We start from the raw sequence: 50,016 nt of genomic DNA, 5'->3' as shown, positions 1-50,016 counted from the left end.
GCGGCGGGCGTGGCGCTGATGGGGCAGGCGCGCGGCGTCTATACTTTCACCACGCATCTGAAATGGACCTGGGCGATCGCGCTGGGCTATTTCGCCTCGATCGGGGCGCATCTGCTGCTGAACGCCCATCTCTTCGACGTGGTGGCCCGCGCCCACTGAGGCAACGCCTTTCCGAAACGGCCCGGAGCGCAGGCTCCGGGCCGTTTCTTTTGGCCGATCGCTTGCCGGAACGGGCGATCGCGGGGCGTTGACGGCGCGCGGTCCGGCGTGGTCATTGGGGGCAGCGGGAGGTGCGCATGGAAGAGATCATCGCAGGCGTGTCGGCGGCGCGGATCGCCGGTTTTGCCGCGCGCGAGGCGGAGGCCTATGCGCGCGCCCGGCCCCGCACGCGGGCCGCGCTCGAGGCCGGTGCCGCGGCCTTTCTCGACGGCGTGCCGATGCACTGGATGCGCGACTGGCCGCAGCCCTTCCCGATGCTCGTCGCCCGTGCGAAGGGCGCGGTGATCGAGGATCTCGACGGCCATCGGATCGACGATTTCTGTCTGGGCGACACCGGCTCGATGTTCGGCCATTCGCCCGCCCCGGTCGCCCGCGCGATCCGCGCGCAGGCGGGGCAGGGGCTGACCTACATGCTGCCGACCGAAGCCGCGCTCGAGGCCGGGCGGCTGCTTTGCGAGGTCTTCGGCCCGATGCGCTGGCAGATCGCGACCACCGCGACCGACGCCAACCGCTTTGCCCTGCGCGTCGCGCGTGCGGTGACCGGGCGGCGCAAGGTGCTCGTCTTCAACGGCTGCTATCACGGCACGGTCGACGACACGATGGTGCGCCTGAAGGACGGCCGGACCGAGGCGCGCCCCGGTCTCGTCGGGCAGGTCGAAGACCTGACGCAGGTCGCGGTGGCGGCCGAGTTCAACGATCTCGCCTCGGTCGAGGCGGCGCTGGCGGCGGGTGACGTGGCGGCGATCCTGACCGAGCCGGTGATGACCAATTCCTGCATGGTGCTGCCCGCGCCCGGCTTCCACGCCGGTCTGCGCGATCTGGCGACGCGCCACGGTGCGCTTCTGATCATCGACGAGACGCATACGATTTCCTCGGGGTATGGCGGCTATACGCGCGTGCATGGGCTGCAGCCCGACATCTTCGTCACCGGAAAATGCGTGGCGGGGGGCGTGCCGACGGCGGTCTGGGGGCTGAGCGAGGATATCGCCGCCCGCTTTGCCGCCTATGATGCGACGCGCCCCGCCGGTCACTCCGGCATGGGCACGACGCTTTCCGCCAATCCGATGCAATTCGCGGCGCTCGTCGCCAACCTCTCGCAGGTGATGACGCCCGAGACCTACGCCCGGATGGAGGCGGGCGCCGCGCGGCTTGCCGCGGGCCTCAGCAAGGCGATCGCGCGGCTGGGCGCGCCCTGGCACGTCGCGCGCGTCGGCGCCCGGGTCGAATTCATCTGCGCCCCCGGGCCGCTGATGACCGGCACCCAGGCCGAGGCCGCCCATGCCCCCGCGCTCGAGGCGGCGATCCATCAGGGGCTCTTGAACCGCGGCTGCCTGATCGCCCCTTTCCACAACATGATGCTGATTTCCCCCGTCACCACGAAGGCGCAGATCGACCGGCTCATCGCCGCCTTCGCCGAGGTCACGGGGCATTTGTTCGAGACCTGAAATGACCGATTCCCCCTCCGGCTCCACCCTCCGCGAAGCCGAGCTTTTCCTCGAAGCCCATCCCGAGATCGAGGCCTTCGACATCGTGCTTTCCGATGCGAACGGCATCGGGCGCGGCAAGATCATCCGCCGCCACGAGCTGATGGGCCTCTATAAAAACGGCCGACACCTGCCGATCTCGATCCTCGGCCTCGACATCGTCGGCGAGGATGTGCATGAGACCGGGCTGATCTGGGATCAGGGCGACGGCGACATGCGCGCCTGGCCGATCCCCGGCACGCTGAAGCCGCTGCACGGCACCACGCCCCCGCGCGGCGAACTCCTGATGTCGATGTATCACCTCGACGGGGCGGAGATGACCTCCGACCCGCGCCATGCGCTGCGCCGTCAGGTCGACGCCATGGCGGCGGAGGGGCTGTTCCCCGCCGGCGCCTTCGAGCTTGAATTCTTCCTGCTCGATCCCGATACCGCGCAGGGCATTCGCCCGGCGGCGGCGGTGCTCGATGGCCGGCGCTCCGACTGGACCGAGGTCTATTCGGTCGACCATCTGCACGGGATGCAGCCGCTCTTTTCCGACATCTACCGCGCCGCCGAGGCGATGGGGATCCGCGCGGAGACGGTGATTTCCGAATATGCGCCGGGGCAATACGAGCTGACGCTCGATTACCGCACCGATGTGATGCAGGCGGCCGACGACCTCGTGCGGCTCAAGCGCATCGTGCGGATGCAGGCGCGCCGGCACGGCGTGGTCGCCTGTTTCATGGCGAAGCCGGTGGAGAAATACGCGGGCTCCGGCATGCATTTTCACGTCTCGCTGCAGGACAAGGCCGGGCGCAACGTCTTCGCCGAGGCGGTCGAAGGCGAATGGACTGATACGATCCGCCACGCGATCGGCGGGCTGCGCCAGACGATGGGCGAGTCGATGCTGGTCTTCGCGCCGCATGCGAATTCCTGGCGCCGTTTCGTCGGGCAAAGCTATGCGCCGGTGTCGCCCTCCTGGGGCGTCAACAACCGTTCCGTCGCGCTGCGCATCCCCGCGGGCGAGGTCAAGGCACGCCGGATCGAGCATCGCCCCTCGGGCGTCGACGCGAGCCCCTATCTCGTCGCGGCGACGGTGCTCGCCGGCATCCGGCTCGGGCTGAAAAACCGCATCGACCCGGGTCCGGAGACCACCGGCAACGGCTATGAGGGCAGCGACGACCTGCCGATGCCGCGCGACTGGCGCGAGGCGATCGAACGGGCGACCGCGTCGGAATTCCTGAAACAGGCGCTGGGCGCAGACATGCACCGCACCTTCACCGCGATCAAGGCGGCGGAGCATGGCCGCGTCGCGCGCTGGATCGCCGATGTGGATTACGCGCTTTACCTGCACAACGTTTGAAAAGGCCGGGGGATCCTCCCCCGGGCCCCCTGAGGTATTTGGAGCAAGATGAAAGATATGGATTTCATCTTGCCAAAAATACCTCGGGGGGAGGCTTCGTGAAACGAAGGCGGGGGGCAGCGCCCCCCGACCCGGTAACCGATTTTGGCGGACCTCAGATCAGCCCGGCGTGCGTCATCGCCGCGTCGATTGCCGCCTTGGTGGCGTCGGTGAGCTCGGTCAGCGGCAGCCGCACCTCTGCCGAGCACAGGCCCAGCTTCGACATCGCGTATTTCGCGCCGGCGACGCCCGGCTCGAGGAAGATCGCGATATGCAGCGGCATCAGCAGATCCTGATACTCGAGCGCCTTGGCATAGTCGCCGGCCAGCGTCGCCGCCTGCATCTCGGCGCAAAGCTTCGGCGCCACGTTCGCGGTGACCGAGATGCAGCCCACGCCGCCCATCGCGTTGAAGCCGACCGCGGTCGCATCCTCGCCCGAAAGCTGGATGAACTCGGCGCCGCAGGTCATGCGCTGCTTCGCGACGCGGCTCAGATCGCCGGTCGCGTCCTTCACGCCGATGATGCGCGGCAGCTTCGCCAGTTGCCCCATCGTGTCGGGCGACATGTCCACGACCGAACGGCCAGGGATGTTGTAGATGATGATCGGCAGATCACAGGCGTCATGCAGCGCGGTGAAATGCGCGACCATGCCGCGCTGCGTCGGCTTGTTGTAATAGGGCGTGACGACCAGCGCCGCATCGGCGCCGTTCGCCTGCGCGTGGCGGATCAGCTCGACCCCCTCGGCGGTCGCATTCGAGCCGGCACCGGCGATCACCGGCACGCGCCCGGCGGCGGTTTCCACCACCACCTTCACAACCTCGTTGTGCTCCTCGTGGCTCAGCGTCGGGCTTTCGCCGGTGGTGCCCACCGGAACGATGCCGTTCGAGCCCTCGGCGATATGCCATTCCACGAGTTTCTTGAGCGTGTCCCAGTCGACTTCGCCGTTCTTGAACGGCGTGACCAGTGCGGGGAAGGACCCTTTGAACATGACACGCTCCTGAGATTGGGCGGATTCGCCCGGTTGAAATCGCGCGGACCATAGGCGAGGGCCGCGCGCTTGCCAACTTGTGAATTGCACCCTCACAAGCTTGCGTGCACCCTGCCCGAAACAACGAGCAGCACGATGATCCGATCCTTCCTGAAAGCGGCCTTCGCGGTCGCCGCCCTGAGCCTTTCTGCCCCGGTCGATGCCGAGGACGCAGCGGCGCTCGCTGCCGCGCTCGACGCTGCCGCCGCGCAGGACTGGGACACCGCCGAGGCCGAGGGGCGGCAGGCCGGGCCGATCGCCTTCGACGTGATCGAATGGCAGCGGCTGCGCGCGGGCAAGGGGGCGTTCGCCGATTACGCCGATTTCGCGACGCGCCGCGCCGACTGGCCGGGGATGGATCTCTTGCGCCGCAAGGGCGAGGCGACGCTTGACGGTCTCGCGCCGGAACAGGTGCTGGCCTATTTCGCCGATCAGCCGCCGCAGACGCCCGCGGGGGCGCAGGCGCTGATCGCGGCGGAGCTTGCGATGGGGCGCAAGCCGGTGGCGGAGCGGGTGGCCGAGACCGCCTGGCGTCACCTCGATTTCACCGCCGACGAGCAGGCGGATTTCCTGGCGGCCTATGGCGATCTCGTCGCGCCGGCGCATGGCGGGCGGATGCAGGCGCTGCTCGACGCGGGCAAGCTTGACCAGGCGCGGGCGATGCTGCCGCTCGTCACCTCGGGCACGCGCGCGGTGGCCGCGGCGCGGATCGCGCTGCAGTCGCGGGCGCAGGGGGTGGACGATCTGCTCAAGGCGGTGCCGGAGCGGATGCAGGGCTCCTCCGGCCTCGCGCGTGACCGCGCGATCTGGCGCTGGCGCAACGATCTCGAGGATGGCGCGGTCGAGATCGTGCTCGAACGCTCGAAGGACGCCGAAAGCCTCGGCGATCCCGCGCTCTGGTCGACGCTGCGCGGGCAGCTCGCGCGGTTCTACCTGCGCAAGGGCGATGCGCGCACCGCCTACAAGCTGGCCGCGCGGCACCGGCTCGAAGTGGGGGGCGGCGACTGGGCCGATCTCGAATGGCTTGCGGGCTATGCCGCGCTGAAGCTTGGCGATGCGCCCACCGCGCTGAAGCATTTCGACGCGCTGCGGGCCGCGGTGCAAAGCCCGATCTCCGCCTCGCGCGCCGATTACTGGCGTGGCCGCGCGCTGGAGGTGACCGGCAAGACCGGCGCGGCGAAGGCCGCCTTCAGCGATGGCGCGCGCTATCAGACCGCCTATTACGGGCTCTTGTGCGCCGAGCGCGCGGGGCTGCCGCTCGACCCGGTCTTCATCGCGCCCGAGGTGCTGCCCGACTGGCGCGGGCAGGGCTTTACCACCAACTCCGTCTTTCTCGCCGCGCAGGAATTGCAGGCGGCGGGGGCCACGGATCTGGCGGAACGGTTCGTGCTGCACCTCGAGGAAAGCCTGCCCAATTCGGCGATCGCGCCGCTCGCGAAGCTTGCCGAGGAATGGGACAACCCGCATCTCGCGCTGACGCTGGCGAAGCGCGCGGCGACGGCTGGCGAGGTGCTGGTGAGCGCCTATTACCCCTTCCCGAACCTGACGACGCATGACCTTGGCGTGCCGGAGGAGCTTGCCCTCGCCATCGCCCGGCGCGAGAGCGAATTCGACCACAAGGTCATCAGCCCGGTCGGCGCGCGCGGGCTGATGCAGCTGATGCCGGGCACCGCCAAGCTGATGGCGCCGAAGATCGGCGAGGAGTATCAGCTTGCCCGCCTCACCACAGATCCGACCTACAACATTCGCCTCGGCAGCGCCTATCTCGCGCAGCTGCGCGACGAATTCGGCGCCTCGCCGGTGCTGATCGCCTCGGGCTACAACGCCGGGCCGGGGCGGCCGCGGCGCTGGATGGCGGAGGTGGGCGATCCGCGGGTGCCGACTGTCGACATCGTCGACTGGGTCGAGATGATCCCCTTCACCGAGACGCGCAACTACGTCATGCGCGTCGCCGAAAGCCTGCCGGTCTATCGCGCGCGGCTTGGCCGCCCCGATGCCGGGCCGGTGAATTTCACCACCGAGCTGCGCGGGCGGCGCTAGGCCTTTCGCCGGGCGCGTTCGGCGAGCATCTGCCGGCGCGCGCGCCAGATCGTGAAGAGCCCGGCGCCCACGGTGATCGCCGCGCCCAGTGCCACGTTCGGGCGCAGCACGTCGCCGAAGATGGTGATGCCGAAGATCGCGCCGAAGACGAGCTGCAGATAGGCGATCGGTTGCAGCGCCGAGGCCTCGGCGATCTCATAGGCCTTGATCATCAGCCAGTGCCCGGCGATCGCGGTGAGGCACAAAAGCCCCATCCAGCCCCAGTCGCCCGCGCTCATCGATTGCCAGAACCAGATCCCCCCCAGCGTGGCGGTGATCGCCCCGGCGATGCCGGTCCAGAAGAAGGACACCTCGCTCGTGTCGTCGCGCGCGACCCAGCGCGTCGCAAGCGCGTAGATCGCGAACATCACCGCGCCGGCGAGCGGGTAAAGCGCCTCGGGCCGGAACACGCCGGAACCCGGCTGCAGGATGATCAGCACGCCGACGAAGCCGATGCCGATCGCCGTCCAGCGCCGCCAGCCGACCTTTTCGCCAAGCACCGGGCCGGAGAGCGCCGCGACGATGAGCGGGTAGGAGATGAAGACCGAATGGCTCTCGACGAGGCCGAGCTTCACGAAGGCGATGATCGCGACATAGATCTCGAGCACGAGGAGAATGCCGCGCCCCGCCTGCAGCCAGGGGTGGCGCGAACGGATCGCGCGGCGAAGGCCGCCGGGGCTGCGCGCCGCCATGCCGAGCACGAAAAGCGCAAAGGCCCAGTAGCGCACCATCACCACGAAATAGACGTTGTAAGCCCCGGCGAGATGGCGCGAGATGCCATCCTGCGCGGCGAAGATGAAGGTCACCGCGACCATCATCGCGATGCCGAGGCGGGGGTTCTGATCGGTCATGCGCGCACTCCGCGGCTCATGTGGCGCTTGCCGGCGTATCCCGGCGCGCGGCTGACGGCAAAGCCCGCCTCGGCGAGGCCCCGGCGCACGAAGCCCGCGGCGGTATAGGTGGCGAAGGAGCCGCCCGGCGCGGTGTGACGCCCGACCTCGGCCATCAGATCCGCGCCCCACATCTCGGGGTTCTTCGCGGGCGAGAACCCGTCGAGATACCAGGCGTCGGCCTGGCTGCTCCACGCCGGCAACGTCTCGCGCACATCGCCGAGGATCACCTCGACCGAAATGCTGCGCAGCATGAACCGCGTTTCACCCTGCGCCCAGGCCGCGAGGAAGGGGCCGGCCGCGGCCTCCGCCTCGGGGAAGGCGGTGAGCGCGCGGGCGATCTCAGTGGCCGACATCGGGAAGGCCTCGAAGGAGATGAAGCGGATCGGCAGATCGGTCGCAAGCGCCGTCGCGATCAGGTTCAGCCCGGTGCCGAAGCCGAGCTCGGCGATCTGGAAGCCGGGGCGGAACCGCGCGGGCAGGTCGTTGCCCGCCAGGAAGACGTGACGCGTTTCCGCAAGCCCCCCCGCGAGGCTGAAATAGGGATCGTCGAAGCGCGTCGACACCGGGGTCGATCCGTCGCGCCAGCTCAGTTCGGCGCGGCTCTGGTCAGGGGAGGTCATCGGAGGTAGGTCCATGGGACAGCGGCGCGGAGAGTGGCGAAAGGGGCGGGCAATGGCAAGGGGCGAGCGGGTGACGGTGCGCGGCGGCGGTGTCTTTGGCCTCGCCTGCGCCTTCGAACTCGCCCGGCGCGGCGCGCGCGTGCGGCTGATCGAGGCGCGGCGGATCGGCGCCGGATCCTCGGGCGGCACCGTCGGCGCGCTCGCCCCGCATGTGCCGGAGAACTGGAACCCGAAGAAGCAGTTCCAGTTCGAAAGCCTCATGATGGCGGAAGCGTTCTGGGCCGCGGTGCGCGAGACTGGTGGGCGCGATGCGGGCTATGCGCGGCTTGGCCGGATCCAGCCGCTTGCCGATGCCGTCGCGGTGGCGCGGGCCGAGGAGCGCGCGGCGGAGGCGGTGCAACACTGGGGCGATGCCGCGGTCTGGCGCGTGGCGCCGGTGGCAGCGTTCGGCGCCTTCGCGCCGGCCTCGCCAACAGGCCTCGTGATCCACGACACGCTCACCGCGCGGGCGGCGCCGCGGGCGGCAGGGGCGGCGCTTGCGGCGGCGATCGAGGCGCTTGGCGGTGAGATCGTGATCGGTGAGGGCGAGGAGATCGGCCTGGTCTTGCACGCGACCGGGTCGGCGGGGCTCGCCACGCTTTCGGCAGTGCTTGGCAAGACCATCGGCGGGCCGGTGAAGGGGCAATCCGCGCTTTTGCGTCACGACGCGGGGGCGGTGCCGCAGATCTATGCCGAGAGCCTGCATATCGTGCCCCATGCCGACGGCACGGTCGCGATCGGCTCGACCTCGGAGCGCGATTTCGCGGCGCCCGAGACGACCGACGCCCAGCTCGAGGCGCTGATCACGAAGGCGCGGACGATTGTGCCGGCGCTGGCGGGGGCCGAGGTGATCGACCGCTGGGCCGGGCTGCGCCCGCGCGCGAAAAGCCGTGCGCCGATGCTGGGCGCCTGGCCCGACCGGCCCGGGCATTTCATCGCGAATGGCGGCTTCAAGATCGGCTTCGGCATGGCGCCGAAAGTGGCGGCGGTGATGGCGGATCTGATCCTCGAGGGGCGCGATGCGATCCCCGAGGGGTTCCGCGTCGAAGACAATCTCTGACTCGGCAAGACTTCCCCGAAGCGGTTTCATCTTGCCGAAAATACCTCGGGGTGAATTGGCCGGCACGGCCAAGAGGGGCAGCGCCCCTACCAGCGCTTCAGCGCGTCCTCGTCGGCGTCCTTCGCCGCGACCCAGGCCTCGCCCTGCGCTCCGATTTCCTTCTTCCAGAAGGGCGCGCGGGATTTCAGGTAGTCCATCAGGAATTCCGCCGCCGCGAAGGCCGCGGCCCGATGCCGCGACGCGGTCGCGACCATCATGATGCGATCGCCGACGGCAAGCCGCCCGTAGCGGTGGATCACGAGACAATCGGCGAGATCCCAGCGCGCCACGGCCTCGGCCGCGATCTTCGCGATCGCGCCTTCGGTCATCGCCGGGTAATGCTCGAGTTCGAGCGCCTGCAGCGTGCCGGTGTCGTCGCGCACGATGCCGGTGAAGGTGACAACCGCGCCTACCGTCGCCCCCGCGCCGAAATCCGCGATTTCGGCGCCCGGGTCGAAGTCGCCCTCCTGCACCGAGATCCGCATCTCAGCCCCCCGTCATCGGCGGGAAGAAGGCGACCTCGCGCACGCCGGCGAGCGGCGCGTCGAAATCGGCAAGCTCCTGATCGAGCGCGACGCGCAGCGCCGAGATATCGGCGAAGGCCGCGGCATAGCGCGGCTCGCGCGCAGCAAGCTCCGCCACCAGCTCCGCCACCGTCGCGGCCGAGGTCTCGACCCGCTCGCGCGGCACACCGATGCGCTCGCGCACCCAGGCGAAATAGACGACCTCAGGCATCGTGGTGATCGCGCAGATAGGGCAGCGACTTGCGGAAATAATCCCAGCCGGTGATCGCGGTGAGGATCGCGGCGATCCAGATCAGCGCGAGGCCCACATGGTTCGCCATGTCGGCGGGGGTGAGGCCGGTGGGCAGATCGCCCTCGCCCGCGCGCGGCGCGCGCCCCTTTTCGAGGAAATCGAGACCGGTGCCGAGGAACAGCGTCGCGATCGCCACCATCTGCGCCGTGGTCTTCCATTTCGCGAGCCTGGTGACCTTCAGCTTGCCCTTGTCCGCGCCCATGAACTCGCGCAGGCCAGAGACGAAGACCTCGCGGAAGAGGATCACGGTCGCGGGCAGGATGAGCCAGGGGTTCATGCCGGAATAGCCGGTGAGTACGACGAGCGCGATCACCACCATCGCCTTGTCGGCGATCGGGTCGAGCATCGCGCCGAACTTGCTTTCCTGTTTCCAGGCGCGGGCGAGGTAGCCGTCGAAGTAATCGGTGATCGCCGCCGAGATGAAGAGCGTCAGCGCGAACCAGTCCGCCCAGGGGCGCCGGAAATAGAGGAACATCACCGCCACGCCGGGGGCGGCGAGCAGGCGAAGCACCGTGAGCGTATTGGGCAGGGTCCATTTCATGGCGCGACCCTAGCGGGGGCGCGACGCGAGGGAAAGGGGGGAGTCACCGCGACGGATCGACATAGTCGTGAACGCGGCCCTGCCAGTCGGTCACGCGCCACGTCCCCGGTGCCGCGCCGGGGGCGAAGTGATCGGCGCTGACCGGCACCTTGCCGAAGCCGCCGGGGATGTCGAGGACATAGGTCGGGATCGCCGCACCGCTCAGATGCCCGCGCAGCCCGGCCATCAGCGCGCGGCCCTCGGCGATCGTGGTGCGGAACTGCGAGGTGCCGCGGGCGAGGTCGCAATGGTGCAGGTAATAGGGTTTGACGCGATTGTCCTGCAGCGCGCGGAACAGCGCGATCAGCGCGGCATGGCTGTCGTTCACCCCACGCAGCAGAACCGATTGCGACAAGAGCGGCACGCCGCCGTCGGCAAGGCGGGCGAGCGCGGTGCGGGCCGGCTCGGTCAGCTCCTGCGCGTGGTTCGTGTGGACGACGACCCAGACAGCGGGGCGCTGGGCGCGCAGAAGCGCGACGAGCTCGGGGGTGATGCGCTCCGGCGCGACGACGGGCACGCGCGAGTGGAACCGCAGCGTGGTGACATGGGGGATCGCGCTCAGCCGCGCCAGAACCTCTTCGAGCCGGCGCTGCGAGAGGGTGAGCGGGTCGCCCCCGGTCAGGATCACCTCGCGGATCGCGGGCGTCGCGGCGATGTAACCCAGCGCTTGCGCGAGGTCGGGTTCGGGCAGCGGGCCGGTCTCGCCCACCGTTTCGCGGCGGAAGCAGAAACGGCAATAGACATCGCAGGTCTTGGTGATGTGCAGGATCACCCGGTCGGGGTAGCGATGCGTCACGCCGGGCACGGGGGAATGGGCGGCGTCGCCGATCGGGTCGAAGAGTTCCTCGGGCAGCGTCACCAGCTCCGCCGCCGTGGGCACGAATTGCGCGGCCACCGCATCGCCCGGGCGCGCGATCGCGGCGCGCATCGCGGGCGTCAGGCGGATGCGGAAATCCTCGGCCACCCGCGCGAGAGCCGCCATCTCGGCAGGCTGCACCAGACCTTCGGCGAGAAGGTCTTCGGGCTGCGTCAGCGCGCGAGGGCGGCGGGGCGAGGCGTCGTTCATGGCGGGGCGGCTACGCCGGGGGGCGCAGTCCGTCAACCCCGCTCGTTGAAGAAGTTCCAGATCGTCTCGGCCATCGCGGCGGAAATGCCGGGCACTTCCATCAGATCGGTCTGGCCCGCACGGCTCACCGCCTTGGCCGAACCGAAATGGGTCAGCAGCGCGCGCTTGCGGGTGGCGCCGATGCCCGGGATCTCGTCGAGCGGGTTCGCCATCGCGGCCTTCGCGCGTTTCGCCCGATGCGCGCCGATCGCCCAGCGGTGGGCCTCGTCGCGCAGCCGCTGGATGTAGTAAAGCACGGGATCCTGCCGCGGCAGGGCCATCGGGCGCGCGCCGATGCGGTGGAATTCCTCCTTGCCGAGGTCGCGGTCGATGCCCTTGGCGACGCCGACCATCGGGATGTCGGTGACCCCCATCTCCGCCATGATTTCATGCACCGCCGAGACCTGCCCGGCGCCGCCGTCGATCAGCAGAAGGTCGGGCCAGGCGTCGGTCTTGCGCTCGGGGTCTTCCTTCAAAAGGCGGGTGAAGCGGCGGGTCATCACCTCCTTCATCATGCCGAAATCGTCGCCGGGGGTGAGGTCGTCGCCCTTGATGTTCCACTTGCGATACTGGCTTTTCATGAAGCCCTCGGGCCCCGCGCAGATCATGCCGCCCACGGCATTGGTGCCCTGGATATGCGAGTTGTCGTAGACCTCGATCCGCTCGGGGGGCTTCGGCAGGCCGAAAGCCTCGGCCAGCCCCTTGAGCAGCCGCGCCTGCGCGGCACTTTCCGACATCCGCCGGCCCAGGCTCTCGCGCGCGTTGCGCAGCGCGTTCTCGACAAGCTCCGCCTTCTCGCCGCGCTTCGGCACCGCGATTTCCACCCGGTGGCCGGCCTTGCCCGCCAGCGCCTCCTCCATCAGGTCGGGATCCTCGATCGCATGCGAGAGCAGGATCAGCCGCGGCGCCTCCTTCGTGTCGTAGAACTGGCCGAGGAAGGCCTCGAGGATCTCCGCCTCCTCCGCGCCGGAACCGGTCTTGGGGTAGAAATCGTGATTGCCCCAGCTCTGATGCGCGCGGATGAAGAAGACCTGCACGCAGGCCTGCCCGCCCTCCATATGCACCGCGATCACGTCGGCCTCGCCCACGCCGCGCGGGTTGATGCCCTGGCTCTGCTGCACCGTGGTCAGCGCCGCGATCCGGTCGCGCAGCGCCGCCGCGCGCTCGAATTCGAGCGCGTCGGAGGCCGCCTGCATCTCGCCCGCCAGATCCTGCTGGATCGCCGTCGTCTTGCCCTCGAGGAAACGCTCGGCATCGGCGACGGTGCGGCCATAGTCCTCCATCGCGATCTTGGCCACGCAGGGGCCGGAGCAGCGCTTGATCTGGAATTGCAGGCAGGGCCGCGTGCGCGAGGCGAACATCGCGTCGGAGCAGTTGCGCAGCTGGAACACCCGTTCGAGGTGGTTGAGCGTGCGGTTCACCGCCGCGGCGGAGGCGAAGGGGCCGAAATAGGCGCCTTTCACCGTGCGCGCGCCGCGGTGCTTGCGGATCATCGGGAAGTCGGTCGACTTGTCGATGACGATATAGGGGAAGCTCTTGTCGTCGCGCAAAAGCACGTTGTAGCGCGGCTTGAGCTGCTTGATCAGGTTCTGTTCGAGCAGCAGCGCCTCGGTCTCGGTGCGCGTCGTCAGAAACATCATGTAGCGCGTTTCCGAGATCATCCGCGCGATCCGCGCCGAATGGCCCGAGGGGCGCGCGTAATTCGAGACGCGGGCCTTCAGGTTGCGCGCCTTTCCGACGTAAAGCACCTCCTGCCGGTCGTTCAGCATCCGGTAGACGCCGGGCGAACCGTCGAGGCGGCTGACGTAATCCGCGATCAGCTCATGCCCGATCAGCCGCGGTTTTTGCGGCGCTGCGGCGTTATCGGGAACGGTTTCTGGCTCGGTCATCGGACTGTCGTGATTCTGTCTCTGGCTGCAATGTCGCGGGCTTGGGGGCAAGAGGAAAGCTGTCCACGGTTTCTGGGGATAACTCTGTTGGAAAGTTTTGCTCTGGGCGGAATTTCCCTTGTTTCTGGCCTCTTTCATAGGGGTGCCTGAAAATTAGGCAGTTTTTTAGTGCATTGAAATAAAAGGGAAAAATTTCAGACGTGAGGCAAGTGACTGAAAATATTAGGAGATTCGTAACGCTTTTATTACGCGGCCCCGGGAAGTGGACAAGTTGCCGCAAGGTCCACTCCGCAGGCCTATTCCGGACCCAGAACGTCGGGGGTTTTCCAGCCCAGATGCTGCCCGCCGTCGACGCAGATCAGCTGCCCGGTGACGGCCTTGGCGTCGAGCAGATATCCCAGCGCGGCGCAGATGTCATCGGGGTCGGCGCCGCGCTGCAAGATCGTCGCCGCGCGCTGCCGGGTGAAGTGGCTTTCCGACTGCCGCGCGCCCTGCAGCGTCGGCCCCGGGCCGATCGCGTTCACCCGGATATCGGGGGCCAGCGCCTGCGCCGCGGTGCGGGTGAAGGACCAGAGCGCCGCCTTCGCCAGCGAATAGGTCATGAATTCGGGCGTCGGTTTCAGCACCCGCTGATCGACCATGTTGACGATCATCGCCTGCGCCCGCGGCTCGCGGCCCGAACGGTCGGCCTTGGGCGCCTGCGCGGCGAAGGCCTGGGTCAGCAGGAAGGGCGCGCGCAGGTTCGATCCGAAATGCCGGTCCCAGCTGTGCCGCGTGGCGCTGGCGATCGTGTCATATTCGAAGATCGAGGCATTGTTGATCAGCACATCGAGCGGCCCGCCGAGCGCCTCGGCCGCGCGCGGCACCAGCGCCTCGGTCGCCGCCTCGTCAAGCAGGTCGGCCGCGAGCGCCTCGGCCCGCACGCCCAGCGCGCGCAGATCGGCCAGCGTCGCCTCCGCCTCGGTCTGCGAGCCGTGGTAATGGATCGCGACGTCATGCCCGCGCGCGGCCAGATGCAGCGCCATCGCGCGCCCGAGCCGCTTTGCCCCGCCGGTGATCAGTGCGCGCGCCATCTCAGCCCCCCGCCGCCATCAGCGCCACGACATAGATCGCGTAAAGCGCGGTGAAACCGATGCCCGTGACTTTGGTGAAAGGCCGGCGGCGGAACAGGAAGGGCGCGATCAGCAGGCTCGCGCCGAGCATCACCCAGAGGTCGAGATGTTTCATCCCCTCGGGCACCGGCAGCGGGCCGAAAAGCCCGGCGACGCCGAGGATCGCGAGCAGGTTGAAGATGTTCGAGCCGATGACATTGCCGAGCGCGACATCGGCCTGCCCCTTGCGCGCCGCGGTGATCGAGGTGGCGAGCTCGGGCAGCGAGGTGCCGATCGCGACGAGGGTGAGGCCGATCACCGCTTCGGGGATGCCTGCGGCGCGGGCGATGCCGCTCGCCCCGTCGACGAGGAAATCGGCGCCGAGCGGCAGGCCGATCAGGCCCAGCACGAGGAAAAGCGCGATCTTCGCGCCGCCCATGCCCGCATCGGCGCCCTCGAGCTCTTCCTCTTCCTCGGCGCGGCCCCGGCGATGCGCCATCGCCTGGCCGATCTGCCGGCCGAGAATGAGCGCCAGCGCGGCAAGCAGGATCAGTGCTTGCGGCCAGCGGATCGGGCCGAGGAAGGCGAGCAGGATGAAGAGCAGGCTCGCCCCGATCATCATCATCCAGCTTTCGCGCAGGTCATGCTCGTCGGTGCGGATCGCCGAGATCAGCGCGGGCAGACCGAGGACAAGCAGGATGTTGGCGGTGTTCGAGCCGATCACATTGCCCAGCGCGATCGCCGGCTTGTGGTCGAGCACGGCGGCGACGGAGACCATCATTTCGGGCGCCGAAGTGCCGAAGGCGACGACGGTCAACCCCACGACCAGCGCCGGAATGCCAAGCCTGAGCGCGAGGTTCACCGCGCCCTTCACCAGCCAGTCGCCGGCCACCACCAGAAGGCCGAGACCGGCCAGAACCTTCACGATATCGACGAGCACCTATGCCCCCTTCTTGCCGCAGGGGCAGGGCCCCGGGCCGATCTTCGGTCTGCCACAGGCGGGGCAGGTGGCCCCGGCGCGGGGCGTCTTGCGGGCATGCGGCAGGCGCAGCTTGCCGAAGATTGCCAGCACCGCCATCGCCACCAGAAAGAGCGTCATCCCCTTGATCAGCATGTCAGAGCCCGTAACGCGCCCAAAGCGCGCGCTCCTCGACCGCTTGCGCAAGCGCCCCCGCGGTTTCCGCGCCAAGCGCCGCGCCCGCCTCGGCGCCGAAGCGGCGCAGGAGCGAACGGCGCTGGCCATAGGGGATCAGGCGCACCTTCTCGCCGTAAAGCTCCTTCAGCTTCGGCACCGGATGGGCGATGCCGTCGATCAGCCCGCTGCGCAGCGCGAGCGCGCCGGTCCAGATCTCGCCGGTGAAAAGATCGGCGTCGGTGGCAAGCCGCCCGCCACGCCGCTCGGTCACCCAGGCCTTGAACACGCGGTGCATCTCCTCGAGCAGGCCGGTCAGCCGCGCGATGTCCTCGGGCTTTTCCGGGCGGAACGGGTCGAGAAAGCTTTTCGAGCCGCCCGCGGTATGCACCCGCCGCTCGACCCCGTGTTTCGCGATCAGCTCGCTCAGCCCGAAGCCCGCGGAAATCACCCCGATCGAGCCCACGACCGAGGTCGCATCGGCCCAGATGTCATCCGCCGCACAGGCGAGCCAATAGCCGCCCGAGGCCGCGACATCCTCGACGAAGGCATGCACCGGCACTTGCGTTTCGTCCGCCAGCCGCCGGATCCGCGCCGCGATCAGCGAGCTTTGCACCGGTGAGCCGCCGGGCGAATTGACGATCAGCGCCACGGCCACGGGCCGGCTCTTGCGAAAGGCGCGCTCGATCACCGGTTCGAGCGCGGCATCCGAAAGCCCCTGCGCGCCCGGCCGCACCGCGCCGATCGCGCCCTGAAGCCGGATCACGGCGACGCGCGGGGCGCGGCGGCGACGAAGGCGGGCGGGGAGGAGGCGCGAGAAATCCATGCCCTCCGATTTAGGCGCTGCGCCCTGCGGCGACAAGCTGCGGGGGCGGCTTTTCCGCCCGTGACGCCACGGTTTTCGGCTCTGGCGTGGCGGGGCGGGGGCGGCTAGCCTGCGCCCGATCGGAGGGGCGATGATCGACAAGCTCGAGATGTTCATGGTGCTCGCGCGCGAGGGGCACTTCGGCCGTGCCGCGGCGGCCTATGGCGTGACGCAGCCGACGCTTTCCTCGGCGATCCGCTCGCTCGAGGAAAGCCTCGGCGTGCAGCTGGTGCTGCGCGGCGCGCGCTATCAGGGGCTCACGCCCGAGGGGCAGCGCGTGCTCGACCATGCCCGGCGCATCGTCGGCGAGGCGCGCGCGATGCAGGACGAGATGCGCCAGGCGCGCCACGGCGTCGCCGGCCATCTGCGCCTTGGCGTGATCCCGACCGCGCTGCCGCGCGTCGCGCGGCTCACCGCGCCGTTTCTTGCGCGCAACCGGGCGGCGCGGATCACCATTCTGTCGCGCTCCTCCTCCGAGATCCGCGACGGCATCGCGGCGCAGGATCTCGACGCCGGGATCTCCTATCTCGAAGGGGCGGAGGCGGCGCGGCTCGAGGCGCATCTGCTCTGGACCGAGCGCTATCGGCTGGTGGAGCGGGGCACGGAGGCGGCGCCGCTTGGCTGGGGGGAGGCGGCGGCGCGCCCGCTTTGCCTGCTCACGCCCGAGATGCAGAACCGCCGGCTGATCGACCTGCATCTGGCCGATGCCGGGGTGGCCGTCGCGCCGCGGGTCGAGTCGAATTCGACGCTTGCGCTGCTCAGCCATGTCGCGACGGGCGACTGGGCCGCGATCCTCGCCGAGGCGCTTTGCGAGGGGTTCGCGCTGCCGCCCGGCTGCGTCGCGCGCCCGCTGGTGGAGCCTGAGGCGGAGCATGCCGTGGGGCTGCTGCTTGGTCATCGCACCACGCATACGCCGAGCCTGCGCGCGCTGATCGAGGAGGCGCGGCGGATCGCGGAGTGATAGATGCATCCTATCGCTCAACGGTGCGTTTGCGTTGATTTGTCTATCGCCTTCCGCTAGGTCGGTCCCAGCCAGGGAGCCAGAGGGAGCCGAGCCATGACCGGGACGGAACGTCTCGCCGAGATCTTGCACGCCCATGCGGGGCAGGCGGGGGCGCTGCTTCCGATCCTGCACGACGTGCAGCACGAATTCGGCTTCATCCCCGAGGAGGCGAAGGCGCCGATCGCCGAGGCGCTGAAGCTGACGCGGGCCGAGGTCGCCGGCGTGATCTCCTTCTACCACGATTTCCGCAAGGCCCCGGCCGGGCGGCATGTGATCAAGCTCTGCCGCGCCGAGGCCTGCCAGTCGATGGGCGGGGTCGCGCTGCAAGGGCGGCTCGAGGCGGCGCTCGGCCAGAAGATGGGTGAGACGAAGAACGGCGTGACGCTTGAGGCGGTCTATTGCCTTGGGCTTTGCGCCTGTGCGCCGGCGGCGATGGTCGATGACCGGCTCGTCGGGCGGCTCGATGCCGAGGCCGTCGCGGCGATCGCCGCGGAGGTGCGCGCATGAAGGTCTTCGTTCCCGCCGATGCCGCCGCCCGCGCCTGTGGCGCCGATGCCGTCGCCGCCGCGGTGGTTTCCGCCGCCGCGCTGCGCGGCATCGCGGTCGAGCTTGTCCGTAACGGCACCCGCGGCATGGTCTGGCTCGAACCGCTGGTCGAGATCGAGACGCCCGAAGGCCGCATCGGCTTTGGCCCGATGACGCCCGCCGATGTGCCCGCGCTTTTCGACGCGCCCGACAGCCACCCGAAGGCGCTCGGCCTCACCGAGGAGATCCCCTTCTTCAAACGCCAGACGCGGCTGACCTTTGCCCGCTGCGGCCGGATCGACCCGCTGAGCCTGAGTGAATACGCGGCAGAGGGCGGCTGGGCCGGGCTGCGCGCGGCGATCGCCAAACCGCCCGCCGAGGTCGTCGAGGAGATCCTCGCCTCCGGCCTGCGCGGCCGCGGTGGCGCCGGCTTCCCGACCGGGCTGAAATGGCGCACGGTGCTGGGCGCGAAGGCGGCGCAGAAATACATCGTCTGCAACGCGGATGAGGGCGACAGCGGCTCCTTCGCCGATCGCATGCTGATCGAGGGCGACCCCTTCACCCTGATCGAGGGCATGGCGATCGCCGCCCATGCCGTCGGCGCGACGCGCGGCTATGTCTACATGCGCTCGGAATATCCCGATGCGACGCGGATCCTTGCCGCGGCGATCGCAAGCGCGACCGAGGCGGGGATCATCGGCGAGCGCCTGCTCGGCACCGGCGCGCCCTTCCAGCTCGAGCTGCGGGTGGGCGCGGGCGCCTATGTCTGCGGCGAGGAAACCTCGATGCTGAACTCGCTCGAGGGCAAGCGCGGCGTGGTGCGGGCGAAGCCGCCGCTGCCGGCGCTGCAGGGGCTTTTCGGTCAGCCGACGGTGGTGAACAACGTGCTCTCGCTTGCCGCGGTGCCCTGGATCATGGCGCATGGCGGCGCGGCCTATGAGGCGATTGGCGTCGGCCGGTCGCGCGGCACGATCCCGCTGCAGATCGCGGGCAATGTGAAATATGGCGGGCTCTTCGAGACCGGCTTTGGCATCACGCTCGGCGAGATCGTCAACGAGGTCGCCGGCGGCACCGCTTCGGGCCGCCCGGTGAAGGCGGTGCAGGTGGGCGGGCCCCTGGGCGCCTATCACCCAACCTCCGATTTCGGGCTCGAATTCTGCTACGAGTGTTTTTCCGATCAGGGTGGCCTTGTCGGTCACGCCGGCATGGTGGTGCATGACGAGGGCGCCGACATGGCGGCGCTCGCGCGCTTCGCCATGGAGTTCTGCGCGATCGAGAGCTGCGGCACCTGCACGCCCTGCCGCATCGGCGCGCAACGCGGGATGGAAACGCTCGACCGGCTGATCGCGGGCGATGCCTCGGCGCTGCCGCTGATCGAAGATCTCTGCGAGACGATGAAACTCGGCTCGCTCTGCGCGCTTGGCGGCTTCACCCCCTATCCGGTGCTCTCCGCGATCCGCCATTTCCCCGAAGAATTCATCCCCGTCCGGGAGGCCGCCGAATGAAGGATCTCATCATCCCGCCGCAAGACTGGCATCGCGACATGGGCACGCCCGCGCGCCATGGTGCGCCGGTCAGCCTGACGATCGACGGTATCGCGGTCACCGTGCCCGCCGGCACCTCGGTGATGCGCGCCGCGGCCGAGGCTGGGATCGCCGTGCCGAAGCTTTGCGCGACCGACAGCCTCGAGGCGCTCGGCTCCTGCCGGCTCTGCCTCGTCGAGATCGAGGGGATGCGTGGCACGCCGGCGTCCTGCACCACGCTCGTCGCCGAGGGGATGAAGGTGAAAACTCAGACCCCGCTCGTGCAGCGGCTGCGCAAGGGGGTGATGGAGCTTTACATCTCCGACCACCCGCTCGACTGCCTCACCTGCGCGGCGAATGGCGATTGCGAGCTGCAGGACATGGCGGGCGCCGTCGGTCTGCGCGACGTGCGCTACGAGACGGGCGAAAACCATTTCGAGGTGCGCCAGAATGGCGAGGCGAACCCGCGCTACATCGTCAAGGACGTCTCGAACCCCTATTTCAGCTATGATCCGGCGAAATGTATCGTCTGCATGCGCTGCGTGCGGGCCTGCGAGGAGGTGCAGGGCACCTTCGCGCTCACCGTCGACGGCCGCGGCTTCGAGGCCCGGATCTCGCCGGCCGCCGAGAATTTCCTCGCCTCCGACTGCGTGAGCTGCGGCGCCTGCGTGCAGGCCTGCCCGACCGCGACGCTGGTGGAAAAGACCGTCGAGGAAAAGGGCACGCCCGAGCGCAAGGTCGTCACCACCTGCGCCTATTGCGGCGTGGGCTGTTCCTTCGAGGCGCATCTGCGCGGCGACGAGCTGGTGCGCATGGTGCCCTGGAAAGGGGGCGCCGCGAACCACGGCCACAGCTGCGTCAAGGGCCGCTTCGCCTGGGGCTATGCCCAGCATCAGGACCGGATCCTGAAACCGATGATCCGCGAGAAGATCACCGATCCCTGGCGCGAAGTGAGCTGGGAGGAGGCGCTGGGCTTCACCGCCACCCGCCTGCGCGCGATCCAGGCGGCGCACGGCAAGGATTCGATCGGCGTCATCACCTCCTCGCGCTGCACCAACGAGGAAACCTATCTGGTGCAGAAACTCGCCCGCGCGGTCTTTGGCACCAACAACACCGACACCTGCGCCCGCGTCTGCCATTCGCCCACCGGCTATGGCCTGAAGCAGACCTTCGGCACCTCGGCCGGCACGCAGGATTTCGACTCGGTCGATGACACCGATCTCGCGCTCGTCATCGGGGCGAACCCGACCGACGGCCATCCGGTCTTTGCCAGCCGGCTGCGCAAGCGGCTGCGGCAGGGGGCGGGGCTGATCGTGCTCGACCCGCGGCGGATCGACCTGCTCGAGACCCCGCATATCGGGCCGAACTGGCATCTCGCGCTGCGCCCCGGCACCAATGTCGCCGTGCTCACCGCGATGGCGCATGTGATCGTGACCGAGAAGCTTTACGACACCACCTTCATCGCCGAGCGCTGCGACGGCGACGAATGGGCGGATTACGCCGAATTCGTCTCGGCCCCCGACTATGCGCCCGAGGCGGTCGAGGCGCTTACCGGCGTGCCGGCACAAACCATTCGCGCCGCCGCCCGCGCCTATGCCGCCGCGCCCAATGCCGCGATCTATTACGGGCTGGGCGTGACGGAACATTCGCAGGGTTCGACCACGGTGATCGCGATCGCCAACCTCGCGATGATGACCGGCAATATCGGGCGCCGCGGTGTCGGCGTGAACCCGCTGCGCGGCCAGAACAACGTGCAGGGGTCGTGCGACATGGGCAGTTTCCCGCATGAGCTGCCGGGCTATCGCCATGTCTCCGACCCCGCCGCGCGCGCGATCTTCGAGCGCGTCTGGGGCGTCACCCTCGACCCGGAACCGGGGCTGCGGATCCCCAACATGCTCGATGCCGCGGTCGCGGGCGCGTTCAAGGGTCTCTATGTTCAGGGCGAGGATATCCTGCAATCCGACCCGGACACCCGCCATGTCTCGGCAGGCCTCGCCGCGATGGACTGCGTGATCGTCCACGATCTCTTTTTGAACGAGACCGCGAATTACGCCCATGTCTTCCTGCCCGGCTCCACCTTCCTCGAAAAGGACGGCACCTTCACCAATGCCGAGCGCCGCATCAACATGGTGCGCCGGGTGATGGCGCCGAAGGCCGGCTATGCCGACTGGGAGGTGACGCAGCTTCTGGCGAATGCGATGGGGGCGGAGTGGCGTTACACCCATCCGCGTGAGATCATGGCCGAGATCGCGGCGACGACGCCGGGCTTCGCCAATGTCACCTACGAGATGCTCGACGCCCGCGGCTCGGTGCAGTGGCCCTGCAACGACGCGGCGCCCGAGGGCTCGCCGATCATGCATGTCGAGGGCTTCGTGCGCGGCAAGGGGCGGTTCATCCGCACGGCTTACGTGCCGACGGAAGAGCGCACCGGCCCGCGCTTCCCGCTCCTGCTCACCACCGGGCGGATCCTGAGCCAGTACAACGTCGGCGCGCAGACGCGGCGCACGGCGAACGTCGTCTGGCATGGCGAGGACCGGCTCGAGATCCATCCGGTCGATGCCGAGAACCGCGGCATCAAGGAGGGCGACTGGGTGCGCCTCGCCTCGCGCGCGGGGGAAACCACGCTGCGCGCGACGGTGACCGAGCGGGTCAGCCCCGGCGTCGTCTACACCACCTTCCACCACCCCGACACACAGGCGAACGTGGTCACCACCGACAATTCGGACTGGGCGACGAACTGCCCCGAATACAAGGTGACCGCGGTGCAGGTCGCGCCCTCGAACGGGCCGTCGGACTGGCAGGAGGATTACTCGGCCCAGGCCGCCGCCGCGCGCCGGATCGAGGCCGCCGAATGAAACGGGTGCTGCCACCCGGCGCCGTGGCGCAGCCTTTGCCGGGTGGCGGCATGGTGGCCTTGGCCGAGGAGGTGCCCGTCGCCCTCGTCTATGACGGGGTGACTCAGGCGGTGATGATGGCTTCGCCGCTTGACCTCGAAGACTTTCTGATCGGCTTCGCGCTGACCGAGGGAATGATCGACACTCCCGCCGAATTGCTGCGCAGCGAAATCGTCCGTCAGCCCCGCGGGATCGAGGCGCGCGGCTGGCTTGCCGCGGCGCCCGGCGCGCGCTTTGCCGCGCGGCGGCGTGCGATGGCGGGGCCGGTCGGCTGCGGGCTGTGCGGCATCGACAGCCTCGAACAGGCGCTGCGCCCGCTGCCCGCGCGGCGTGCGGGGCGGCTTGCGCTCGGGCCGGATGCGCCGGCGATGGCGCTCGATGCGCTGCGCGCGGCGCAGGTGCTGCAGGATGCGGTGCGCTCGGCCCATGCCGCGGCCTTCTGGCATCCGGCGCAGGGGCTTGTCGCGCTGCGCGAGGATGTCGGGCGGCACAATGCGCTCGACAAGCTTGCCGGCGCGCTCGCGCGGCAGGGGATCGACGCGGGGGCGGGGGCGGTGGTGATGACCTCGCGTCTTTCCGTCGATCTCGTGCAGAAATCGGCGATGATCGGTGTGGGCGCGCTGATCGCCGCCTCGGCGCCGACCGCGCTGGCCGTGGCCGAGGCTGAGGTCGCCGGGTTGCGCCTGATCGCGCGCGGCCCGGGCGGCTTCGTCGACTATACCGGAGAGACCCTCAGGGAGGATGCCGCATGAGCGGTGACAAGCTCGCCCAGATGGCGAATCAGATCGCGACCTTCTTCTCGGTGCAGCCAGGCGACCGGGCGCTCGCCGTGGCCGCGCATATCAACGACAACTGGTCGCCGCCGATGCGCGCGGGGCTGCTCGCGCAGATCGCCGCGGGGGGCGCGGGGCTCGATCCGCTGGTGGTCGAGGCCGGCCCCGAGATCCGCCCGGCCCCGGCCGGCTAGGGGGCGCTGCCCCCGTCTTCGTTCCGAAGACTCCCCCGGAGTATTTTGCCAAGAAGAAACCATTCTCCTTGGCAAAATACTCTCCGGGGTGAATTTTCCGCAGGAAAAGAGGGGGCAGAAAGCCCCCTTTCTCATTCGGAGGGTTTCTGCATCCGCTCGATGTAGCTGCGCAGCTCTTCCGCCTCGTGGCGCGCATCGCGCAGCCCGTCCATCGCGGCGCGCAGCTCGGCCTCGGTCTGGTTGAGCTGGTTTTGCAGCTCCGCCTCGCGCGCCTCGATATAGGCGATCGCCTGGTCGCGGGTTTCCTCCGCCTCGTGCAGCGCCTGCGCCATCTGCTCGAGCTCGCCCATGTCGGCCTGACTCACCCGCGTCAGCCGGTGGATCAGCCAGGAGGCGAACCAGCCGAGGCAGAAGGCGAGGAAGAGGATGATCGCCGTGGCGATGACGAATTCGGTTCTGTTCATGCTGTCCCTGCCGTCCTCAGTTCTGGCCAAGCCCCTCGGGGCGCGGTTTCGGGCGGGCCGGGCTTTCGGCGCCGGTGCCCACGGGGATCTCGATCGAGCCATCGGGCGCCGCCACCGCCTCCGGCGCGGCTTCGTCACTGGCTGGCGCCGCCGCATCGGCCGGGGCGGCCTCCGGAGCCGGCTCCGCCGCCTCGCCACCTGCGGGCGCCTCGTTGCCGATGCCGGCGAGCGGCTCGCCCGTCGCGTCTTCCATCGGCCCGGCATCGCCGGTGAACTCGGGGGTGTCGCCGCCGCTTTCCGCCGCCGCGATTGCCGCCGCCATGTCGGGCTCCGCCTCGTCGTCTTTCGCCGTCGCGTCGGCGCTCGCCTGCGGCAGCGGCGCGTTCGAGCTGACCGGCTTTTCGTCGAGCAGCACGAATTCGATGCGCCGGTTCGCCTCGCGCCCCTCCTCGGTGCCGTTGTCGGCGATCGGCTGGCTCTCGCCATAGCCCTTCGCGACGAGGTTCTCGGTCAGGATCCGGCGCTCGCGCAGCGCGCTCAGCACCGCCTCCGCACGGGACTGGCTCAGCACCTGATTGCCGTCCTCGCTGCCCTGGCTGTCGGTGTGGCCGGCGACCTCCATGCGGAAATCCTGGCACTGCTTCATCGCCTTGGCGAGCGCGTCGAGCTGCGCGCCGTCCTCCGCGGCGATCTTCGCCGAGCCGGGCTCGAAGGTGATCTTGTTCGCGCTGAGCACGCCGTTCAGCCGGCTCGCGCATTCCGTCCCGTCGGGCAGGCCGAGCACCGGATCGAGGCGCTTGTCGTATTTCACGTCGAGGCTGATCCGCGCGCTCTCGCCGAGGCGCTGGGCAAAGAGCCGGGCGACCTTGTCGGAGCCCTGCGCATCGCCGGTGACGCCGCTCAGCGTGACCTGGTCTGGGGTGACGACGACCTTGCCCTGCGCGAGGCCGTGCAGGGCCTCGAGCGCGGTGAGCACGCGCACCGGCCAGCCCTGCGGGAGGTCCGCATCGACGCGGGTCGCGCCATAGACCTGGCCGGCGCCGAACTGCGCGCGCGCAAAGCTTTCCATCGCCTCGCGGCCCCGTTCCGAGGTGACGCGGCCGCGCAGCTCTACCTTGCCGTTCTCGCCGAGGGACGCGGAAAATTCCGGCGCGGTCTTCGCATCCTCGACCTTCTTCGCGAGTTCCGCCTTGAGCGAGAATACCTCGGGCAGGTTCGATTCGAGCTCGCCCACCACCTTGTCGAAGCTCGCCTGGCTCACCGTGTCGGCGGCGTCGAGCGCGATATCGGCGTTCGAGAAGGTGATCGTGCCGGCACCAAGCTCCTTCAGCGCCTTGAGCCCCATCACCACCGCATCGGACCATTGCGGCGAGGGGGTGCCCATGCCGATGGTGCAGCCCTGCGTGCCCTTCGCGCCGGCGTCGCGCGCCGCGGCGAGGATGCGGTTGCGCGCGCGTTCGGTATCGGCCGAACAGGCGTCGAAACGCGCGCCGTTCGCGTCGATCAGGAAGCGCAGCGTGAAGGGGGTGATCACCGGGCGCGGCGCCGAGATCTCCGCCTTGAGCGCCAGTTCCACCGGGCGGCGGCGCGCCAGCGAGGTCTCGATCCGCGCCTTTTCCTCGGGGCTGTCGGTGATCGCCTCGACCTCGACGCGGCCCGGGTCGATCGAGATCTTCGCGCGCGGCAGCGTCTTGATCGTGGCGATGCCGAAGTCGAAGGCGAGCTGCCAGCCGGGCGGCACCGGGTAATCGGCGCTTTCCAGCATGTCGGTGACGGTGCCGTCGCCGGCGAGCGCGCGCAGATCCTCGATCAGCGCCTTGCGGTCGGTCGCGGCCGGCACCAGCCCGATCAGCGAGATCCCCTCGTCGTTGCGCAGCATTTCGAGCGAGAAGGAGGGCGGCGCGATCGCCTTCGCGGTCTCCGCATCGGTGTTGTCGACGATGCGCGAATTGTCGACGATGCTGCCGGCGAGGGTGAGGGCGCGGAAGCGTTCGGCCTCCGACGGCGCGGTGCCGAGCAGGATCACCTGAAGCCCGTCCGCCTGCACCTGCACCCAGCTGTGCCCTGCCGTCTCCATTGCGATGCGCACCGCCGTGCGCGAGCGTTTCTCGATGATCGTGGCGGAGCCGCCGGCGATGAAGGCGGAGAGCACGAGGGCGAGGGCGAAGGCCAGCGTGGTCAGGATCGTGGTGCGCATGCGCATGCGGTCGTTGCCTCCTCCCGGCTCTCGGTTGGGCTTTGTCTTAAGGGGCACAAGCCCCCGGATCAATTACACGATTGCGGCAATGGCAAGAAACAGCGCAGCGATCAGCCCGGTATCGCGGCTGGCACGGAAGAGCCGCAGACAGGTGTCGGTGTCGTCGATCGCCAGTTGGCGCAGGATCCAGAGCATGTGCCAGCCCATCGCCCAGGGCGCGCAGAGCCCGAGGATGAGCACAAGCGGATTGCCCTGCGGCAAAAGCGCGATCAGCACCGCGACGGTCATCAGCGCGACCACCGCGACGAGAAAGCCGCTGAGCCATTTCGAGGTGTTCTCGGCAAAGAGGCGCGCGGTCGATTTCACCCCGATCAGCGCGTCGTCCTCCTTGTCCTGATGGGCGTAGATCGTGTCGTAGAAAAGCGTCCAGATCATCCCGGCGAGGTAAAGGAACACCGGCGCGGCGGAGAGCGACCCGGTATGCGCGGTCCAGCCCAGGAGCGCGCCCCAGTTGAAGGCGATGCCGAGGAAAAGCTGCGGCCACCAGGTGAAGCGCTTGGCGAAAGGGTAGATCGCGACCGGGATCAGCGCGACGAGGCCAAGCAGGATCGAGGCCCAATTGAACGTCAGCAGGATCAGTGCCGAGACCGCGACCTGAAGCAGCAGAAAGCCGAGCGCCTGTTTCACCGTGACCTGCCCCGAGGGGATCGGCCGCGAGCGGGTGCGCGCCACCGCCCCGTCGAAATCGCGGTCGGTGATGTCGTTCCAGGTGCAGCCGGCGCCGCGCATCAGGAACGACCCGATCGTGCAGGCGAGCGCGAGCCACAGATCGCTCCACCGCGGCGCATCGGCGGCGGCGGCGAGCGCGATGCTCCACCAGCAGGGGATCAGCAAAAGCCATGTCCCGATCGGGCGATCGGCGCGCGCGAGCCGCAGATAGGGCCGCGTCGCCGGCGGGGCGTAGCGGTCGACCCAGTTGCCCACCGCATCGGCGACCACACCTGCACTGCCGTGAAGCTCTGGCGTTTCGGTTTTGCCGGTCATAGATTTCGCCTCATGGAACGTGCCAAGATCAGATTGTGTGTAGAGCACCCTTTGGGGGCGGGGCAAGCCGTGCCGCTCGATGCGGATCAGGCGCATTACCTCTTTGCGGTGATGCGGCTGGCCGTGGGCGCGCGGGTCGCGCTGTTCAACGGGCGCGACGGGGAATGGACGGCGGAGGTCGTCGAGGCCGGCAAGAAACGCGGCGTGCTCGCCTGTCTCGAACAGGCCGCGCCGCAGCTCGCTCCGCCCGACCTCTGGCTTCTCTTCGCGCCGATCAAGAAGGAGCGCACCGATTTCATCGTCGAGAAGGCGGCGGAGCTTGGCTGTGCGCGGGTGCTGCCGGTGGCGACCGACTACACCAATTCCGCCCGGATCCGGCAGGACCGGCTGCAGGCCCATGCCCGCGAGGCGGCCGAGCAATGCCTCGGCACCTATGTCCCCGAGGTCTGCGACCTTCAGCCGCTGCGCAAGGCGCTCGAAGGCTGGGATCCGGCGCGCCGCATCCTCTGGGCCGACGAGAGCCTCGTCGGTGCGGCGGAAACCCTCGCCGGTCTCGCCCCCGGGCCCTGGGCGATCCTGATCGGGCCCGAGGGCGGGTTTTCCGAGGGGGAACGCACCTGGCTGCGCGGGCGCGATTTCGTCACCCCGGTCTCGCTCGGCCCGCGGATCCTGCGCGCCGACACCGCCGCCAGTGCGGCGATCACGCTCTGGCAGGCGGCGCTGGGGGACTGGCGGTGATCCGCCCCGCGCTGCGCGAGGCCCTCACCCGTCATGCCGAGGCGATCGTCGCGGCGCTCGTCTTTCTTCTCGGCCTCTGGATCGCGACGCGCGGCGGCTGGTTTCTCGCCGCGATCGGCCTCGGGCTTGCGGCGCTGGCCGCGGCCTGGGCGCTGCACGCCTGGCGCCGGTCGCGGTTTGCGCGCCCGGTCACCGACCCCGGCCTCGTCGAGATCGACGAGGGGCGGATCGGTTATTTCGGCGCCGGCGGCACGGTGATGGGCGGCTACATCGCGCTCGAGGATCTGGCCGAGATCCGGCTGCTCACCCTGCGCGGGGTGCATTACTGGCGGCTCAGGACCGGCGATGGTCAGGCGCTGCTGATCCCGACCGCGGCGGCCGGCGCGCCCGCGCTCTTCGACGCTTTCGCGAGCCTGCCGGGGATCGAGATGGGCGCGCTCACCGCGGCGCTCTCCTCGCGCGCCCCCGCACAGAGTCTGTGGCACAGGCGGGATCGCACGCTCCCTTGACTTGGGCGCCCGATGGCGCCACCTGTTGCTTCCCGAAAAGAGAGTGAGGGCGCGATGTCCATTCCGCAACAGGGCGGCGGCCCGATCGAAGATTTCAGCCAGCTTGCGGAGTATCTCGCCTCGGGCGAGAAGCCGAAGGACGACTGGCGTATCGGCACCGAGCACGAGAAATTCGGCTATTGCAAGGATGTGCTGAAGCCCTTGCCCTATGACGGGCCGCGTTCGATCAAGGCGATGCTCGAGGGGCTGCGCGACGATTTCGGCTGGGCGCCGGTCTACGAGCAGGAGCACATCATCGGGCTGACGCGCAATGGCGCGAATGTCAGCCTCGAACCGGGCGGGCAGCTCGAGCTTTCCGGCGCGCCGCTCGAGACGATCCATCAGACCTGCGAGGAAGTGGGCGAACACCTCGCCGAGGTGCATCGCATCGCCAAGCGCATCGGCGCGCGGTTCATCGGCCTTGGCGCCGCGCCCGAGTGGCGCGAGGACGAGATGCCGATGATGCCGAAGGGGCGCTACCGGCTGATGACGAGCTACATGGACAAGGTCGGAACCATGGGCAAGACGATGATGTACCGCACCTGCACGGTGCAGGTGAATCTCGACTTCGCCAGCGAGGCCGACATGGTGAAGAAGATGCGCGTGGCGCTCGCGCTGCAGCCCGTCGCCACCGCGCTTTTCGCCAATTCGCCCTTCCTCGACGGCAAGCCGAACGGCATGAAGTCTTGGCGCGCGAATATCTGGCAGAACCTCGATGCGTCGCGCACCGGCATGCTGCCCTTCTTCTTCGAGGAGGGCATGGGCTATGAGCGTTACGTCGATTACGTCCTCGATGTGCCGATGTATTTCGTCTATCGCGACGGCAAATACATCAACGCGCTGGGCCAGTCGTTCCGCGATTTCCTCAAGGGGGAACTCCCCGCGCTGCCCGGCGAGAAGCCGACGCTGAGCGACTGGGCCGATCACCTGACCACCGTCTTCCCCGAGGCGCGGGTGAAGAAATACATCGAGATGCGCGGCGCCGATGGCGGCCCCTGGCGGCGGCTTTGCGCGCTGCCCGCGCTCTGGGTCGGGCTGATGTACGACCAGGGCGCGCTGGATGCCGCCTGGGATCTGGCGAAGGGCTGGAATGACGACATCCGTGAGGGGCTGCGGCGCGCGGCGGCAAAGGATGCGCTGCAGGGCGAATATGGTGGCGTGAAGCTGCACGATCTCGCCCGCGAAGTGGTTTCGATCGCGCGTCAGGGTCTTGCCGCGCGGGCAAAGCCGGGCGCCGGCGGGCTGATCCCGGACGAGACGCATTTCCTCAACGCGCTCGAGGAATCGGTCGAAAGCGGCAAGGTGCCGGCGGATGAACTGCTCGAGAAATACCACGGCCGCTGGCAAGGCGATCTGAGCCATATCTACGCCGAATACAGCTACTGAGTCGCTTTGATCGGGTGGGGAGGGGGCGCCGCCCCCGCTCCGTTCCGGAGCCCCCCGGGATATTTCCGCTCTATAGAAGCTGTCTTCTACAGAGGAGAAATATCCCGGGGTGAACTGGCCGTCAGGCCAGGAGGGGCAGCGCCCCTGCTCTTACGCGGTCGGCAGCGGCGGCACGGTGCCGGCGGGCATCGGCCCGAACTGGTTCGTCATCGGCTGCGAGGGCTGCACGAGGAAATAGAGCAGCACGAGCCCGCCGACGAAGGGCACGAAGGCGATCAGCAGCCACCAGCCCGATTTGCCGAGGTCATGCATGCGCCGTACCGCGACGGCGAGGCCGGGCAGCAGCGTCGCCAGCAGGAAAATGGCCGAAAGCGGGCCGCCGTGGCTGACCCAGGAAATGGAGCCCGGGCCGCGGGTCACTTCTCCGGTGCCGAAGATCGCGGTGTCGAGGATGTTCAGCACGAGCTGCGCGAGGATCAGGAACAGCACGAACCACCAGTATTCCGGCCGGCTCGCGCGGCCCGAGAAGGTGACGTATTTCTGCAGGCAGCTGCGTATCGCGGTCGGAAAATTCATTCGGGCCTCCTTCGGCTGATGGCTCATCGGGCGCGCGCAGCGCCCGAAATCAAGTCTTGCGGCCGATCCGCGGTTCCGTCCCCGCGGCCAGGCGCTGAATATTCGCACGGTGGCGCCAGAAGATCAGCACCGCCATCGTGGCGGCGAGCAGCATCAGCTCGCGATGGCCGAGCGCGAGGCAGAACGGCACCGAGGCGGCGGCGGCGACCAGCGCCGAGAGCGAGGAGATCCGGCTGACAAGCGCGGTGACGAGCCAGGCAAGGCAGGCGGCGATGCCCACCGGCCAGGCAAGCGCGATCATCGTGCCGAGGAAGGTGGCGACGCCCTTGCCGCCCTTGAACTTCAGCCAGACCGGGTAGAGATGGCCGATGAAGGCCGCGCCGCCCGCGATCTGTGCCGCGGTCTCGTTGCCGAGCACGAGGCGCGCGAGCAGCACCGCCACCGCGCCCTTGCCGCCGTCGAGCACCAGCGTGGCGAGCGCCGCCGGTTTGTTGCCGGTGCGCAGCACGTTGGTCGCGCCGATATTGCCCGAGCCGATCTGACGCAGATCGCCCAGCCCCATCAGTTTCGTGACGATCACACCGAACGGGACAGACCCGATCAGATAGCCCAAAAGCGCCACCGCGGCCAAGACCGCGGGCCCGTTCCCGATTTCCGGCATACTGCTGCCTCGTTGTTGTTATTTGTCGTTGGAATAAACCTGCACCCCGCCGACGAATGTGGCAAGCACTTTGCCCTGCATCCGGGCGCCGTCGAAGGGGGTATTCTTCGATTTCGACTGCAGCGCGAAGCGGTCGAGGACGAAGGGCGCATCGGGGTCGAACAGCACCAGATCGGCGGGCGCGCCCTCGGCGATGCGCCCCTGGGCCAGGCCGAGGCGTTTCGCGGGGTTCAGGCTCAGCGCGCGGAAAAGCTGCGGCAGGCTCAGCTGCCCGGCATGATAAAGCCGCATCGCCGCGGGCAGAAGCGTTTCCAGCGCGACGGCGCCGGCAGCGGCCTCCTCGTAGGGCAGGCGCTTGCTTTCCTCATCCGCCGGCGTGTGCATCGAGCAGATGATGTCGATCACCCCCTCGGCCAGCGCCGCGACCACGGCGAGCCGGTCGTCTTCGCTGCGCAGCGGGGGCGTCAGCTTGAAGAAGGTGCGATAGTCGCCGACGTCGAATTCGTTCAGCGTCAGGTGATGGATCGAGACCCCGGCGGTGACGTCGAGGCCCGCGGCCTTCGCGCGGGCGAGCGCGGGCAGCGCACGCGCCGTGGTGATTTGATCGGCGTGGTAGCGCACCCCGGTCATCTCGACGAGGGCGAGGTCGCGCTCAAGCCCGATGCGCTCGGCCATAGGGCTGACGCCCGGGATGCCGCGCAGGCTCGCGAACTTGCCGCTCGTCGCCGCGGCGCCATGGCTCAGCCCCGGCTCCTGCGGATGGCCGACGACCAGCGCGCCGAGCGATTTCGCATAGGTGAAGGCGCGGCTCAGAACCTTGGTGTCGGTCGCGACGTGATCGGCATCGGTGAAGGCGACGGCGCCGGCATCCATCAGGAAGCCGATCTCGGTCATCTCGCGGCCGGCGCGGCCCTTCGTCAGCGCCGCCATGTGGCGGATGCGCACCGGCGCCTCGGCTGCACGGCGGGTGACGAATTCGAGCGTCTCGGGCGTGTCGATCGCGGGTGAGGTGTCGGGGCGCGCGATCACCGTGGTCACGCCGCCCGCCGCCGCGGCAAGGCCCGCGGTGCGGAAGCTTTCGCGGTGCCGCTCGCCCGGCTCGCCGATCTTCACGCCGATGTCGATGATCCCCGGGGCGAGGCATTTGCCCGCGCAGTCGATCACCTCGGCGCCGCCGGGCGCGGCCATCGGCCCGATCGCGGCGATGATGCCATTGTCGATCACCACATTGCCCGAGGTCTCGCGCAGCGTCTCGGGGTCGATCAGGCGGGCGTTTTCAAGGAAGAGGGTCATCGCATGCTTCTCTGGATCTGGAGAAAGAGGTCGTGGACGGCGCCGGCATCGGCGAGGCCGGTGAAGCCCGCGGGCATCACCTTCACGCCGCGGTCGCGGTCGGTGATGCGGCGCTCGTCGAAGAAGACGCCATTGCCGGCAAGGCGGATGCGGGTCTGCGCCGTGATCGGAAAGCTCTCGATGCGCGGCGCGCCCGCGGTGGGGGTGGCGATCACCGCGCGGCGGTCGGTGAGCAGGTAGCGCACGGTCGCCGTCACGCGCGCCCGGCCGCGCTTGCGCAGCACGGTGAGCCAGACGGCGAGCGCGGCAAAGCCCACCCCGATCAGCGCGGCGCTGCCGCCGCTGTTCGCGACGGCTAGGCCGATCACTACGAAGAAGGCAGGGGCGAGCATGTCGGAAACGAACCTGCCGCCACGTCCGGCGGGGGCGGGCGCGCCCGACCAGACCGCGGTTTCCCCGGGCTCGAGAACACCGTCCCAGCCCGCGGTCGCATCATCCCCGCTGCGGGGCACCTGCGGCACGGAGGGGGCAGGGGGCGGCGTCGGCGCCTTCGGTTCGGCAAGGATCACCGGTTCGGCCCCGGTCGTGCCGGGCACCGGAGGGGGCGTTTCGTCCTGCCCGCTCAATGCTTCACCTTGGCGCGTTTCGCCCGCGCCGCCTCGATCGTCGCCATCACCGCGGCGCTGTCGCCCAGATGCTTGATCAGGTTCTTGTCGCCCGATTTGGTGACGATCTGCACATCGCCCATCAGCCGGCGGACCTGCTTGATCTCGAGCAGCATCACCTGCCGCCCCTGCGGTCCGACGAGGCGCCGGTCGGTCAGCTGCCAGCGCCGCGCGAAGGCCTCCGAGCGGAAATAGAGCGCGCGCAGGCCCATGCCGGCGGCGATCGCCACGGCGGCGACGGCGATCTGCTCGATCCGGCCCATCCAGGCGAGCGCCGCGCCGACGAGCACGATGCCAAAGCCCGCAAGCACCGCGGTGTCATACCAGTAGCGCTTCGGATCGGGTTCGAAGACGGCGGTGACCTTCTCGCCCGGGTCGAGCGGCAATTCGCTTTGCGGGCCGGGACGATAGTTGTGGACGCTGTCGCGCTCGATCTCAGACATCGCGTTCCGCCTCGACCAGCGCGCGGCCGCGCTCGGCGCGCAGGTTCTGCGCGAGCAGATCCATCACCGCCATGCGCACGGCGACGCCCATCTCCACCTGCTCCTGAATGACCGAGCGGTTGATGTCGTCGGCGATCGTGCCGTCGATCTCGACGCCGCGGTTCATCGGGCCGGGGTGCATCACGATCGCGTCGGGCTTGGCGAAGGCCAGTTTCTCGGCGTCGAGCCCGTAGCGGAAGAAATACTCGCGCTCGGACGGGATGAAGCCACCGTCCATCCGTTCCTTCTGCAGGCGCAGCATCATCACGACGTCGGCGTCGCGCAGCCCCTCGCGCATGTCGTCATAGACCTCGCAGCCGAACTCGCCGATGCCCGAGGGCATCAGCGTCGGCGGCCCGATCAGGCGGATGCGGTTCTCCATCTTGCCCAGCAGGATCAGGTTCGAGCGCGCGACGCGGCTGTGGGCGACATCGCCGCAGATCGCCACGGTGAGGCGCTGGATCCGCCCCTTCGCGCGGCGGATGGTGAGCGCATCAAGGAGCGCCTGAGTCGGGTGCTCGTGCTTGCCGTCGCCCGCGTTGATCACGGCGCAGTTCACCTTCTGCGCCAGCAGATCGACCGCGCCCGAGCTTTGATGCCGCACCACGAGCAGATCGGGGTGCATCGCGTTCAGCGTCAGCGCGGTGTCGATCAGCGTCTCGCCCTTCTTCACCGAGGAGGTCTGCATCGACATGTTCATCACATCGGCGCCAAGCCGCTTGCCGGCGAGCTCGAAGCTCGACTGCGTGCGCGTCGAGTTCTCGAAGAACATGTTGATCTGCGTCATCCCCGCCAGCGCATCGGTGCGCTTCACCGTGCGGCGGTTGAGATCGACATAGCGATCGGCGAGATCGAGGACGGTCCGGATTTCGTCGGGGGCGAGATGTTCGATGCCCAGAAGATGCCGCGCGCGGAATGACATGCCAGCCTCCGATGTTGTCGCGCACGCTTATGGCAAAAGGGGGGGCAGGCGTCCAGCGGCTTTACCCCGGGGGCGGGGGCGTGGCATAGCTTTGCCATGGAACACCACGCCGCCCCCGATCTCGACGCCGATGCCGCGCTCGCCGCGCTTGAATGGCTTGTCGAGCTTGGCGTGACGGAGGCGGTGGGCGATGCGCCGGTGAACAGCTACGATCTGCCCGACACGCTGGCGCGGATGCGCGCGGCCGAACCCGCGCCCGAGCCGGCGGCGCAGGCGCGCCCGGCGCCCGAGCTGGCCGTTGTGCGCCCGCAGCGCGAGGAGGGGCCCGATCCGGTTGCGGTGGCGCGGGCGGCGGCGGAGCGCGCGCGCAGCCTCGACGATCTGCGCGAGGCGATCACCGCCTACGACCTTTGCGAGTTGAAGAAGGGCGCGAAGTCGACCGTCTTCGCCGATGGCAATCCGAAGGCGCGGGTGATGATCATCGGCGAGGCACCCGGCCGCGACGAGGACGTGCAGGGCAAGCCCTTCGTCGGGCGCGCCGGCCATCTGCTCGACAAGATGTTCGCGGCGATCGGGCTTTCCCGCGAGACGCCCGATGCCGAGGGCGCCTTCTACATCACCAATGTGCTGCCCTGGCGCCCGCCGGGCAATCGCGACCCGGAGCCGCTCGAGATCGCGCAGATGCTGCCCTTCCTGCGCCGCCATGTCGAACTTGCCGATCCCGATCTGATCGTGCTGATGGGCAATGCCGCCTGCGCCGCGGCGCTGGGCCAGCGCGGCATCCTGCGGCTGCGCGGCAAATGGGCGGAGGCCTTCGGCCGCCCCGCGCTGCCGATGACGCACCCCGCCTACCTGCTGCGCCAGCCGCATGCGAAGCGCGAGGCCTGGGCCGATCTGCTCGCTTTGCGCGCAAGGTTGAACGCGCTTGCGCCCTGACAACACGCTTGCGCCCTGACAATCGCGTGAACAGGGCCGGAAGCGACACTTCGGCGCGTAGGATTGCGGCACAGTGTTGCGTAACCCAAAGGCATAGATACCCTCTTACGGCCTCCGCCACAGGACAGACCGATGCGCTTTCTGACCCGCTCCCTGATGGGCCTCTTTCTCGCCGCCCTCACGTTCGGGCTGCTCGCCGCGGCGGGCTTCGTGGTGAAATCCGCGCTCGATGCCCGCGGGCAGGGGCCGAGCCGCCCCGCCGCCGCGCGCGAGCGGGTCTTTGCCGCGAATGTCGTGGCCCTAGACTTCACCACGCGCACGCCCGAGCTCACCGCCTATGGCGAGATCCGTGCCGCGCGCGAGCTTGAGCTGCGGGCCCCGGCGGCGGGCACGATCGCCGAGCTTTCGCCGAATTTCGAGGAGGGCGGATCGGTCTCGGCGGGGGAGCTGCTGGTGCAGCTCGACCCGGCCGAGGCGAAGGCCGCGCGCGACAGCGCCGTCGCCTCGAAGGCGGAGGCGGAATCGGCCCTTGCGCTTGCCGGGCGTAGCCTCGATCTCGCGCGCGATGACCTCGTGGCGGCCACGCGGCAGGCCGATCTGCGCCGCTCCGCGCTCGAACGTCAGCGCTCGATCGACGCGAAGGGCTTCGGCAAGCAGGCCGATACCGAGGTGGCCGAGCTGGCCGTTTCCACCGCCGATCAGGCGGTGCTGAGCCGGCGCTCGGCGCTTTCCTCGGCGGAGGCTGGGCTCGATCAGGCGAAGAACGCGCTGCGGCGCGCCGAGATCACGCTGAGCGAGGCCGAGCGCAAGCTGCGCGACACCGAGATCCGCGCCGAATTCGCCGGGCAGCTTTCGGGCATCAGCGCGGTGAAGGGGCGGGTGGTGTCGAACAACGAGATGCTCGGCACGCTGATCGACCCGGCCGCGCTCGAAGTGTCTTTCCGCGTCTCGACCGCGCAATTCGCGCGGCTGACCGATGCGCGCGGCGCGCTGATCCCGGCGCGGGCGCAGGTGCGGCTTGATCTTGGCCGCGACATGCTGACCGCCGAGGCGGTGCTGGTGCGCGCGGGCGCCGCGGTCGAGACCGGGCTGACCGGGCGGCTGCTTTTCGCGCGGCTCGAGGCGCCGGGCGCCTTCAAGCCCGGCGATTTCGTCACCGTGACGCTCGATGAGCCCGCGCTTGAAAATGTCGCGCAGGTGCCGGCCGCGGCGGTTGGTGCCGATGGTACGGTGCTGCTCCTTGGCCCCGAGGACCGACTGGCGGCGGTGCCGGTCGAGGTGCTGCACCGGCAGGGCGACTCTGTGCTGATCCGCGCCGCGGATCTTGCGAGCGGGCAGGAGATCGTGGCCGAGCGCACGCCGCTTCTGGGCGCGAGGCTGAAGCTGCGGCCGCTGCGCGCGGGCGCTGATCAGGCCGCGGCGCCGGCGACGGTGGTGCTCGATGCGGAACGGCGCGCGAAGCTCATCGCCTTTGTCGAGGGCAACAGCCGGATGCCCGCCGAGACCAAGGCGCGGATGCTCGCGCAGCTCGCCCAAGAGGCGGTGCCCGCCGATGTGGTCGCGCGGCTCGAAGAGCGGATCGGGGGCTGAGCGATGACCGATCCGCGCGAGATCCACGACGAGGCCAATGCCGCCGCCGCCGAGGCCGCGCGCGCCGAGGGCGATTTCGTGCGCCCGGACGATCCGCTGCCGCCGGCGCGCGGCATCATCGGCCTTTTCACCCGGCACCGCACGCTCGCCAATCTGCTGCTGGTCGTGATGCTCTGCATCGGGGCCGTCACCGTGCCGAAGATGCGCGCGCAGTTCTTCCCCGATTCGGTCGTGGAGGAGGTGAACGTCACCGTCACCTGGGAGGGCGCGGGGGCGGAGGATGTCGATCGCGCCATCGTGCAGGTGCTCGAACCTTCGCTGATCACGGTCGAGGGGGTCGACAGTTCCGAAAGCCGCGCGACCGAGGGCAAGGCGCTGATCACCCTCGAATTCGAGCCGGGCTGGGACATGGGCCGCGCGGTGAACGACGTCGAGCAGGCGATCGCCTCGGCGGGCGATCTGCCCGAGGCGGCCGACGACCCGGTGGTCGAGCGCGGCGTCTGGCGCGACACGGTGACCGATGTCGTCGTCACCGGGCCCTTGCCGCCCGAGCAGCTTGGCCGTCTTGCCGACGAGCTGGTGACGCGGCTTTACGCGGTGGGCGTGACGCGGACGACGGTGCTCGGCATGGCCGCGCCGCAGACGATGATCGAGGTGCCGACCGCGCAGATGATGCGCCATGACGTGACGCTGAGCCAGATCTCGGCGGTGGTTGCCGCCGAGGCCGCGACCTCGCCCGCGGGCGATGTGGCGGGGGGTGCCGCGCGGGTGCGCACCGGCGAGGAGCGGCGCTCCGCGCGCGATCTCGCGCAGCTCGTGCTGCGCACCAATGACGACGGCTCGCTTTTGCGGCTTGGCGATGTCGCGCAGATCCGGGTCGAGGGGGCGAACCGCGCGCGCGCCTATTTCGTCGGCACCGATCCGGCGATGACGATCAACGTCTCGCGCTCGGCCGCGGGCGATGCGATTGCGCTGCAGCACAAGGTCGAGAAAGTCGTCGCCGCGATGGAGCCGACGCTGCCCGCGGGCACCTCGATCGACCTGATCCGCACGCGCTCCGAACTGATCACTCAGCGGCTTGAACTCTTGATGAAGAACGGCGCGCAGGGGCTCGTCCTCGTCGTCGTGCTGCTGTTCCTGTTCCTCAATGCGCGCACCGCCTTCTGGGTGGCGATGGGGATCCCGACCGCGATGGCCGCGGCGCTGACGGTGATGTACCTCGGCGGCATGACGCTCAACATGATCTCGATCTTCGCGCTGATCCTGACCTTGGGCATCGTGGTCGACGACGCGATCGTGGTGGGGGAGCATGCCGATTTCCGCGCCCGCGAACTTGGCGAGCATCCGGTGCTCGCCGCCGAGCAGGGCGCGCGGCGGATGGCCTCGCCGGTGCTTGCCTCGACGCTGACGACGATCGTCGCCTTCGCCGGGCTCACGATCATCGGCGGCTCGATGGGGCGGATGGTGACCGACATCCCCTGGACGGTGATCGCGGTGCTTTCCGCCTCGCTGATCGAATGCTTCCTGATCCTGCCCAACCACATGAGCCATGCGCTCGCCCATACCGCGCAGGGGGCGTGGTACGACTGGCCCTCGCGCAAGGTGAATGCCGGGCTCGAGGTGGTGCGGGTGCGGCTGATGCGGCCGCTGGTGCGGGGCATCCTGCGCGCGCGCTATGCGGTGCTTGCCGGGGCGGTGGCGCTGTTCGCCTCCGCCGTCGCGCTGGTGCTGGGCGGTGCGGTGCAATGGCGCTTCTTCAATCCGCCCGAGCAAAGCTCGGTCTCGGGCGCCTTCGCGATGCTCGCCGGGGCGAAGCGCGAAGATACCGTCGCGCAGATGCAGGCGCTGCAGGCGGCGGTCGACAAGGTCGGCAAGGAATATGCGGCGGAGTTCGGCCGCAATCCGGTCGATTACGCGATCGCGCAGGTCGGCGGCGCCTCGGGGCGCTCGCTCGCCTCGGCCGACAGCAAGGACACCGATCTGCTCGGCTCGATCTCGGTCGAGCTGATCGATTCCGATTACCGCCCCTATTCCTCCGCCGATTTCGTCGCCCGTCTTCAGGCGGAGACGGCGCGGATGCCGCTGCTCGAGGAGCTTTCGTTCCGCTCCTTCCGCGCCGGGCCCTCGTCGGACGGGATCTCGGTGCAGTTCTCGGGCGCCGAGAGCCGCACGCTGAAGGAGGCGGCCGAAGACCTGAAGACGGCGCTTTCCGGCTTTCCCGAGGTCTCCGCGCTCGAGGACAATCTCGCCTATGACAAGGAGGAGCTGATCCTCGATCTCACGCCGCAGGGGGCGGCGCTCGGCTTCGACATCGACACGCTGGCGCGTGAGCTGCGCGCGCGGCTCAACGGCACCGAGGCCGCGACCTACCCCGACGGCACCCGCTCCGCCGCGATCCGGGTGGAGCTGCCCGAAAGCGAGCTCACCGCCGATTTCACCGACCGGATGCAGATGCGTACCCCCGCGGGCAAATGGGTGCCGCTGAGCGACATCGTCACCGTGCGCTCGACCACCGGTTTCTCGACGATCCGGCGCGAGGACGGGCTGCGCCTCGTCGCGGTGACCGGCGATATCGCCGAGGACAATGCCGCACGCGCCAACGAGATCCAGCGCCAGCTGCAGGAGGTGATCCTGCCGCGCATCGCCGAGGAGCGCGGCGTCGACTGGACGCTTTCGGGCGCGGCGCAGCAGGAAAAGGACTTCATGTCCGATGCGATGCTTGGCCTCGCGCTTTGTCTGATCGGGATCTACATCGTGCTCGCCTGGATCTTCGCCTCCTGGACGCGGCCGATCGTGGTGATGTCGGTGATCCCCTTCGGGCTGATCGGCGCCTTCTGGGGGCATTGGCACTGGGGGATCCCGCTTTCCATGTTCTCTGTCGTGGGGCTGATCGGGATGACCGGGATCATCATCAACGATGCGATCGTGCTGATCTCGACCGTCGACGAATATGCCGAGCGGCGCGGATTGGCGCCGGCGATCGTCGATGCGGTGGCGGACCGGTTGCGGCCGGTGATGCTGACGACGCTGACGACGGTGCTGGGCCTGGGGCCGCTGCTTTACGAGAAATCCTCCTCCGCGCTGTTCCTCAAACCGACGGTGATCACCCTCGTCTACGGGCTTGGCTTCGGCATGGTGATCGTGCTGATCGTGGTGCCTGCGGCGCTCGCGGTCGGGCAGGATTTCGGCCGCGACATCCGCGCGCTGCGGCGCGGGCTTGGCGGGCGGCATGGCGCCGCGCAGGGGCTGCGGCTTGCGCTGGGCGGGGCCATGGCGGCGCTGGCGCTGGCCTTCGCCGCGACGCTCGGGCGGGCGATCGTCGCGGGGCAGGGGGTGGGGATGGCGCTTGGCCTCTTCGTGCTGCTCGCCGCGGCGATCACGCTGATCGCGGGTCTTGTCGGCGCGCGGCTCAGCCGGGGCGCGGCGGCGGTGACGGCGGCGGAGTGATCACTCCGCCTGCGGGCAACCGTCGATCTGCACCGCGCCCGCCGCGCTCAGCACGGTGATGCGCAGATCGCCCGGGTCGAGCGCGAAGGGCTTGCCGCTTTCGGGCACGAATTCGGCGCTGGCGATCATCTGCCCGCCCTCGCGGTACGATTCCGAATCCGACACCCACATCGGCGTCGAGCGCAGCTCGAAAAGCGCGACCTCGTCCGCCGCCGGCGGCATGTCGATCGTCGCGGTGACGCGCATGCCGTCGGCGATGGGTTCGAGCGCGCAATGCGCCGCCCCGGGGCGCGGCGCGGGCTCCGCCGCCATCGCGGCGCGGATCTCGGCATCGGGCGCGCCCGGGCCGTCGAGATCGGCGTCGAGTTCAAGCTGCACCGGCACGCAGATGTCGTGACAGACCCCCATGTCGAGATCGGCATTGAGCCGCACCGGCGCCGAGGGATCGGCGGGGGTGATCTCGAGCGGCAGGATCATCTCGTCATGGTAGCCCACGGTGCGCAGCCCGTTCTGGTCGAAGACCACCGGCGCGGGCCAGATCACCTTCACCCCGGCGACGTTGTGCGAGCCGGCGAAGTCGATCCGCGGCGGCACCCCGGCATCGCCCGGCGTGCGCCAATAGGTCTTCCAGCCGGGGTCGAGGTCGATCCGGATCGCGGCGACGCGGTGCCCGTCGGGGGCTTGCCAGCCGTCGAGCAGTTCGGCCCCCTCGAGCCCGGGGGGCAGCGGGGCGGGCGCGTCCTGCGCGGCGAGCGGGGCGGCGGCGAGGAGCAGCGGGGCGAGGCAGGTGAATCGGATCATGTTTCCCGGATAGCGCCGCTTTCCCGCGCAGGCCAAGTCACAAACGCGCCAATTGCGCGCGATCGGGGGCGAGTGATGCGCGCGGGCCTTGATCGGCGGGGGCGATGCGCCCACCTTTGAAACATATCCCCGTTTCGCGAAAGGCAGATCATGGACCTGACCGGCAAACTCCTCGTCGCGATGCCCGGCATGGGCGATCCGCGCTTCGATCATTCGGTGGTGGCGATCTGCGCCCATTCGCCCGAGGGGGCGATGGGGTTGATCGTGAACAAGCCGCTGCCGGAGCCGGGGCTTGGCGATCTGCTCGAACAGCTCGGCATTCCGGTCACCGCCTCCGACCGGCCCGAGGTGACGCCGATCCTCTTCGGCGGCCCGGTCGAGACCGGGCGCGGCTTCGTGCTGCATTCGCGCGAATGGCAGGGGCGCGGCGGCGCGGGGATGCCGATCTCGACCGACATGGCGATGACCGCGACGCGCGACGTGCTCGAGGATATCGCGGCGGGCTGCGGCCCGCATCGGCGGCTGCTCGCGCTCGGCTATGCCGGCTGGGGGCCGGGGCAGCTCGAGGCGGAGATCCTCGCGAATGGCTGGCTCATCGCCGAGGGCAACGACGAGATCGCGCTCGGCGGCGAATACGGCACGAAATGGACCCGGGCGCTGGCGACGATGGGGATCGAGCCGCGCACGCTTTCGGCGACGGCGGGCCACGCCTGAGGCCGGGGAGGGGGCGCTGCCCCCTCATTTCCTTCGGAAATTCACCCCCGAGGTATTTTTGGCAAGATGAAAGCGATAGTCCTTCACCTTGCCCAAAATACCTCGGGGGAGTCTCCGCCCCCTAGCCGCGCGGGGCCGCGGCGCGGCGCAGCCGGTCGTTGATCGCGCGGCCGAGGCCGGTTTCCGGGATCGGGGCCACGGCAATCGTCGCGGCCTTTGCGGCCTGCGCCTGCCGGTCGGCCTCGCGCAGGGCGCCGAAGAGATGCGCGGCGGCCTCGACCAGATCGCCGGTGGGCGAGAGGGTGATTTCGGCGCCCGGACAGGCGGGGCCGAAGCCGATCCAGATCTCGCCCGGCTGCTTCGCCGTCGCGTTCAGTCGCACCGCAGCGCCCGGCGCGTAATGCGAGCTGAGCTGCCCCGGCGCGTTCGGTTTCTGCGCATCGCCACCGGTGGTGAGCGGCGCGCCGAGTGCGGCCTCGAGCGCTTCGGCGGGCAGGCCGCCGGGGCGCAAGAGCGTCGGCGGGTCGAGCATGACGATCGTCGATTCCACCCCCACCGCGCAGGGCCCGCCATCGACCACCGCGGCGATCTTGCCCGACAGGCCTTCGAGCACGTGATCGGCGGTCGTCGGGCTCACCTTGCCCGAGGGGTTGGCCGAGGGCGCGGCGACCGGGCCGCCATAGGCGGCGAGCAGCGCGCGGGCGACCGGATGCGCGGGCATCCGCACCGCCACCGTGTCGAGCCCGGCGGTGACCAGATCGGAGATCCCCGCCGCGGGGCGCAGCGGCAGCACCAGCGTCAGCGGCCCGGGCCAGAAGGCGGCGGCCAGCGCCTGCGCCTGCGGCGAGAAGCGCGCGACCTTTTCTGCCATCTCCATCGTCGCCACATGCACGATCAGCGGGTTGAACCGGGGCCGCCCTTTCGCGGCATAGATCCCCGCCACCGCCGTGCCCGAGCGTGCATCGCCGCCAAGCCCGTAGACCGTTTCCGTGGGGAAGGCGACAAGCTTTCCCGCGGAGAGAAGCGCGGCCGCTTCCGCAAGCCCTGCGGTGTCCGAGCCAAGACGTCGGGTCATAGCGGCTTTCCTCTTGCGTGACGTCGCGTTGTGGTTGAAGGCGCCTTCCCTTGCGGTAACTTGGCGCCGGACTTACAGGACATACGCGCGCCCTTCGTTATTGCCAAGCGCGCCAAGGAGGAAGATATGGCCTACCGCTCGCCGGTTTCGGAAATTCGCTTCATTCTCGACAAGGTCGTGCCGCTCGCACCGCTGAGCGCGACCGAACGCTTCGCGGAGGCGACCGGAGAGACGGTCGAGGCGATCCTCACCGAGGCCGGCAAACTTTGCGACGAGGTGATGGCGCCGCTGATCCGCAATGGCGATCTGACGCCGGCGAAGCTCGAGAACGGCGTGGTGCGCTCCTCGCCGGGCTTCAAGGAAGCCTATGAGCAGATCGCCGAGGGCGGCTGGGTCGGCATCGCCTCGCCCGAGGAATACGGCGGCATGGGCCTGCCGCTGACGCTCGCGATCGCGGTGAACGACATGATGTCGGGCGCGAACCTCGCGCTGCAGCTCAACCCGCTGCTGACCCAGGGCCAGATCGACGCGCTGGAACACCACGCCTCGGACGAGCTCAAGGAGCTGTACCTGCCGAAGCTGATCTCGGGCGAATGGTCGGGCACGATGAACCTGACCGAGCCGCAGGCCGGTTCCGACGTCGGCGCGCTGCGCTCCAAGGCCGAGCCGAACGGCGACGGCACCTATTCGGTCACCGGGCAGAAGATCTTCATCTCCTGGGGCGATTCGGACATGACGAAGAACGTCTGCCACCTCGTGCTCGCCCGCCTGCCCGACGGCGCGCCGGGCACGAAGGGGATCTCGCTCTTCATGGTGCCGAAATACATCCCCGACGAGAACGGTGAGCCGGGCGTGGCGAACAGCCTGAAGGTCGTCTCGCTCGAGCACAAGATGGGTCTGCACGGCTCGCCCACCTGCGTGATGAGCTTCGAGGGCGCGAAAGGCTGGATGGTCGACGGGCCGAACAAGGGCATGGCGGCGATGTTCACGATGATGAACAACGCGCGTCTGAACGTCGGCGTCGAGGGCATCGGCATCGCCGAGGGCGCCTATCAGAAGGCGCTGGCCTATGCGCAGGAGCGGGTGCAGTTCAAACCGATCATCGAGCATGCCGACGTGCGCCGGATGCTCGCCGAGATGAAGGCGGAAGTCTTTGCCGCGCGTTCGATCGCGCTCGCCTGTGCGGTGGCGATCGACCTTGGCCATGCGACCGGTGACGAGGCCTGGGCCGCGCGCGCCGCGCTGCTCACCCCGATCGCCAAGGCCTATGGCACCGACACCGGCATGTGGGTTTCCGATCAGGGCATCCAGGTGCATGGCGGCATGGGCTTCATCGAGGAAACCGGCGCGGCGCAGTATTTCCGCGACGTGCGCGTCACCGCGATCTACGAGGGCACCAACGGCATCCAGTCGATGGACCTCGTCGGGCGCAAGATGATGGACGGCGGCAAGGCCGCGTTCCGCCTGCTGCAGGAGGTCGAGGAAGACGCCAAGGCCGCGCGCGAGGCGCTGCCCGATCTCGCCGAACAGGTCTGGGAAGCGGCGGAGACGCTGCGCGAGCATACCGAGTGGATGATCGGCCAGGACATGCAGGACCGCTTCGCCGGTTCGGTGCCCTATCTCAAAGCCTTCGCCCGCGTGCTCGGCGCGCATTACCACCTGCGCGCCGCCTTTGCCGAGGGCGCCGGCTCGCGTCATGCCAAGCTCGCCGCGGTCTATATCCGCCGGCTGCTGCCGCAATTCGCGGCCGCGCTCGCCGAGGCGCGCGAAGGGGCGGCCGGGCTCTATGCGCTTTCGGTCGAAGACCTGAGCGCATGACCAAGGGGACCGAGCGGAAAGGGCTGCGCTACCCCTGGCCCGATCCGCCGGCCCCGGGCGAGACGATCGAAGTTGCGGAAGGCGTGCTCTGGCTGCGCCTTCCGCTGCCGATGGCGCTCGATCACGTCAATGCCTATGCGCTCGATGACGGCGAGGGCTGGACGCTGGTCGACCCCGGCATCGACACGCCGGCCTGTCGCGCCGCGCTGGAGGCGGCCTTTTTCGGGCCGCTGGCGGGCAAGCCCGTCACCCGCGTGCTCGTCACCCATTACCACCCCGATCACATCGGTCTCGCGGGCCTGTTGCAGGCCTGGGGCGCCGAGCTCTGGACGACACGGACCTCCTGGCTGTTCGCGCGGATGCTGCAGCTCGACGAACAGCCGGTGCCGGTCGCGGAAACGCTCGATTACTGGCGCCTTGCCGGGATGGAGCGCGACCTGCATGCGCGCCGGTCGCTCGAGCGGCCCTTCAACTTTGCCGATTGCGTGCATCCGCTGCCGCTCGGGTTCCGCAATATCGCCGAGGGCGATCTGATCGCGGCGGGTGGGCGGCGCTGGCGCGTGCGCATCGGCCACGGCCATGCGCCCGATCACGCGACGCTCTGGAGCGAGGATGACGATCTGATCCTTGGCGGCGATCAGCTTCTGCCCTCGATCTCCGCCAATCTCGGCGTCTACGCGACCGAGCCGATGGCCGATCCGGTGGCCGACTGGCTGGCAAGCTGCCGCAGCTTCCAGCCGCTTGCGCGCGACGAGCATCTCGTGCTGCCCGGCCACAAGCTGCCCTTCCGCGGGCTGCCGCTGCGGCTGCGGCAGATGATCGAGAACCATACCGGCGCGCTCGACCGGCTGCGCGGCCTGCTCGCGCAGGGGCCGAAGAGCGCCGCGCAATGTTTCCCCGCGCTTTTCAAGCGCCCGATCGGCGAGGGCGAATATGGCCTCGCCCTGGTCGAGGCGATGGCGCATCTCAACCACCTGCTCTTGCGCGACGAGGTCACGCGGGAGGTGGAGGACGGCATCTGGCTCTGGTCGCTGCGCTGAGGCGTGACAGGATGTCGCACATGCGCTACCCCTTGGTCAGGGAGATCAGGGAGGAGAGCCGATGAGCGACTATGTTCCGGGCAAGATGGACATCCGTGTCCAGGAAAAGACATTCGCGGGATTTGTGCATTTCGTGACCGTGGCAGTGGTTGTCATCCTTGCCTTTCTGGTGTTTCTCGCTCTCGCAAACGGCTGAATTCGGGCCGTAGGCTCAGGGATTCAACGTCTTAGAGAGTGAGAGGTCAGGCAGATGCGCCGACTCATCATCTGCCTGCTGTTGCCGCTCGCGCTCGCGGCCTGCGGGGCGCAACCTGTCTGGGCGCCGGACGAGGCGGTGCAGAAGGCGGCGGTGCATACCGGCAACCCGCCTTCGGTGACGCTGTTCACCGTGATCTCGACCCATACCGGGGCGGGCGGCCATTCGGCGCTGATGATCGACGGCTCGCAGCGGGTGATCTTCGACCCGGCGGGAAGCTGGTATCACCCCTGGGTGCCGGAGCGGAACGATGTCGACTATGGCATCACCGACCGGATGTACAAATTCTACATCGACTACCACGCGCGTGAGACCTGGTATGTGCGCGAGCAGCGCGTGCCGGTGACGCTGGCGCAGGCCGATGCGATGATCCATCGCGCCGAGATCAATGGCGCCGTGAACAAGGCGATGTGCGCCAACGACACCTCGGCGGTGCTGCATGACAGCCCCGGTTTCGAGAGCATCCCGCGCACCTTCTCGCCGCTGAAACTGTCGAAGGCCTTCGGCGAGCTGCCCGGCGTGGTGAGCAAGGATCACTACGACAACGACCCCGACGACAATTCCGGGGTGCTGATGATCGAGCAGGAAGAGGCCACGCACGGCACCAATCGGCCGTTCTGATCAACCGTCTTCGGCGCCGGCGTCGCGGCTTCGCGTCGCGGCCCGGATCAGCCGATCAGCCAGAGCCCGAGGTAAAGCGCCGCGAGCCCGCCGATGATCGCGGCGAGCGTGTTGCGCGTGGCGATCCCCACCGCGAGCGTCGCCCCTGCCGCGAGCAGCCGCGCCGGGTCGGGCGAGCCCCCCGTCGCCTGCGGCCAGAGCACGAGCGGCGCGACGAGGCCGGGCAGCACCGCCACGGCGGTATAGCGCAGATAGCGCAGCGCCCATTCGGGCAGCGGCTTGTTGCCGATCAGCCCGAGGAAGGAATAGCGCAGGAAGAAGGTGCCGACGCCAAGCGCGACGATGATCGCCCAGATCGCCGGGGTGCCGTAGAAATCGCGGATCATTCCATGTCTCCCGTGCCGCTGCGCGCCGTGCGGCGTGCGAGCCAGAGCTCGGTCTGCGCCCCGGCCACCATCGCCGCGACGGCCGCAACGAGCAGGCCAAGCCCCGCCGGCAGCATCGCAAGCAAGAGCGCGACCACGATCGACACCGCCGCCGCGACCAGATGCGGGACCGAGCGCAGCATCGGCGCGATCATCGCGAGAAAGGTCACCGGCACCGCGAAATCGAGCGCGAAGGCGGGCGGGATCGCCTTGCCCGCGAGCGCGCCGGCGAGGGTCGCGACATACCAGGTCGGGCAGAGTGGCGTGCAGACCCCGGCATAGAAGGCCAGCTTCTGGCGCAGGCTCTGGCGCGGCGCGCGCTCATAGTCCTGCGCGCTCACGACATAGGACTGGTCGATCATGAAATAGGCGATGAGCGCGCGCTGCCAGCGCCCCGCCTGCCCGAGATGCGGCGCGAGCGACGCGGAATACATCGCCATCCGCAGGTTCACGGCAAGCGCGGTGAGGATCACGAGGATCGTCGGCGCATGGTCGTTCATCAGCTGCAGCGCGGTGAATTGCGACGCCCCCGCGATCACCAGGATCGAGAAACCCATCACCTCGACGAGGCTCAGCCCGGCCTCGTTGCCGGCGACGCCGAAGAGCACGCCGAAGGGCACGATCACCAGAAGGAACGGCAGACCGTTGCGAAGGCCGCGCCAGTAGGCGGCGGAAGGCGGGGAGGTTTCGGGCATGGGGGCCTGCGCAGGGGCTTGAGGATTTGCGGGCAATGGGCCAGTTCTAGGGCCGCTGGGGCGCGCCGCCAAGGGCGCGATTGTATCGGGGGCAATATGCGCATCGCGGGTCTGATTCTGGCCGGGGGAGAGGGGCGTCGGATGGGCGCGGACAAGGCGCTTCTGCCGCTCGCCGGCAAGCCTTTGATTGAGCATGTGATCGAGCGGCTCGCGCCGCAGCTCGACTGTCTCGCGATCTCGGCCAATGGCGATCCGGAGCGCTTCGACGATTACGGCGTGCCGGTGCTGCCCGACCTGCCGGGCGAGGCGGGGCAGGGGCCGGTCGCCGGGCTGCGCGCCGGTCTTGCCTGGGCCGAGGAGGAGGAGGCCGACGTGCTCGTCACGGTGGCGACCGACACCCCCTTCCTGCCCGCGGATCTGGTCGAGCGGCTCGCCGCGCCCGACGATCTCGCCTATGCCACCCACGCCGGGCGGGCGCATTACACCGCCGCGCTCTGGCCGCTGACGATGGGGTTCGTCGTCGACGCGCTTTACGCCACCGGCGAGCGGCGTCTGCGTGCGTTGCTCGACGGCGCGGTCGCGGTGAAATTCCCGGGCGCCGAGGATCCTTTCGCCAATCTCAACACCGCCGAAGACCTCGCCGCCGCCGAGGCGCGGCTCGCGGCCCGGCCGGGGGCGCGCTGATGCGGCTTTCGATCCGCCACGGCGTCACCCCCGCCGAGCGGGCGCAGGCGGCGCGGCTTTACTGGCAGGCCTTCGGCGGCAAGCTCGGCCGGGTGATGGGGCCCGAGCGCAAGGCGCTCGCCTTCATCGAACGGGTGATGGACGCCGATCACGTCATCGTCGCCGCGGACGAGGCCGGCACGATCGCCGGGGTGATCGGCTATCGCACCCAGCGGAGCAGTTTCGTCGGCGGCACCCGCGCCGATCTGATCGCGGTCTACGGCCATTTCGGCGCCTTCTGGCGGGCGCTGGCGCTTTCGGTGCTGGCGCAGGATCTCGCGCCCGGGGAGATCTCGGTCGACGGGCTCGCGGTGCGCGACACGGCCCGGGGGTGCGGCCTTGGCGGCGCGCTGGTCGAGGCGCTCTGCCGCGAGGCGCAGATGCGCGGCTTCGCGCTGATGCGGCTCGATGTCGTGGGGGAGAACCTGCGCGCGCGCGCGCTTTACGACCGGCTCGGCTTTCGGGTTTCGGCGCGGGCGGACAGCCGGCTCACCGCGCTGATCTTCGGCTTCCGCTCGCGTTTCGCGATGGAGCGCGCGCTTTAGTCGAACGTGCCGGTGACGCGGCCGAGCAGCATGAAGGCGCGGGCGGTGCGCGTCTCGGCGAGTTCGGCGACCTCCTGGTCGGTGGCGTTGCGCTCGAATTCCGAGAAGGTGCGGTCGAACTGGCGCAGGAAGTGATGCGCGGCGTCGCGGAAGATCGTGTCCTGCCGCATCCGCCCCGCGGTGAGCGCAAGCGAGGAGCGGTCGCGCACGCCGCCGAGCGCGGCGATCTCGCGGCCGCGTTCCCCCTGCGCGAAGCGGCGCCAAAGCTCGGGCCGGGCGCGGTCGGGGGTGAGGTCGTCCATGAAGATCCCGTCCTGCGAGAGCAGGTTCAGCACGTCCTGCGCGGCGCGGATCAGCTTTGCCATGGTGCGGTCTTCGAGCGCGCGGCGCAGCGCCCGGAAGCCTTCCTTGTCCTCGGCATTGTCGGGGAAGTTCAGCGCGCGGATGAAATCGGCGACCGAGACCGGCGTGGCGAGCTCCTCCGCCGGGGTGCCGAGCGCGAGCACCGGCTGATCCTCGCCGGGGGCGGTTGGTTTCGGCGCGACCAGCGCCGCCTTGCGGTCGGCGGAGGGCTGGGTCGCGGTGCCGTCGCGGCGCGAGGTGAAGGTGGCGAGCGCCGATTCTGCCTGCCGCGCGGCATTGGCGACCTCGTCGAGCTTCTTCTCGAGCGACTGGCCGGCGCGGATCTGGTTCTGGTTCAGCCAGGCCGAGCGCATCGCCTCGACCGAGGCCTTCAGCGCCTGCGCCTCGGCGCGCATCTCGCGCGCGGTGCGGGCGGTGACCGCGGCGACCCAGATCATCACCACCGGCAGCACGATGCCGACCACCGTCATCACCAGCGAGGCGGCGTCGATCCCAGAGCCGCTATGCGGCACGAAAAGCCAGAACAGCGCGACGAGGCCGAGCCAGACGGCGGAAAGCAGCAGTGCCAGCCATTCCGTCGCGCTCACCCGCGCGGCCTCGGGCGCACGCGGGGAGAGGCCCGCGACCGGGGCCTTTTCCATCGGTTTCTCTGCCTTGGGCTCGCACATGCCGGTGCCCTTCGCTCAGGTTCGTCAGATGAAGCGGACGGTCAGAATCTCATAGCTGCGCTCGCCGCCCGGGGTGCGGACCTCGACGCTGT

The 50,016-nt window shown here is 69.2% G+C and carries 49 protein-coding genes; 23 read left to right on the top strand and 26 right to left on the bottom strand.

Translation table 11 applies throughout. The annotated features are described in order from the left end of the window. Nucleotides 1-296 precede the first annotated feature (296 nt). Nucleotides 297-1,664, top strand: coding sequence for an aspartate aminotransferase family protein (locus AB7U46_RS09395; protein WP_428336702.1), 1,368 nt, complete (start codon nucleotides 297-299; stop codon nucleotides 1,662-1,664). A gap of 1 nt (nucleotide 1,665) precedes the next feature. Next, complete coding sequence (locus AB7U46_RS09390) at nucleotides 1,666-3,045, top strand: glutamine synthetase family protein (protein WP_428336701.1); 1,380 nt, start codon at nucleotides 1,666-1,668, stop codon at nucleotides 3,043-3,045. 154 nt (nucleotides 3,046-3,199) lie between these two features. On the opposite strand, the gene dapA is transcribed toward AB7U46_RS09390, so the two are convergent. Beyond that, nucleotides 3,200-4,072 (bottom strand): 4-hydroxy-tetrahydrodipicolinate synthase, encoded by an 873-nt coding sequence (gene dapA, locus AB7U46_RS09385; RefSeq protein ID WP_428336700.1) that lies wholly within the window; start codon nucleotides 4,070-4,072, stop codon nucleotides 3,200-3,202. 135 nt (nucleotides 4,073-4,207) lie between these two features. Between dapA and AB7U46_RS09380 the strand changes: the two genes are divergently transcribed. Then, nucleotides 4,208-6,151, top strand: coding sequence for a transglycosylase SLT domain-containing protein (locus tag AB7U46_RS09380; protein ID WP_428336699.1), 1,944 nt, complete (start codon nucleotides 4,208-4,210; stop codon nucleotides 6,149-6,151). On the opposite strand, the gene AB7U46_RS09375 is transcribed toward AB7U46_RS09380, so the two are convergent. Continuing rightward, nucleotides 6,148-7,041, bottom strand: coding sequence for a DMT family transporter (locus AB7U46_RS09375; RefSeq protein ID WP_428336698.1), 894 nt, complete (start codon nucleotides 7,039-7,041; stop codon nucleotides 6,148-6,150). The genes AB7U46_RS09380 and AB7U46_RS09375 overlap by 4 nt on opposite strands. Beyond that, the gene (mnmD, locus tag AB7U46_RS09370; protein ID WP_428336697.1) at nucleotides 7,038-7,703 is read right to left on the bottom strand and encodes a tRNA (5-methylaminomethyl-2-thiouridine)(34)-methyltransferase MnmD; all 666 of its coding nucleotides are present in this window, start codon (nucleotides 7,701-7,703) and stop codon (nucleotides 7,038-7,040) included. Before mnmD ends, AB7U46_RS09375 begins: the two co-directional genes overlap by 4 nt. Nucleotides 7,704-7,755: 52 nt before the next feature. Between mnmD and AB7U46_RS09365 the strand changes: the two genes are divergently transcribed. Continuing rightward, nucleotides 7,756-8,802, top strand: a complete 1,047-nt coding sequence (locus tag AB7U46_RS09365; protein WP_428336696.1) for an NAD(P)/FAD-dependent oxidoreductase — start codon at nucleotides 7,756-7,758, stop codon at nucleotides 8,800-8,802. Nucleotides 8,803-8,888: 86 nt separating this feature from the next. Here AB7U46_RS09365 and AB7U46_RS09360 read toward each other — a convergent pair whose 3' ends face one another. The 9 genes from AB7U46_RS09360 to AB7U46_RS09320 all read right to left on the bottom strand — a co-directional run bounded on the left by AB7U46_RS09360 (nucleotide 8,889) and on the right by AB7U46_RS09320 (nucleotide 16,280). Further along, the gene (locus tag AB7U46_RS09360) at nucleotides 8,889-9,326 is read right to left on the bottom strand and encodes a molybdenum cofactor biosynthesis protein MoaE (RefSeq protein WP_428336695.1); all 438 of its coding nucleotides are present in this window, start codon (nucleotides 9,324-9,326) and stop codon (nucleotides 8,889-8,891) included. 1 nt (nucleotide 9,327) lies between these two features. Then, on the bottom strand, nucleotides 9,328-9,576 hold the full coding sequence (gene moaD, locus AB7U46_RS09355; RefSeq protein ID WP_428336694.1) for a molybdopterin converting factor subunit 1: 249 nt from the start codon (nucleotides 9,574-9,576) through the stop codon (nucleotides 9,328-9,330). Next, complete coding sequence (pgsA, locus tag AB7U46_RS09350; RefSeq protein ID WP_428336693.1) at nucleotides 9,569-10,198, bottom strand: CDP-diacylglycerol--glycerol-3-phosphate 3-phosphatidyltransferase; 630 nt, start codon at nucleotides 10,196-10,198, stop codon at nucleotides 9,569-9,571. Before pgsA ends, moaD begins: the two co-directional genes overlap by 8 nt. Nucleotides 10,199-10,241: 43 nt before the next feature. Further along, the gene (locus AB7U46_RS09345; RefSeq protein ID WP_428336692.1) at nucleotides 10,242-11,303 is read right to left on the bottom strand and encodes a lysine-2,3-aminomutase-like protein; all 1,062 of its coding nucleotides are present in this window, start codon (nucleotides 11,301-11,303) and stop codon (nucleotides 10,242-10,244) included. Nucleotides 11,304-11,335: 32 nt separating this feature from the next. Next, nucleotides 11,336-13,231, bottom strand: coding sequence for an excinuclease ABC subunit UvrC (uvrC, locus tag AB7U46_RS09340; RefSeq protein WP_428336691.1), 1,896 nt, complete (start codon nucleotides 13,229-13,231; stop codon nucleotides 11,336-11,338). A gap of 296 nt (nucleotides 13,232-13,527) precedes the next feature. Further along, nucleotides 13,528-14,304 carry an SDR family oxidoreductase gene (locus AB7U46_RS09335; protein ID WP_428336690.1) on the bottom strand — a complete coding sequence of 259 codons (777 nt, stop codon included), beginning with the start codon at nucleotides 14,302-14,304 and terminating at the stop codon, nucleotides 13,528-13,530. A gap of 1 nt (nucleotide 14,305) precedes the next feature. After that, nucleotides 14,306-15,262: a calcium/sodium antiporter gene (locus AB7U46_RS09330; RefSeq protein WP_428336689.1), complete on the bottom strand. Its 957-nt coding sequence runs from the start codon at nucleotides 15,260-15,262 to the stop codon at nucleotides 14,306-14,308. Then, nucleotides 15,263-15,436, bottom strand: coding sequence for a hypothetical protein (locus AB7U46_RS09325; protein WP_428336688.1), 174 nt, complete (start codon nucleotides 15,434-15,436; stop codon nucleotides 15,263-15,265). A gap of 1 nt (nucleotide 15,437) precedes the next feature. Beyond that, nucleotides 15,438-16,280, bottom strand: coding sequence for a S49 family peptidase (locus tag AB7U46_RS09320; RefSeq protein ID WP_428336687.1), 843 nt, complete (start codon nucleotides 16,278-16,280; stop codon nucleotides 15,438-15,440). A 130-nt stretch (nucleotides 16,281-16,410) separates the two neighbouring features. On the opposite strand from AB7U46_RS09320, the gene AB7U46_RS09315 reads away from it, so the two are divergent. From AB7U46_RS09315 to AB7U46_RS09290, 6 genes are all read left to right on the top strand, one after another. After that, a complete protein-coding gene (locus AB7U46_RS09315) occupies nucleotides 16,411-17,280 on the top strand; it encodes a LysR family transcriptional regulator (protein ID WP_428336686.1) in 870 nt (289 codons plus the stop codon). Between the two features lie 96 nt (nucleotides 17,281-17,376). After that, a complete protein-coding gene (locus tag AB7U46_RS09310) occupies nucleotides 17,377-17,829 on the top strand; it encodes a formate dehydrogenase subunit gamma (protein WP_428336685.1) in 453 nt (150 codons plus the stop codon). Next, nucleotides 17,826-19,352, top strand: a complete 1,527-nt coding sequence (locus AB7U46_RS09305) for an NADH-ubiquinone oxidoreductase-F iron-sulfur binding region domain-containing protein (protein ID WP_428336684.1) — start codon at nucleotides 17,826-17,828, stop codon at nucleotides 19,350-19,352. The genes AB7U46_RS09310 and AB7U46_RS09305 overlap by 4 nt, the downstream gene beginning before the upstream one ends. After that, entirely contained in the window at nucleotides 19,349-22,225 is a 2,877-nt protein-coding gene (fdhF, locus tag AB7U46_RS09300) for a formate dehydrogenase subunit alpha (protein ID WP_428336683.1), read from the top strand. The genes AB7U46_RS09305 and fdhF overlap by 4 nt, the downstream gene beginning before the upstream one ends. Then, nucleotides 22,222-23,016 carry a formate dehydrogenase accessory sulfurtransferase FdhD gene (fdhD, locus tag AB7U46_RS09295; protein WP_428336682.1) on the top strand — a complete coding sequence of 265 codons (795 nt, stop codon included), beginning with the start codon at nucleotides 22,222-22,224 and terminating at the stop codon, nucleotides 23,014-23,016. Before fdhF ends, fdhD begins: the two co-directional genes overlap by 4 nt. Then, complete coding sequence (locus AB7U46_RS09290) at nucleotides 23,013-23,231, top strand: formate dehydrogenase subunit delta (RefSeq protein WP_428336681.1); 219 nt, start codon at nucleotides 23,013-23,015, stop codon at nucleotides 23,229-23,231. Before fdhD ends, AB7U46_RS09290 begins: the two co-directional genes overlap by 4 nt. A 131-nt stretch (nucleotides 23,232-23,362) precedes the next feature. Here the strand turns inward: AB7U46_RS09290 and AB7U46_RS09285 are convergent, their stop codons facing one another. From AB7U46_RS09285 to ubiA, 3 genes are all read right to left on the bottom strand, one after another. Beyond that, on the bottom strand, nucleotides 23,363-23,695 hold the full coding sequence (locus AB7U46_RS09285; RefSeq protein WP_428336680.1) for a hypothetical protein: 333 nt from the start codon (nucleotides 23,693-23,695) through the stop codon (nucleotides 23,363-23,365). Nucleotides 23,696-23,711: 16 nt separating this feature from the next. Continuing rightward, nucleotides 23,712-25,898, bottom strand: a complete 2,187-nt coding sequence (locus AB7U46_RS09280; protein WP_428336679.1) for an OmpA family protein — start codon at nucleotides 25,896-25,898, stop codon at nucleotides 23,712-23,714. A gap of 66 nt (nucleotides 25,899-25,964) precedes the next feature. Then, nucleotides 25,965-26,936, bottom strand: coding sequence for a 4-hydroxybenzoate octaprenyltransferase (gene ubiA / locus AB7U46_RS09275; protein ID WP_428336678.1), 972 nt, complete (start codon nucleotides 26,934-26,936; stop codon nucleotides 25,965-25,967). 12 nt (nucleotides 26,937-26,948) lie between these two features. On the opposite strand from ubiA, the gene AB7U46_RS09270 reads away from it, so the two are divergent. From AB7U46_RS09270 to AB7U46_RS09260, 3 genes are read left to right on the top strand one after another with little or no spacing between them, the layout of a single operon-like run. Next, complete coding sequence (locus AB7U46_RS09270; protein ID WP_428336677.1) at nucleotides 26,949-27,674, top strand: 16S rRNA (uracil(1498)-N(3))-methyltransferase; 726 nt, start codon at nucleotides 26,949-26,951, stop codon at nucleotides 27,672-27,674. Continuing rightward, the gene (locus AB7U46_RS09265) at nucleotides 27,671-28,183 is read left to right on the top strand and encodes a hypothetical protein (protein ID WP_428336676.1); all 513 of its coding nucleotides are present in this window, start codon (nucleotides 27,671-27,673) and stop codon (nucleotides 28,181-28,183) included. The genes AB7U46_RS09270 and AB7U46_RS09265 overlap by 4 nt, the downstream gene beginning before the upstream one ends. Before the next feature lie 54 nt (nucleotides 28,184-28,237). Next, nucleotides 28,238-29,608 (top strand): glutamate--cysteine ligase, encoded by a 1,371-nt coding sequence (locus AB7U46_RS09260; protein ID WP_428336675.1) that lies wholly within the window; start codon nucleotides 28,238-28,240, stop codon nucleotides 29,606-29,608. 150 nt (nucleotides 29,609-29,758) lie between these two features. Here AB7U46_RS09260 and AB7U46_RS09255 read toward each other — a convergent pair whose 3' ends face one another. The 6 genes from AB7U46_RS09255 to AB7U46_RS09230 are packed head-to-tail and all read right to left on the bottom strand — an operon-like array spanning nucleotide 29,759 to nucleotide 34,207. Next, the gene (locus tag AB7U46_RS09255; RefSeq protein WP_428336674.1) at nucleotides 29,759-30,184 is read right to left on the bottom strand and encodes a DUF805 domain-containing protein; all 426 of its coding nucleotides are present in this window, start codon (nucleotides 30,182-30,184) and stop codon (nucleotides 29,759-29,761) included. A 49-nt stretch (nucleotides 30,185-30,233) separates the two neighbouring features. Continuing rightward, nucleotides 30,234-30,845, bottom strand: a complete 612-nt coding sequence (plsY, locus tag AB7U46_RS09250) for a glycerol-3-phosphate 1-O-acyltransferase PlsY (protein WP_428336673.1) — start codon at nucleotides 30,843-30,845, stop codon at nucleotides 30,234-30,236. Nucleotides 30,846-30,863: 18 nt separating this feature from the next. Next, on the bottom strand, nucleotides 30,864-32,138 hold the full coding sequence (gene pyrC / locus AB7U46_RS09245) for a dihydroorotase (protein WP_428336672.1): 1,275 nt from the start codon (nucleotides 32,136-32,138) through the stop codon (nucleotides 30,864-30,866). Then, the gene (locus tag AB7U46_RS09240; RefSeq protein ID WP_428336671.1) at nucleotides 32,135-32,764 is read right to left on the bottom strand and encodes a hypothetical protein; all 630 of its coding nucleotides are present in this window, start codon (nucleotides 32,762-32,764) and stop codon (nucleotides 32,135-32,137) included. Before AB7U46_RS09240 ends, pyrC begins: the two co-directional genes overlap by 4 nt. Continuing rightward, the gene (locus AB7U46_RS09235; protein WP_428336670.1) at nucleotides 32,761-33,246 is read right to left on the bottom strand and encodes a hypothetical protein; all 486 of its coding nucleotides are present in this window, start codon (nucleotides 33,244-33,246) and stop codon (nucleotides 32,761-32,763) included. Before AB7U46_RS09235 ends, AB7U46_RS09240 begins: the two co-directional genes overlap by 4 nt. Continuing rightward, nucleotides 33,239-34,207, bottom strand: coding sequence for an aspartate carbamoyltransferase catalytic subunit (locus AB7U46_RS09230; RefSeq protein ID WP_428336669.1), 969 nt, complete (start codon nucleotides 34,205-34,207; stop codon nucleotides 33,239-33,241). The genes AB7U46_RS09235 and AB7U46_RS09230 overlap by 8 nt, the downstream gene beginning before the upstream one ends. Before the next feature lie 96 nt (nucleotides 34,208-34,303). Here AB7U46_RS09230 and AB7U46_RS09225 point away from each other — a divergent pair, with 96 nt between their 5' ends. The 3 genes from AB7U46_RS09225 (at nucleotide 34,304) to AB7U46_RS09215 (ending at nucleotide 40,180) form a co-directional block, all read left to right on the top strand. Then, nucleotides 34,304-35,143 (top strand): uracil-DNA glycosylase, encoded by an 840-nt coding sequence (locus AB7U46_RS09225; protein ID WP_428336668.1) that lies wholly within the window; start codon nucleotides 34,304-34,306, stop codon nucleotides 35,141-35,143. A 132-nt stretch (nucleotides 35,144-35,275) separates the two neighbouring features. Further along, the gene (locus AB7U46_RS09220; RefSeq protein ID WP_428336667.1) at nucleotides 35,276-36,733 is read left to right on the top strand and encodes an efflux RND transporter periplasmic adaptor subunit; all 1,458 of its coding nucleotides are present in this window, start codon (nucleotides 35,276-35,278) and stop codon (nucleotides 36,731-36,733) included. Between the two features lie 3 nt (nucleotides 36,734-36,736). Then, nucleotides 36,737-40,180 carry an efflux RND transporter permease subunit gene (locus AB7U46_RS09215; RefSeq protein ID WP_428336666.1) on the top strand — a complete coding sequence of 1,148 codons (3,444 nt, stop codon included), beginning with the start codon at nucleotides 36,737-36,739 and terminating at the stop codon, nucleotides 40,178-40,180. On the opposite strand, the gene AB7U46_RS09210 is transcribed toward AB7U46_RS09215, so the two are convergent. Further along, nucleotides 40,181-40,981, bottom strand: coding sequence for a protein-disulfide reductase DsbD domain-containing protein (locus tag AB7U46_RS09210; protein WP_428336665.1), 801 nt, complete (start codon nucleotides 40,979-40,981; stop codon nucleotides 40,181-40,183). A gap of 150 nt (nucleotides 40,982-41,131) precedes the next feature. On the opposite strand from AB7U46_RS09210, the gene AB7U46_RS09205 reads away from it, so the two are divergent. Continuing rightward, nucleotides 41,132-41,695 (top strand): YqgE/AlgH family protein, encoded by a 564-nt coding sequence (locus AB7U46_RS09205; protein WP_428336664.1) that lies wholly within the window; start codon nucleotides 41,132-41,134, stop codon nucleotides 41,693-41,695. Between the two features lie 121 nt (nucleotides 41,696-41,816). Here AB7U46_RS09205 and AB7U46_RS09200 read toward each other — a convergent pair whose 3' ends face one another. Beyond that, nucleotides 41,817-42,770, bottom strand: coding sequence for an L-threonylcarbamoyladenylate synthase (locus AB7U46_RS09200; protein ID WP_428336663.1), 954 nt, complete (start codon nucleotides 42,768-42,770; stop codon nucleotides 41,817-41,819). A gap of 126 nt (nucleotides 42,771-42,896) precedes the next feature. On the opposite strand from AB7U46_RS09200, the gene AB7U46_RS09195 reads away from it, so the two are divergent. From AB7U46_RS09195 to AB7U46_RS09180, 4 genes are all read left to right on the top strand, one after another. After that, entirely contained in the window at nucleotides 42,897-44,588 is a 1,692-nt protein-coding gene (locus tag AB7U46_RS09195) for an acyl-CoA dehydrogenase (RefSeq protein WP_428336662.1), read from the top strand. After that, nucleotides 44,585-45,628 carry an MBL fold metallo-hydrolase gene (locus tag AB7U46_RS09190; RefSeq protein ID WP_428336661.1) on the top strand — a complete coding sequence of 348 codons (1,044 nt, stop codon included), beginning with the start codon at nucleotides 44,585-44,587 and terminating at the stop codon, nucleotides 45,626-45,628. Before AB7U46_RS09195 ends, AB7U46_RS09190 begins: the two co-directional genes overlap by 4 nt. A gap of 61 nt (nucleotides 45,629-45,689) precedes the next feature. Next, nucleotides 45,690-45,824: an aa3-type cytochrome c oxidase subunit IV gene (locus AB7U46_RS09185; RefSeq protein ID WP_428336660.1), complete on the top strand. Its 135-nt coding sequence runs from the start codon at nucleotides 45,690-45,692 to the stop codon at nucleotides 45,822-45,824. A gap of 54 nt (nucleotides 45,825-45,878) precedes the next feature. Further along, entirely contained in the window at nucleotides 45,879-46,505 is a 627-nt protein-coding gene (locus AB7U46_RS09180) for a hypothetical protein (protein ID WP_428336659.1), read from the top strand. Nucleotides 46,506-46,552: 47 nt separating this feature from the next. Here the strand turns inward: AB7U46_RS09180 and AB7U46_RS09175 are convergent, their stop codons facing one another. Then, on the bottom strand, nucleotides 46,553-46,891 hold the full coding sequence (locus AB7U46_RS09175; RefSeq protein ID WP_428336658.1) for an AzlD domain-containing protein: 339 nt from the start codon (nucleotides 46,889-46,891) through the stop codon (nucleotides 46,553-46,555). Further along, on the bottom strand, nucleotides 46,888-47,625 hold the full coding sequence (locus AB7U46_RS09170; protein WP_428336657.1) for an AzlC family ABC transporter permease: 738 nt from the start codon (nucleotides 47,623-47,625) through the stop codon (nucleotides 46,888-46,890). The genes AB7U46_RS09175 and AB7U46_RS09170 overlap by 4 nt, the downstream gene beginning before the upstream one ends. Before the next feature lie 96 nt (nucleotides 47,626-47,721). Here AB7U46_RS09170 and mobA point away from each other — a divergent pair, with 96 nt between their 5' ends. Next, nucleotides 47,722-48,309, top strand: a complete 588-nt coding sequence (gene mobA / locus AB7U46_RS09165; RefSeq protein WP_428336656.1) for a molybdenum cofactor guanylyltransferase MobA — start codon at nucleotides 47,722-47,724, stop codon at nucleotides 48,307-48,309. Further along, nucleotides 48,309-48,893, top strand: a complete 585-nt coding sequence (locus AB7U46_RS09160) for a GNAT family N-acetyltransferase (protein WP_428336655.1) — start codon at nucleotides 48,309-48,311, stop codon at nucleotides 48,891-48,893. The genes mobA and AB7U46_RS09160 overlap by 1 nt, the downstream gene beginning before the upstream one ends. Here the strand turns inward: AB7U46_RS09160 and AB7U46_RS09155 are convergent. Next, entirely contained in the window at nucleotides 48,890-49,897 is a 1,008-nt protein-coding gene (locus tag AB7U46_RS09155) for a hypothetical protein (protein WP_428336654.1), read from the bottom strand. The genes AB7U46_RS09160 and AB7U46_RS09155 overlap by 4 nt on opposite strands. Nucleotides 49,898-50,016 lie beyond the last annotated feature (119 nt).

It is taken from the genome of Paenirhodobacter sp., assembly GCF_050177655.1.
Taxonomy (GTDB): Bacteria; Pseudomonadota; Alphaproteobacteria; order Rhodobacterales; family Rhodobacteraceae; genus Rhodobacter.
The sequence above is the reverse complement of the archived record's forward strand: the minus strand, read 5'-3'. Positions and strand labels throughout refer to the sequence as shown.

Excerpts from the sequence above, each read along its gene's own strand:
- AB7U46_RS09225 (WP_428336668.1), top strand. The coding sequence starts at position 34,304 with ATGGAACACCACGCCGCCCCCGATCTCGACGCCGATGCCGCGCTCGCC.
- fdhD (WP_428336682.1), top strand. The coding sequence starts at position 22,222 with ATGAAACGGGTGCTGCCACCCGGCGCCGTGGCGCAGCCTTTGCCGGGT.
- AB7U46_RS09345 (WP_428336692.1), bottom strand. The coding sequence starts at position 11,303 with ATGAACGACGCCTCGCCCCGCCGCCCTCGCGCGCTGACGCAGCCCGAA.
- AB7U46_RS09395 (WP_428336702.1), top strand. The coding sequence starts at position 297 with ATGGAAGAGATCATCGCAGGCGTGTCGGCGGCGCGGATCGCCGGTTTT.
- dapA (WP_428336700.1), bottom strand. The coding sequence starts at position 4,072 with ATGTTCAAAGGGTCCTTCCCCGCACTGGTCACGCCGTTCAAGAACGGC.
- pgsA (WP_428336693.1), bottom strand. The coding sequence starts at position 10,198 with ATGAAATGGACCCTGCCCAATACGCTCACGGTGCTTCGCCTGCTCGCC.
- AB7U46_RS09235 (WP_428336670.1), bottom strand. The coding sequence starts at position 33,246 with ATGTCTGAGATCGAGCGCGACAGCGTCCACAACTATCGTCCCGGCCCG.
- AB7U46_RS09160 (WP_428336655.1), top strand. The coding sequence starts at position 48,309 with ATGCGGCTTTCGATCCGCCACGGCGTCACCCCCGCCGAGCGGGCGCAG.
- AB7U46_RS09255 (WP_428336674.1), bottom strand. The coding sequence starts at position 30,184 with ATGAATTTTCCGACCGCGATACGCAGCTGCCTGCAGAAATACGTCACC.
- moaD (WP_428336694.1), bottom strand. The coding sequence starts at position 9,576 with ATGCCTGAGGTCGTCTATTTCGCCTGGGTGCGCGAGCGCATCGGTGTG.
- uvrC (WP_428336691.1), bottom strand. The coding sequence starts at position 13,231 with ATGACCGAGCCAGAAACCGTTCCCGATAACGCCGCAGCGCCGCAAAAA.
- AB7U46_RS09220 (WP_428336667.1), top strand. The coding sequence starts at position 35,276 with ATGCGCTTTCTGACCCGCTCCCTGATGGGCCTCTTTCTCGCCGCCCTC.
- AB7U46_RS09305 (WP_428336684.1), top strand. The coding sequence starts at position 17,826 with ATGAAGGTCTTCGTTCCCGCCGATGCCGCCGCCCGCGCCTGTGGCGCC.
- AB7U46_RS09335 (WP_428336690.1), bottom strand. The coding sequence starts at position 14,304 with ATGGCGCGCGCACTGATCACCGGCGGGGCAAAGCGGCTCGGGCGCGCG.
- AB7U46_RS09200 (WP_428336663.1), bottom strand. The coding sequence starts at position 42,770 with ATGACCCGACGTCTTGGCTCGGACACCGCAGGGCTTGCGGAAGCGGCC.
- AB7U46_RS09230 (WP_428336669.1), bottom strand. The coding sequence starts at position 34,207 with ATGTCATTCCGCGCGCGGCATCTTCTGGGCATCGAACATCTCGCCCCC.
- AB7U46_RS09315 (WP_428336686.1), top strand. The coding sequence starts at position 16,411 with ATGATCGACAAGCTCGAGATGTTCATGGTGCTCGCGCGCGAGGGGCAC.
- AB7U46_RS09215 (WP_428336666.1), top strand. The coding sequence starts at position 36,737 with ATGACCGATCCGCGCGAGATCCACGACGAGGCCAATGCCGCCGCCGCC.
- fdhF (WP_428336683.1), top strand. The coding sequence starts at position 19,349 with ATGAAGGATCTCATCATCCCGCCGCAAGACTGGCATCGCGACATGGGC.
- AB7U46_RS09190 (WP_428336661.1), top strand. The coding sequence starts at position 44,585 with ATGACCAAGGGGACCGAGCGGAAAGGGCTGCGCTACCCCTGGCCCGAT.
- AB7U46_RS09280 (WP_428336679.1), bottom strand. The coding sequence starts at position 25,898 with ATGCGCATGCGCACCACGATCCTGACCACGCTGGCCTTCGCCCTCGCC.
- mnmD (WP_428336697.1), bottom strand. The coding sequence starts at position 7,703 with ATGACCTCCCCTGACCAGAGCCGCGCCGAACTGAGCTGGCGCGACGGA.
- AB7U46_RS09320 (WP_428336687.1), bottom strand. The coding sequence starts at position 16,280 with ATGGATTTCTCGCGCCTCCTCCCCGCCCGCCTTCGTCGCCGCCGCGCC.
- AB7U46_RS09360 (WP_428336695.1), bottom strand. The coding sequence starts at position 9,326 with ATGCGGATCTCGGTGCAGGAGGGCGACTTCGACCCGGGCGCCGAAATC.
- AB7U46_RS09375 (WP_428336698.1), bottom strand. The coding sequence starts at position 7,041 with ATGACCGATCAGAACCCCCGCCTCGGCATCGCGATGATGGTCGCGGTG.
- AB7U46_RS09205 (WP_428336664.1), top strand. The coding sequence starts at position 41,132 with ATGGACCTGACCGGCAAACTCCTCGTCGCGATGCCCGGCATGGGCGAT.
- pyrC (WP_428336672.1), bottom strand. The coding sequence starts at position 32,138 with ATGACCCTCTTCCTTGAAAACGCCCGCCTGATCGACCCCGAGACGCTG.
- AB7U46_RS09170 (WP_428336657.1), bottom strand. The coding sequence starts at position 47,625 with ATGCCCGAAACCTCCCCGCCTTCCGCCGCCTACTGGCGCGGCCTTCGC.
- AB7U46_RS09185 (WP_428336660.1), top strand. The coding sequence starts at position 45,690 with ATGAGCGACTATGTTCCGGGCAAGATGGACATCCGTGTCCAGGAAAAG.
- AB7U46_RS09155 (WP_428336654.1), bottom strand. The coding sequence starts at position 49,897 with ATGGAAAAGGCCCCGGTCGCGGGCCTCTCCCCGCGTGCGCCCGAGGCC.
- plsY (WP_428336673.1), bottom strand. The coding sequence starts at position 30,845 with ATGCCGGAAATCGGGAACGGGCCCGCGGTCTTGGCCGCGGTGGCGCTT.
- AB7U46_RS09310 (WP_428336685.1), top strand. The coding sequence starts at position 17,377 with ATGACCGGGACGGAACGTCTCGCCGAGATCTTGCACGCCCATGCGGGG.
- AB7U46_RS09260 (WP_428336675.1), top strand. The coding sequence starts at position 28,238 with ATGTCCATTCCGCAACAGGGCGGCGGCCCGATCGAAGATTTCAGCCAG.
- AB7U46_RS09390 (WP_428336701.1), top strand. The coding sequence starts at position 1,666 with ATGACCGATTCCCCCTCCGGCTCCACCCTCCGCGAAGCCGAGCTTTTC.
- ubiA (WP_428336678.1), bottom strand. The coding sequence starts at position 26,936 with ATGACCGGCAAAACCGAAACGCCAGAGCTTCACGGCAGTGCAGGTGTG.
- mobA (WP_428336656.1), top strand. The coding sequence starts at position 47,722 with ATGCGCATCGCGGGTCTGATTCTGGCCGGGGGAGAGGGGCGTCGGATG.
- AB7U46_RS09365 (WP_428336696.1), top strand. The coding sequence starts at position 7,756 with ATGGCAAGGGGCGAGCGGGTGACGGTGCGCGGCGGCGGTGTCTTTGGC.
- AB7U46_RS09325 (WP_428336688.1), bottom strand. The coding sequence starts at position 15,436 with ATGCTGATCAAGGGGATGACGCTCTTTCTGGTGGCGATGGCGGTGCTG.
- AB7U46_RS09270 (WP_428336677.1), top strand. The coding sequence starts at position 26,949 with ATGGAACGTGCCAAGATCAGATTGTGTGTAGAGCACCCTTTGGGGGCG.
- AB7U46_RS09175 (WP_428336658.1), bottom strand. The coding sequence starts at position 46,891 with ATGATCCGCGATTTCTACGGCACCCCGGCGATCTGGGCGATCATCGTC.
- AB7U46_RS09180 (WP_428336659.1), top strand. The coding sequence starts at position 45,879 with ATGCGCCGACTCATCATCTGCCTGCTGTTGCCGCTCGCGCTCGCGGCC.
- AB7U46_RS09195 (WP_428336662.1), top strand. The coding sequence starts at position 42,897 with ATGGCCTACCGCTCGCCGGTTTCGGAAATTCGCTTCATTCTCGACAAG.
- AB7U46_RS09210 (WP_428336665.1), bottom strand. The coding sequence starts at position 40,981 with ATGATCCGATTCACCTGCCTCGCCCCGCTGCTCCTCGCCGCCGCCCCG.
- AB7U46_RS09290 (WP_428336681.1), top strand. The coding sequence starts at position 23,013 with ATGAGCGGTGACAAGCTCGCCCAGATGGCGAATCAGATCGCGACCTTC.
- AB7U46_RS09380 (WP_428336699.1), top strand. The coding sequence starts at position 4,208 with ATGATCCGATCCTTCCTGAAAGCGGCCTTCGCGGTCGCCGCCCTGAGC.
- AB7U46_RS09285 (WP_428336680.1), bottom strand. The coding sequence starts at position 23,695 with ATGAACAGAACCGAATTCGTCATCGCCACGGCGATCATCCTCTTCCTC.